Genomic DNA, 56,779 nt, shown 5'->3' with positions numbered 1-56,779 from the left:
CAATGCCCGCCGCCGCGACCATCAGCGGTTGCTCCCTGAGCAATTGATTGAATTGCTGTCCCAGCACCTGGGAATTGCGCGCTAGACGATCACTGGCCTCATGCACCGCTTGGCTCACGCTTTCCTTGGTCGCACCAACATTGTCGCCCACACTGGCGGCCTTGTTTTTCAGCGATTGATAACCCTCTTTGATCGAGTCGCTGGTCTGGTGCAAATGCTCGCGTGCGCTGTCGAAGCCTTCCGACATACCATCCGCCCAATCCTCAAAACGATCCTGATCCGGCTCGGTGCGATGAGCCGGATACCTGACCGGCGGCCGGTTCTGGCTCATGATCAGCCACAGCAAACCGACCGAAGTCAGCACCGCAGGCACCGGATTATTGCGTACGCTGGTACCCAGGTTACGCAGGAACGTCGTGCCGTTGTTCTGCATCATGCCCCACGCCTGGTCGATCATCTGGCCCGGGGTGAACTTGCTTTCCAGCCGATCGACGATGTTGCCGATGCTGGCCCGCTGGGCGTCGATCTCACGCTCGATCTGTTCGGGGCTTTTTTCCGATTCGATGTCCAATTCGCTTTTCATGAGACTTTTCTCCGCAGCGCTTCCTGATCTTTATTCAAGGCGTCCATCGTCCGGTCAGGCTTGAAGTTGGACGGTTCGAATTGTTTTTTGCCCGACTGCAACATGGCGAACCCGACGATCATCACCACCACGCCGACAAGCAGTGCGGCCAGCCACGGCGCCATGAACGTGCTAAGCCCGTACACGGCAGACATCAACACAATGATGAAGCCCGCGAGCAGCACGATGGCGCCGCCCGCCACTGCCGCAATACCGGCCTTCAGGGTGGTGAGGCTGTTCTGAAGCTCGGCTTTGGCCAGCGCCAGTTCCTTGGTGAACAATGCGGGCACTTCGCGGGACAACTGGCGCAGCAGACCTACGACGGAAACGTCGTCAGGCTGTGCCAGCGGTCTTGCTCCCGGCAGATCTGGGTCGTTTATGTTCATCACCATTCTCCTTTGACGTTTGGCGAAGCCGGTGTCGATGCCCCGGCGAAGTCCGAAGGGTGGTCGTGCTCATTCGGCGACGATGGCGTGATACCGGTGGCCAGTCCGGGGTTGGTGTCGGTCGGGGAAGCCACCGACGTCTCATAAGGCCGATGAGCACCAAAGCCGCCCGTCGGCGGCATCGAACTGCCCTGCGCCGGGTCGTGTTCTGCGTGCGTGGTCACCGCTGCGGAACTGCCCGCCTTGAGGAACCGCGACAAGCCGAAGCCCAACGCGATGCTGCCGGCGATGAACAGCGCCGGATTGTTGCGCGCCAGTGCGGCGCCGTCATGCAACAGCTGTTCGGCACTCTTGCCGCGAAGGTTGCCCGCCAGCCCTGTCATGGACTCCGCCATGTCGGTGAGGTAGTCAGACATGCCCAGCGTGTCTTTATCCTCAAGTTCGGATACGAAGGATTTCGCCCCTTGGGCCAGCGCTTCGATCTGATCGGCGGCGGTGTCGCGGTACTGCCCGAACTGCGCATCGGCTTGCTGGCGCGCACCGCCCAGCGCTTCGGTCACGTCGTCCTTGAGATGCTGAAAGTCCTGTCCGGGTTTGCCGGCACCCGAATTCTCGGTCTGCCCCCCGGCCCTGCTGTCTGAAGTATTCATGTCGTCCCTCGCCTTCTGAATGAAAAGCGTCGTGGGAGTTCGCAGCGGGTTGCCCTGACTCCCTCATAGCAGAGGACGGATCAGTTCTGGGGGAGTTCAAAGCGGATGATGAGCGAGAGGGGGTATCCGACGTGTGATACTCAAACCTCCACCCTGTTGCGTCCTCCTTCCTTGGCGCGATAGAGACGCTCATCAGCCAGCTTCAGCACGCTTTCTGCCGTCGCGACGTCGGCGCTCAGACAGGCAATGCCGATGGAGATGGTCAACCTTCCAACCCCCGGGATCTCTGTGTCGGCGATCTGTTGGCGAATCCGCTCGGCAATGGACCTGGCGATTTCCAGCGGGGTATCGGGCAGGATCAGAGTAAATTCCTCGCCCCCTGCGCGGCAGGCCACGTCCGCCGAGCGGGAATTGTGCTTGAGGATGTCGGCGACCTGCTTCAGCGCAACGTCACCGGCGTCATGCCCGAAGGTGTCATTGACCCGTTTGAAGTGATCGATATCCAGCGCCAGCACTGAATAGTGTTGCCCGGCCTTCGTTAACAAAGCGAGTACGCCGTCCATGGCGCGTCGATTGGCCAGGCCGGTCAACGGATCACTTTGCGCCTCGTGGCTAAGCTGGCCGAGCTTTTGCTGAAGCAATTGCACGCCAGTCAGCATCGCCTGGCGAATGGCCGATGCGTCGCGGTACCAGGCATTGACGCGTTGCAGTTGGTCAAGGGTCTCGCTCGCGGCCAATTGATTGGCGGCAGCGGAGAGCTGGCGCAACGGCCTGGCGATCAGCCTGGTGCAGAGCAGAATCAGGCCGAAGCCGACAATGCCGGCAGGAATCATCCCGACAACCATTTCGCGCATGAGTGAGTCCAGCGTGGCAAGGCTACGCTGCGTGGGTTGCTGCACCACCACCGCCCAATGGGCGTCCGGTACCGGCGCAAAGCCGGTCAGCATCGGCACGCCTTTATAGTTCGGGGCAGCCATTGAACCGCCTTCACCGCGCAAGGCCGCATCCACCGACGAGCTCGAGCCCAGGATATCGCCGATTCTTTTCTGATCGGGGTGGTACAACAGTCGTCTGTTGCCGTCAGCCACGAAAGCAAAGGTGCCCTCGTGATGAAAGTGACTACTGATGACCGTGTGAAAAACGCCTTGCTTGAGCAGGTAGACAGAGCCGCCCACCACACCGAGAAATTCCCCGGACGGGTTGAAAACCGGTTGGGAAATAAACACCACCAGATTCCCGGCCAGGGACACATAGGCCGTGCTGACGAGCGGACGGCGCTCCTTGAGTGCCTGAACGATGCCTTGCGAAGACAACGGATTGCCGGCGATCTGCAAGGTGTCCGGATACGCCTGAAGCACCGTGCCGCGCGCATCCACGATGGCGATGGAGTTGAAGTCGGTACCCTGCGCCTGCAAGCGGACCGCCTCCTCGCGCAGCACCAGGGGATCGTTCCAATGTTCGGCGAGCGTGTTGGCGCTGTAGGTCAAGCGACTGTGCGCCGCACCGAGGAATTCACCGATGCTGGAGGCTACTTTCGCCGCATAGGCCCCATTGGCCTCCAGCGTCGAATGGATCAAGGCATCTCGCTGCACCCGATACGCGACAATGAGGCTGTTGCACAGCGTCGCCAGTACCGACAGCAAAACAAACAAAAGAATCAGCCCACGCAGATCGACGGGAAAGGGGCCGGATAGCTTCATGCAACCCTCCGCGGTGCCGCAGGGGTGATAAACGCTAAAGAGCAAAGGCGCAATTTTCAATCCACGAAGGAGTGTCGGATGCCCATCTCGCCGTGTCGCGCGACTCGGGCAGTGCGCATTGCAGGATAGGCAGAGTCCGTTGGTTTGTCACATTCCTGAGCGCGCAAATACCGTCAGACGTGCAGTCCTCAGGTTCTGACGCCTACCGTGTGAACTTGCTCACAACAACTACACTGAAAATGCACCGGACGGCTAAAAGTCAGTTTATGTCCGCAAAACTTGTGCAATATCAGGGGTATTCGCTAGTGCAACGTTGCAAGGACGCAGTTCAACCCTCCCCTCATGTCCGAGGCAATCGATTCTGAATGCGCTACCTGGCCTTCATCATCTTAGTGGTCACCATTGCCGTCCTGTGCCTAGCGCTCTACGGTTGGTATTGCCACCTTCGCGATGACCACGATGACTTTGTCTGAGCGTGCCCTCCTTCGACATTGCCAGCGCTCGACTCCCTTTCCAGCTTGCCATCCTTGATGGCTGTACCTTCCAACGGCCAGCCAATTGACGGCCATTGGCCAACACTCCTCCCGTTGTTCATTCACTATCCGCAAAACCGTCTATGTTGTAAGTGACAGGTCCATGCCGGGCCAGTAGTGCGCTGATGGAGTTCTTATGAAAAGGACCAATCTTGCAGCTGTTGTCACCGCAGTACTTGCAGTCATCATTCCCGCCACCTCGAACGCCACGCTATCTGCTGACCCGGTTTTCACCTTCGGTGTGCTTGGCAGCTACAGCAAACTCAAATTCGAAGGGCATCGGTCTACGGACACCGAGCACATGCCCGAAGGCGGATTGTTTTTAAACTTCGGCAACAAGATGACCGCCCGGACCGGCCTTGTCTTCAGCGCAGAAATCAGTGGGCAATACTCCGAGAGACAAAACCAGAAAGTGAAAGACGGGCAAGCTGACCTGGACCTGGGCTGGCGGTTTGCCCTGGATGCGCAAAACTATCTCGATCTCTTGCTGGGGGGGGGTTACAAGTGGAATCGTTTCGACCCGGACTACAAGAAATACGAGACTGAGCTCACCAGTCGGACGCCTTTCGCCAAGGCCGCCATTGGCTACAACCATCTGTTCAGCGCCTCGACTTTGCGCCTGGAGGCTGGCGTCAGAAAGACCCTCGACGGCGACGCGGAGTTGAACATTCACGGGGTCAATAGCTCCACCGTTGACTTGAAGGACACCACCAATCCTTTTGTCGAACTGAGCTGGCTGATGAATCAGCAAGGGGCTTTTCCGCTGGTCGCGACCCTGTACTTCAACCGTTTCAAATATGACCTGGACGGTCAATTCAAGCTGACCGACTACGACAAACAGACCCGAGATGAATACGGCTTGAAAATAGGCATCGTGTTCTGACAAAAAAGCCCACTGACCGGTGCCGGTTCAGTGGGCTTTTTTCACATCAGTGTCCCGTCCTGAATAAGGTTTACACCTTCTGACCTATTTTCAGGAGGGAGCAATGGATTCGGGGAAAAGGCGCAGTCAGCGCGATTACACGCTGGCTTTTAAATTGTCGGTGGTCGATCAGGTCGAAAAGGGCGAGTTGAGTTATAAAGAGGCTCAACGGCGCTATGGCATCCAGGGTCGGTCAACGGTGTTGGTGTGGTTACGCAAGCATGGTCGGCAGGATTGGAGCCAAGGCGCGTCTATTCGAGTGCTGAGGAAGAGTTCCATGGCCGAGTCCACGGTACCGCTGTCACCCGAGCAGCGGATCAAAGAGCTTGAAGAACAGCTTGAACTGAGCAATCAAAAGGCTCAGTTTTTCGAGGCTGTCGTAAACGTCTTGAAGAACGACTACGGTGTATCCATCGTAAAAAAGCGACCCGGCAAGTCCTCGCGCAAGGGCAAGTCAAAGACCTGAGTATCAGCAGGGCTTGCCTGTTCATGGGCATTTCACGTCAGGCTTACTACAAGCGCAACCGAGCGTTTGATGCGAAGGCTAGCGACGATCAAAAGGTCGTGGATTTCGTCTTGGAAAAGCGGCGGCGCCAGCCAAGGCTGGGAACACGCAAGCTGCATTATATGCTGCAGGCCGAAGCAGAAACGAGTCTGCGGGTGGGGCGCGATCGCCTGTTCAGCATCCTGCGAGAAGCGCGAGAATTGGTCCCTCGCAAGCGGGCATACCACAAGACCACCCACAGCCATCATCGATTTCGCCGCCATCCAAACCTACTCAAGGCAGGCCCGCAGCAAATCATTGCCTGTGCTCCTGAGCAAGTTTGGGTTGCGGATATAACCTATCTGCCTACCCAGGAGAGCGTTGCTTATCTGAGCCTGATCACCGACGCCTACTCGCGCAAAATAGTGGGACATCATGTGCATGAGAGCTTGCATACAGAGTCGGTGCTCAAAGCGCTGAAGAAGGCTGTAGGAGGAAGGAAAACCAAGCAGCCGCTGGTTCATCACTCAGACCGTGGGGCGCAGTATTGCTCCGACCTTTATCAGCGTTTTCACACCAAGCACGGGGTCATTTGTTCGATGACCGATGGCTATGACTGCTATCAGAACGCGATGGCGGAGCGAATAAACGGGATTTTGAAGACGGAGTTTTTGCTGCATCGCCCCAAGAACCTGGCCGACGCGGTGAGAATGGTTGATGAATCGGTGCTGATCTACAACGCGGAGCGGCCACATCTGGCCTTGAAATACAAAACGCCCGATGCGGTGCATCGGGCGTTTTGAGACTGAAACAGGTGTAAACCTATTTCAGGACTAGACAGTGCTTGCGGTCGGATCGGCTGATCCACGACACTGTCCGACCTGCGTGAAACAATTATTTCGTTGTGGAGGCTGCCGTCATGGCCCACGAACTCTATACCCGTACCAACCAGAAGATTTACTTCGCCGGCCTGTCGCTTGAAGCGCTCGCAAAAGCGGAGGAGGGGCGGGCGATGAATTCCCTGGCCCTGATTCAGGCCGGTCGCGAATCAGCGCTGTTTCACCTGTACGGAGCGCTGCTGGGCCTGTGCCACGAGATTGCCGGATTCTATCGTTTGCCCCAGGCCAATGCTCCTCGTGCAGAGTTGCTGTTGACTCGCGAAGTGTTGGACGCCATCGCCATCCCGGAAATGGCCGAAATGGTCGAGTTGGCCAATAACCCGGAAACATGGCTGGCCAAACTGCTGTCTGCCCATGCCGCGCTTTTTCAACCGCCACGCGCGCCTCGCAAGCCTAAAGGGGATGTCACACAGCCGCTGATCCTCGCCGTCAACCTGGATGAAGAGGACGCGCCTGAAGAGTTGAGCCGGGATGAGCTGGAGAGCTGGCGTCAGAACCTTAAAGGGTTGGCGATCCGTTTTCGCGAAGGGTTGAACGAGTGCTGACAGGCGTCTCTGCACGATGGCTGTTGGTCAAGATCCCAAGCGCAGCCTGTGCGATGCCTATATAATCCCCGCCTTTCGTGGAGAACACACCTATATGCCAACGTCCTTTCTAGAAATTGTCGAGTTACCAGACGGCCGAATCGAGCTGCGCAGGGCCGAGGACGAGGGTTCTCTGGTTACTTTGGATTTCTCCGAGGACGCCAAAGCGTTTTTGCAAGGGCAGCACGTGGAAGTCGCCAAGGCGATGTTGAGCGTGGGTGTTCAGATGGCAGGTCGCCTGGTTGAAGGCGAATTCGACAAGGATGAGGGTACGCGGGTTCTTCATTGATGCCCGTCCGTCGCTTTTTTTGATGTCGCTATTCATCGGCTTCTCTGTCCTTGGAGAAGCCTCGCGCCTTTAATGTCGCACCCGATATTTGCCCATTAACCCAGTCGAATATTCAAGCTTTGAGCATCGCCAATACGAGCGGCGCTGATCAGCTGCTGCCGCGAATTGGCGTTTAACGGGTTGAGCCAGCTGACAACCGTGTGGCTACGACCCAGGCGCAATGCCTCGCAGGTCAGTTGCTGTGCACTCTGGCTGCCGCGTGGTTGCAGCAAGAGAATGCGTTCGCGGTTCAGGCCGGCATCGCGTAACCAGGTTTGAGTCAGGCTGGCTGGCGGGGCAATCAGTGTGAGCCAGCGAGCGTCCTGGTCCTGGCTCAGTTCCCTGAGAATCGGTGCGAGAAGGTTCAGGCAGTTCCCGGCTGCGCCACGCAGCGACAACTCACTGAAAACCTCGGGTTCGGCGCTCCAGGGCGCCTCGGCCACGTCTTTGAGGATCGGCGCCAATGGCTGCGCCATGAATGCCTCGAACAGTGACAGTTGGGCTTGCTGTGGTGAAGTCTGTGGGAAGTGCATGGAGCCTCCGTTAGCGGCGAATGACGCCGACACTCAATCCTTCGATCATCAGTTCCTGATCTTGAAGGTTCACTTCGATAGGGGCGAACTCGGGGTTTTCGGCAATCAGCCAGACTTTGCTTCCATCCCGCTTGAAGCGCTTGACGGTCACTTCGTCACCGATCCGTGCGACTACGATCTGACCATTTCTCGCTTCGCGGGTGGTATGGACTGCCAGCAGGTCACCGTCGAAAATACCGACATCCTTCATGCTCATGCCATGGACGCGCAGCAGGTAGTCAGCGCGCGGATGGAAAAAGGCGGGATTGATGTTGCATGACTCTTCGATATGCTGTTGCGCCAGAATCGGGGCGCCAGCTGCGACCCGCCCGATGATGGGCAGGGTGGAGTCGTCGGCCTTGGCTTCAAAGCCAGGGATACGAATGCCGCGGGACGCACCGGGCGTCATCTCGATCGCGCCTTTGCGAGCAAGGGCCTTGAGGTGTTCTTCCGCGGCGTTGGGCGACTTGAAGCCCAGTTCCTGAGCAATTTCCGCGCGGGTCGGCGGGTAACCGTTGTCTTCCAGGCATCGTTTGATGAAGGCCAGAATCTCTGCTTGGCGTGGCGTCAGCTTTAGCATATTGATCGCTCTGTCTTTTTATACAGTGACTGGGATTATATACAGTGAAACGGTCTTGGCAATGCCCCTTTTTTTCTTGCCCGCCGGACGGTCGAGGAACCAGTAGATTGAAGCTTTGCCGTTGTGTGGTTAAATGTCTGACCGGCCATTTCCAAAAGTGACCGCCAAGCTTGACAATGCACGGGCTGAAACGTATGTTTCAAACAAGTGTTTGTCAGGCGGAGTAGCCATGGCCCAGTCGGAAACCGTTGAACGCATCCTTGATGCAGCCGAGCAGTTGTTCGCGGAAAAGGGTTTCGCGGAAACCTCGTTGCGTTTGATCACCAGCAAGGCCGGTGTCAATCTGGCGGCAGTGAATTATCACTTCGGCTCGAAGAAGGCGTTGATCCAGGCGGTTTTCTCGCGCTTCCTCGGTCCGTTCTGCATCAGCCTCGATAAAGAGCTGGAGCGCCGTCAGGCCAAGCCTGAAATGAAGCCGACGCTCGAGGAACTGCTTGAAATCCTCGTCGAGCAGGCGCTGGTGGTGCAGCCACGCAGCGGCAATGATCTGTCGATCTTCATGCGTTTGCTGGGTTTGGCGTTCAGTCAAAGCCAAGGGCACTTGCGTCGCTATCTGGAAGACATGTACGGCAAGGTTTTTCGTCGTTATATGATGTTGGTCAATGAAGCGGCGCCGCGTATCCCTCCCATCGAATTGTTCTGGCGCGTGCACTTCATGCTGGGTGCGGCGGCGTTCAGCATGTCCGGCATCAAGGCCTTGCGCGCGATTGCCGAGACCGACTTCGGTGTCAATACGTCCATTGAGCAAGTCATGCGCCTGATGGTGCCGTTCCTGGCTGCCGGCATGCGGGCCGAAACGGGTGTCACCGACGCGGCCATGGCCACCGCGCAGTTGCGTCCGCGTAGCAAATCGACATCGGTTGCCGCCAAGGTTTAACCGCTCACGGGTGGGCGCGGCAGCTGACATCCGTTAAGCTAGCCGCCCATGCCGACTCTCGTTCTGAACCCGCTCCCCATTGATATCGCCGACCTGCCGGGCACTGCCCTCGGCGGCGATTTGGCGCGAGCCGGGTTTATCGTTATCAAGGAATCTCTATGACTGCTGGCCTGCAAGGCTCGTTGATGGTGGACGTCGCCGGTACCTGGCTGACGGCTGAAGATCGCCAATTGTTGCGCCAGCCCGAAGTGGGCGGCCTGATCATTTTCGCTCGCAACATTGAGCATCCACGCCAGGTGCGTGAATTGAGTGCGGCAATTCGTGCCATACGTCCTGACATGTTGTTGGCGGTGGATCAAGAGGGTGGGCGGGTTCAGCGCCTGCGACAGGGATTCATCCGTTTGCCGGCGATGCGCGCGATTGCCGATAACCCCAATGCCGAACACCTGGCCGAGCAATGTGGCTGGATCATGGCCACTGAAGTGCTGGCGGTGGGTCTGGACCTCAGCTTTGCTCCGGTACTGGACCTCGACTATCAGCGCAGCGCCGTCGTTGGCACTCGCTCTTTCGAGAGCAATCCCGAGCGCGCCGCTCAACTTGCCGGTGCGTTCATCCGCGGTATGAATACCGCCGGTATGGCTGCGACGGGCAAGCATTTTCCTGGTCACGGCTGGGCTGAGGCGGATTCTCACGTAGCGATCCCGAATGACGAGCGCAGCCTCGACGAAATCCGTGCCAACGACCTGGTGCCGTTCGCAAAATTGAGCAAGCAACTGGCTGCCGTCATGCCTGCGCATGTCATTTATCCACAAGTCGATTCCCGGCCTGCCGGTTTTTCTCGTCGTTGGCTGCAGGATATTCTGCGGGGCGAACTGCAATTTGATGGTGTGATTTTCAGCGATGACCTGTCCATGGCAGGTGCCCATGTGGTTGGCGATGCCGCCAGCCGCATTGAAGCTGCGTTGACTGCTGGCTGCGACATGGGTCTGGTGTGCAACGATCGTGCGGCCGCCGAGTTGGCCCTGAGCGCCGTGCAACGCCTGAAGGTCAAGCCATCTGCGCGCATTGCGCAGATGCGCCGTCAGTCGTTTGCCGCTATCGAATACCGTCAGGACCCGCGGTGGCTGGCGGCAGTCGGTGCACTCAAAGAAGCTCAATTGATTGATTAAGGACTGCTTATGACGGTTTACGCGATTATCGGTGGTACCGGTCTGACTCAACTCGAAGGCCTGAGCATTCGTCAGTCATTGGCAGTGGAGACGCCTTATGGCGCCCCTTCAGCCGAGATTCAGGTCGGCGAATTCGCGGGCAAGGAAGTGCTGTTCCTTGCGCGTCACGGCCACCCGCACCGCTTTCCACCGCATCAGGTCAACTACCGCGCCAACCTCTGGGCACTGAAGCAGGCGGGTGCAGAAGCCATTCTCGCGGTCAACGCCGTGGGCGGGATTCACGCCGCCATGGGCACCGGGCATTTCTGTGTGCCCCATCAGTTGATCGACTACACCAGCGGTCGCCAGCACACCTATTTTGCCGATGACCTGGAACAGGTCACGCATATCGATTTCAGTTATCCATACAGCGAGCCGCTACGTCAGCAACTGATCGCGGCACTGGCGGCTGAAGGCGTTGGCTACAGCAGTCATGGCGTATATGCCTGTACTCAGGGCCCGCGTCTGGAGACGGTGGCGGAAATCGCACGTCTGGAGCGTGACGGCTGCGACATCGTCGGTATGACGGGTATGCCGGAGGCGGCGCTGGCCCGGGAGCTGGAACTGGATTACGCCTGTCTGTCGCTGGTGGTGAATCCGGCGGCAGGCAAGTCGACGGCGGTGATCACCATGGCCGAGATCGAGCAGGCGTTGCATGACGGGATGGGCAAGGTGAAATCGACTTTGGCGCGGGTACTCAAGGGCTGAGTCTGGTTTGATTGCGCGTTGAGTTCTTCGCAGGCAAGCCAGCTCCTACAGGTTTGGTGTCGTTCGCAGGGGTTGTGTTCGACGCGGTTACTGTGGGGGCAACGTCTGGCTTGATGGTGCGTTGAGTTTCTCGCTGGCAAGCCAGCTCCTACAGGTTTGGGGTTGTTCGCAGGGGTGTGTTCGACGCGGACACTGTAGGAGCTGGCTTGCCAGAGAAGAGGCCGGATCAGGTGCCGAGAGTCTCAGCGCTTTTCAAGCTTATCCGGCAATGGTGCAAACAACGCCTCGATATCATCGCTCTGCAGTTTCCAGTCCCCAGCCTGGCGTCCATCCAATACGCCTGCCGCCAGGTCGGATTTTTCCTTCTGCAGATGCTGAATTTTCTCCTCCACCGTTCCTCGGGCAATCAGCTTGTAGACGAATACCGGCTTCTCCTGTCCGATGCGATACGCGCGGTCGGTTGCCTGGTTTTCCGTCGCCGGGTTCCACCACGGATCGTAGTGAATCACGGTGTCTGCTTCGGTCAGGTTCAGGCCAACGCCTCCGGCCTTCAGGCTGATCAGGAAAATCTGACGCTTGCCGCTCTGGAATTCCTTCACTGGCGTTCGCCGGTCGCGGGTCTGCCCGGTCAATAACGCATAAGCGACGCCGCGTTTTTTCAGCTCGTCCTCGATCAGCGACAGCATTGAAGTGAATTGCGAGAACAGTAGAATCCGCCGGCCTTCTTCAAATAATTCTTCGAGCATCTCCATCAGGCTGTCGAGCTTGCCTGACGTGCTGCCGCGCGCTGGCAGGGTGGCGTCGTTGACCAGGCGCAAATCGCAGCACACCTGCCGCAGTTTCAGCAGCGCTTCAAGAATGATGATCTGACTACGCGCCACACCCTTGCGTGTGATCTCGTCGCGGACTTTCTTGTCCATGGCCAGGCGCATGGTTTCGTAAACGTCACGCTGGGCTTCGTTGAGTTCGACCCAGTGGATGATTTCGGTTTTTGGCGGCAGTTCGGTGGCCACCTGTTCCTTGGTTCGGCGCAGGAGGAAGGGTTTTATCCGGCCGTTGAGGTGCTGAAGTCGTACTTCGCTGGTGCGCTTTTCAATCGGCACGCGGTAATCGCGGTTGAAGCTTTTTACATCGCCGAGCCAGCCGGGCAGCAGGAAATGAAACAGCGACCAGAGTTCACCGAGATGGTTCTCCAGTGGCGTGCCGCTCAGGCACAGGCGTTGGCGTGCATTCAGTTCGCGAGCCGCCTGGGCCGCCTTGCTGGTCGGATTCTTGATGTACTGCGCTTCATCCAGCACCAGTATGTGAAAAGGCTGCGCCGCGAGGCGTTCGACATCCTTGGGCAGTAACGCGTAGGTCGTCAGAATCAGGTCGTAATCGGCCATTTTTTCGAAGTGTTTCTTGCGGCCGGCACCGTACAGCGCCAGCACTTTGAGCTGCGGCGTGAAATGTGCCGCTTCGTCGAGCCAATTGGGAATCAGGCTGGTGGGCATGACCACCATGCAGGGTCGATCAAGGCGACCGGCAATTTTCTCGGTGAGAATGTGTGCCAGCGTCTGTAGGGTTTTGCCTAGGCCCATGTCATCCGCGAGTATCCCGCCCACTTCCAGTTGTCGCAACGACTGCATCCAGCTCAGGCCTTCGAGCTGGTAGGGGCGCAATGTTGCGTTCAAGCCTTCCGGCGCGGCAGCGGTGTAATCCTTGATGTCGCGCAGGCGTTGGGCAAAGGTGCGTATCTGTTCGCCACCCTCCCAAAGAAGCGGCAAGCCTTCCAGCGGGTTCAGTCGTGTGGCATCGGCCTTGCTCAGGCGCAGCGTGGTTTCGCCGGGTTCCTGCAGGTAGAACTCGCCGAGGGTCGCCAGCACCGGTTTCAATCGGCCGAAGGGCAGAGCGACCTGCAGTGGGCCGTGCTCGGAGTTCGGTCGATGGGGGATGTTCACCAGGATCAACTCGTCGTCACGACGCCGGGCCAGGCGTTCCGGGTTGAGGATTTCGGTGTGCGAACGCATCAGATTGAGCAGGATCGGCAACAGGCTCAGTCGTTCGCCGTTGACGATGATTCCGAGTTCCAGATCGAACCAGTCGCGCTCCGGTGCCTGCTCAACCGTGGCGTACCAGTCGTCCACGGCGGTCAGGTCAAAACCGAAGTCTTCGTCGATCTGCAATTCCCAGCCCTGAGTGCGCAGCTTAGGCAGTTCGTTGAGGGTGAAGGTCAGCCAGGCGCTGTCGTTGACCATCTCGAACAGTTCGCCAGCACTTTCCGGCAGGGCCTTGCTTTGCCGGGTGGCGATCTTGAACCCGAGGATTCGCAGCTGTTCGCGGTAGGACTGCTCCACTTCCGGATGACGTTTTATCCGCAGTGTCTGAGTCTCCTGGCGAATCAGGATGTCGGTATTTTTCTGGCCGCTAACGTATTCGTCCAGATAACTGAATGACAGCGCCGCACGATGCTGGATATAGCGCTGCATTCGCCCGTTGCGCGGCTCGAAGGCGCTGAACTCGATGCTTGCCAGCCACAGGCGCGGCACCGGTTGCACGTTGTCTACCAGTACTTGCGGCGGCGCTTTCGGGTTTCTGTTTTCCAGTACGGCCTGGAGTTTTTCCAGAAGTTCGGCATCTTTCGCCGCCGCCGGATAGTCGAGGGTTTCCTGCACTTGCAGCAGCACCGCTGCACAATGTTTGCAGTTGTTGTGGACCGGGCAGGAGCATGTCGCATCGACCATCAGCAAGGTGCCTTTGGCCGACTCGCGCAGGCGAATGGTCTGCCGGTAAACGTTACCACCAGAGCCCTCGCATGCCGCGATGATCGTAGCGTCGCCCGCCTCGACGATCCTGACTCGGTTTTCCAGTGCGTAGCGGCGGCCACGCTCCAGGCTCTGTTCCTTGAATCGGCTGACCCAGGAAGGTCCCAGGGGTTTGCTCAGGGTCGCGGACATTGGGTTTCAATCAGTCAGGGACGACTTCAGGGGCTTCCCGGGGTGCGGGCGCCGTCAAGGAAGTAATCTTGATCAGCAGGCCCAGGTGGCCGTTGTCGAGGAAGTTGAGCTGGCCATTCTTGGTGTGGCTTTCCTGTTTCAGGCGTTCGCTGGCGGTGACCAGACCTTCGCTGTCGAACTGGTTGACCCAAAAATCGGCGTCTACATCGGTGAAGCGTCCAAGCGTCAGGTTCAGGGTGCCTTCAATCGGATATTGGCCGAATTGCTCCTTGCCGTCGCTGATCGCCACCTTGACCGCGGTCTCACCGAGCGTCTGCTGCCATGCCTTGTGCAACAGGACGCTGTATTCGTTGCTGGCAGTGAGCTTTTCCACTTCAGGATTCAGGCTCGGCGTACGTAAGCTGTCCTGGCTGACGGGCTGGGCACCCGCCGCCCAGTCTTCCGGCGCGGCGCGGACGACAATCGCCGGTACGGCGTTCTGACGCACCAGAATCATTTCAACTTGATACAGATCATCGGCAAATACCGATGGCGCGACCAACGCGATCAACAAGGTCAGTGAGCGAAACAGGCGCATGCGGCGTCCTTCAAGCAGTTTTCGGGATGAGGCGCTCGAGCAGCGCCTCTACAGTATTAAAGCGCTCTTCCGGACGCTCCATCGGAACCATGAACTTGAACATCGTGGCTCCTTCGAATTTGTAACGTTTTGGCTGGCTCTGGATCAGCTTGATCAGGGTCAGCGGGTCGACCGGTGTCTGCGCCGCGAACTCGATGCGCCCACCTTGCGGCCCGCCATCGACTTTCTTGATACCCAGTATCTCGGCCTGCAATTTCAGGGCAGTGATGCGCATCAGGTTCTTGGTCGGCTCCGGCAGCAGGCCGAAACGGTCGATCATCTCCACCTGCAAGTCCTTGAGGCCTTCCTCGTCGGTAGCCGAGGCGATGCGCTTGTAAAGAATCAGGCGGGTGTGAACGTCCGGCAGATAGTCTTCGGGAATGAGCGCAGGTACACGCAGGTTGACTTCCGGACCACCGCCCAGCGGTTGATCGAGGTTCGGCTGCTCGCCCTTGCGGATCGACTTCACGGCGCGCTCGAGCATTTCCATGTACAGGGTGAAACCGACCGCCTGGATCTGCCCGCTCTGACCGTCCCCGAGCAATTCGCCAGCGCCACGGATTTCGAGGTCGTTGGTAGCAAGCACGAAGCCCGCACCGAGGTCCTGGGTGTTGGCAATCGCTTCCAGGCGCTTTTCCGCGTCAGTGGTGATTTGCTGGCGCGGCGGTGTCAGCAAGTAGGCATACGCCTGGTGGTGACTGCGTCCGACGCGGCCGCGCAACTGGTGCAGCTGCGCCAGGCCGAACTTGTCGGCACGCTCGATGATGATGGTGTTGGCGCTCGGCACGTCGATGCCGGTCTCGATGATGGTCGAGGCAATCAGCACGTTGAAGCGCTTGTGGTAGAAGTCGCTCATCACCTGTTCGAGTTCGCGTTCGCGCATCTGCCCGTGGCCGATGCCGATCCGCGCTTCGGGCACGAGTTCGGCGAGGTCGGCGGCACATTTCTCGATGGTTTTCACATCGTTGTGCAGGTAGTAGACCTGGCCGCCACGCAGCAGCTCACGCAGCAGGGCCTCTTTGACCGTGCTTTTGTTCTGCTCCATGACGAAGGTGCGCACCGACAGGCGACGGGCCGGCGGCGTGGCGATGATCGAGAGATCGCGCATGCCTGAGACCGCCATGTTCAGCGTGCGCGGAATCGGCGTGGCGGTCAGGGTCAGGATGTCGACTTCGCTGCGCAGCGCCTTCAACTGTTCTTTCTGGCGCACGCCGAAGCGGTGTTCTTCGTCGATGATCACCAGGCCGAGGTTTTTGATCTTTACGTCGTCCTGCAACAGCTTGTGCGTACCGATGACGATGTCGATCTTGCCTTCTGCAAGGTCAGCGACCGCTGCGTTGACTTCCTTGGTCGACTTGAAGCGGCTCATCACTTCCACGGTCACCGGCCAGTCGGCGAAGCGGTCGCGGAAGCTGTTGTAATGCTGCTGGGCGAGCAGGGTGGTTGGCACCAGGATCGCCACCTGACGACCGCCATGCACGGCGATAAATGCGGCGCGCATGGCCACTTCGGTCTTGCCGAAACCTACGTCGCCGCACACCAGACGATCCATCGGTTTTGGCGCAAGCATGTCTTCGCGCACGGCGTCGATGGTGGTTTGCTGATCGGGCGTTTCTTCGAACGGGAAGCCGGCGCTGAAGGTGGCGTAGTCGGCTTTCGGGTCGGCGAAGGCGTAGCCTTCACGGGCGGCACGACGGGCATAGATGTCGAGCAGTTCTGCCGCCACGTCGCGCACCTGTTCGGCAGCCTTGCGCTTGGCTTTCTGCCAGGTCTCGGAGCCGAGGCGGTGTAGCGGGGCCAGGGCGTCGTCACTGCCGGTGTATCGGGCGATCAAATGCAGGTTGGCCACCGGCACGTAGAGCTTGGCGCCTTCGGCGTATTCCAGGGCGAGGAATTCCGCGGTCTGGCTGTCGATTTCCAGGGTCGCCAGGCCCAGGTATCGGCCGACGCCATGATCGATGTGTACCACCGGCGCGCCTTCGCGCAATTCGGTGAGGTTCTTGATGACCGCGTCGTTGTTGGCGTCGGCGCGTTTTTCGCGGCGACGGCGTTGCATCACGCGTTGACCGAACAGCGGGCTTTCGGCAACCAGTGCCAGGGCCGGTTCGTCCAGCAGCAAGCCTTCATCCAGTGGCGCGATGGTGATCGCCAGTCGATCCTTGCCCGCGACGAAGTCCGGCCAGCTGTCGACGGTTTTCGGTCGCAGCTTCAGGCGCTCCAGCAGTTCGAGCAGCACTTCGCGACGGCCCGCGGACTCGGCGGTAAACAGCACGCGTCCGGGGAACTCATCGAGGAAGTTCGCCAGTGCCGCCAACGGCTGGGTAGCCTTGGCTTCGATCGCAAGGTTGGGCAACTCTTGAGCGGGGAAGCGTTCGCGACCGGCGCCGCTTTCGACATCCTGTTGACTGGCGACCACGCGCGGCCAGTTCTTCAGGCGCGCGAAGCAGTCTTCCACCGGCAGGAACAACTCGGCGGGTGGCAATAAAGGACGGGATGGATCGACGCGGCGCTCTTCGTAGCGATTGCGTACATCGTTCCAGAAGTTTTCCGCGGCCTGCTCGATGCCTGGCAGCGAGAACACTTGGGTGTCCTGGGGCAGGTAATCGAACAGGGTCGAGGTTTCGTCGAAGAATAGCGGCAGGTAGTACTCGATACCGGCCGGGGTAATCCCGCTGCTCAAGTCCTGGAAAATCGGGCAGCGGCGGAAGTCGACGTCGAAGCGCTCACGGAACCGCGCCTTGAAGCGGGTGACCGCATCCTTTTGCAGCGGAAATTCCCGGGCCGGCAGCAGCTTGACCGAATCGACCTTGTCGATGGAGCGCTGATTTTCCGGGTCGAAGGTGCGCAGGGTTTCGATTTCGTCGTCGAACAGGTCGATGCGATAGGGCAGTTTACTGCCCATCGGGAACAGATCGATCAGCGAACCGCGTACGGTAAATTCGCCATGCTCGTACACGGTGTCGACGTAGCGGTAGCCGGTCGCTTCCAGGCGGGTGCGCATTTGTTCGACGTCGAGCTTCTGCCCGACGTCGAGCACCAGGCTGCTGCCGAGCAGGAACTTGGTTGGCGCCAGACGATGCAGGGCCGTAGTGATCGGCACGACCAGCACGCCATGCTCCAGCTCCGGCAGCCGGTACAAGCTGGCAATGCGCTGGGAAATGATGTCCTGGTGCGGCGAAAACAGGTCGTAGGGCAGGGTTTCCCAGTCGGGGAAATGCAGCACAGGCAAATCCGGAGCGAAGAAACTCAGCTCCTGTTCCAGCCGTTCAGCACTTTGGCTATCGGCGGTCAGCAGCAAGGTAAAGCGCTTGGCAGCGCTCGCAGCCTCGGCAATGGCCAGGCTGAGGGCGGCACCGGGCAGGTTGCCCCAGTGCTGTTTACCTGCCGCGGCAGGGAGAAGCGGTAGACGCAGAACGGGCACGGAAGGTTGAGCTCCAAGCGTTGCGACAAAGTCGGTAATTGTAGCGGTCAAGGGTGCCGCCTGTCAGTTGCAGACTGTGTCTATTACGCAGGTTTGGCGAAATGTAGTGGTAAAGACAAAAAACGCCGGTTTTTTACTGATAAACAACGGATATGTAGTGGTAAAACGAGCAGGTGTTACGGAGGGTTACGGATAAGGTAGCGTTGTCTCCAAAAAAATGACGGCGCTGCGAGCCCCGGTTTTATTGGGCTCCAGCGGGGCGTGATTTTTTTGAAGGCGAATTTGTTACCGGTTGCACGACAGGCGCGCATTGCTACACGCGTCACAGGGCGGCATAATGTAGCCCCTTTTTTCTGCCCCTACATGTGGAAGGTTCCCGTGACTCAGAAGCCCGACCAGTGTCTTGGTGAATGGATCGACCGTGAAGCACTCGCAGAAGCGATGATTCCGCTTATCGGTCAGCTCTACCGCAATAACAACGTGGTGAGCTCGATCTATGGCCGCAGCCTGATCAATCGTTCAGTCATTGCGATTCTCAAAGCTCACCGCTTTGCTCGTCACCGTCAGTCCGACGAAAGCGAGCTGTCCGTCCACGAAACATTCCCGCTGATCAAGGCGATGAGCGAACTCAAGCTCGGCGCCGCTTCGGTGGATCTGGGCAAGCTGGCGGCCAAGTTCAAGGCCGAAGGCAATGGCCGTACTGCCGAGCAGTTCGTCCGTGAAGAACTGGCTGACGTGGTTGGTCAGCAGAACGCTTCCGCCCGCAAAGGCACCGACGTTGTCCTGTACGGCTTCGGTCGTATCGGCCGTCTGCTGGCGCGCATCCTGATCGAGAAAACCGGTGGTGGCGACGGCCTGCGTCTGCGCGCCATCGTGGTCCGCAAGGGCGCCGAGAACGATCTGGTCAAGCGTGCCAGCCTTCTGCGTCGCGACTCGGTCCATGGTCCGTTCGATGGCACCATCACCATTGATGAAGCCAACAACACCATCACCGCCAACGGCAACCTGATCCAGGTGATCTACGCCAAGAGCCCGGCCGAAGTCGACTATACCCAGTACGGCATCGAAAACGCTCTGATCGTCGACAACACCGGTGTATGGCGTGACGCCGATGGCCTGGGCCAGCACCTGGCCTGCCCGGGCGCTGCCCGCGTGATCCTCACCGCACCTGGCAAGGGCGCGCTGAAGAACATCGTGCATGGTATCAACCACGGCGAAATCACCCCTGACGACAAGATCATCTCGGCGGCTTCCTGCACCACCAACGCCATCGTGCCGGTGCTCAAGGCAGTCAACGACAAGTTTGGCATCGTCAACGGCCACGTTGAAACCGTTCACTCGTTCACCAACGACCAGAACCTGATCGACAACTTCCACAAGGGCAGCCGTCGTGGCCGCGCCGCGCCGTTGAACATGGTGATCACCGAGACCGGTGCCGCCACCGCAGCCGCCAAGGCGCTGCCAGTGCTCAAGGGCAAGCTGACCGGCAACGCGATCCGCGTTCCTACGCCAAACGTGTCGATGGCTATCCTGAACCTGAACCTGGAAAAGGCCACCACTCGCGAAGAGATCAACGAGTACCTGCGCCAGATGGCCATGCACTCGGATCTGCATAAGCAGATCGATTACGTGAGCTCCCAGGAAGTGGTTTCCACCGACTTCGTTGGCTCGCGCCACGCAGGCGTTGTGGACGCGGAAGCGACCATTACCCAGGATAACCGCGTTGTTCTGTACGTCTGGTACGACAACGAGTTCGGTTACAGCTGCCAGGTGGTTCGCGTGATGGAAGACATGGCCGGTGTAAACCCGCCAGCTTTCCCGCGCTAAGCCTTAGCTGCACATGAAAACGCCCCGACCTTGGTCGGGGCGTTTTTGTTTGTGCGGATTGTTGGTTATGGCGGTGATTCGTGATTACAGCCTGATCCTCTGTAGGAGCGAGCATGCTCGCGAAGGAAGCGAACGATTACGCGGGGCGCCTGGATAGACTCGGTGCCCTTGCGTCCATCGCGCGCATGCTCGCTCCTGCAGTTCTATCGCATAATAGTTGGCCTTGACGTTGTGTCAGGGTAGAACGCCATTGGAGACGGATTTGTCGAGTGGGTGCAAGTGTCCTTTTCTGGTGCTATTTGTTGCCCTGTCCGGGTGTGGCTCCGGCGACTCCATGGAAAGCTTCAGCGGCCCGACCATGGGCAGCAGTTATTCGATCAAGTATGTCCTCCGTGCCGATCTTCCCGCTCCAGACCAGGTTCGGGGGCAAGTCGAAAAAATCCTCGCTGACGTCGATCAGCAAATGTCGACCTACCGCAGTGATTCGGACGTTGAGCGCTTCAACGCGTTACCTGCCAATCGTTGTCAGACCATGCCTGCGCCGATCCTCGAATTGGTGCGCGTTGGCGAACAGTTGTCTGCGCAAAGCGAAGGCTCTTTCGATTTGACTGTCGAGCCGCTGCTCAATCTGTGGGGCTTCGGTCCGCAGGCGCGTGAGGAAAAAGTGCCGACGGCCGAAGCGCTTGCCGAGGTGCGCCAGCGTGTCGGCTACACCCACCTGCGCATTCAGGGTGATCAACTCTGCAAGGACGCCGCCGTCGAGGTTGATTTCAACAGTATCGCTGCCGGGTACGCCGTTGACACGATTGCTGCAAGGCTTGAGGGGCGAGGCATCCACGACTACCTCGTCGAAGTCACCGGCGAACTCAAGGCCGCTGGCAACAAGCCCGATGGCTCGCCATGGCGCATTGCCCTGGAAGAACCTCGGGATGACCGACAGGTGGCTGAGCGCATCATCGCTGTCGATGGATACGGTGTTTCCACCTCCGGCGACTACCGCAATTATTTCGAGCAGGACGGCCAGCGCTTTTCCCACACCTTCGATGCCCGCGCCGGTGCACCGGTCTCACACAGTTTGGCGTCAGTGACGGTGATTCATCCTTCAGCCTTGATGGCCGATGGCCTGTCGACGCTGTTGCTGATTCTCGGTCCTGAGCGCGGTTTGGACTACGCCGAAAAACACGATATCGGCGCATTTTTTGTGATTCGTGCCGATACAGGTTTCGTCACACGCAGCAGTCACGCTTTCGAACGCCTCAGTGGCGAAAAAACCGAGTGATTTCGGCAATTTGAGCATTGAAAACTGGCGTTGTAGTGCAGGCAAAAGTAGCCTACGACGCGACCAAGGGTTAATGTGCGCGGCGTTGACGCTTCTATAGACTGTGTCCGGGTTCTGCACTGGCCCCAAATTGTTCCTTCACGCCACAGATCGGCGTGATTTAGCCGCAGGTGCCGAGGGTGCCGCGGCCTGTTCTGAGGAGTACGCATGGCTGTCTACAACTACGACGTGGTGGTGTTGGGTTCCGGCCCGGCGGGGGAAGGTGCGGCAATGAATGCCGCCAAGGCAGGGCGCAAGGTGGCGATGGTCGATAGCCGTCGCCAGGTCGGCGGCAACTGCACTCACTTGGGCACCATCCCATCCAAGGCACTGCGTCACTCGGTGCGGCAGATCATGCAGTTCAACACCAACCCGATGTTCCGGGCCATTGGTGAGCCGCGTTGGTTTTCGTTCCCGGACGTATTGAAAAGCGCCGAGAAAGTCATCTCCAAACAAGTCGCCTCGCGCACCGGTTACTACGCCCGTAATCGCGTCGACGTGTTCTTCGGCACCGGCAGCTTTGCCGACGAGCAAACCATCGAAGTGGTCTGCGCCAACGGCGTGGTCGAAAAACTGGTGGCCAAGCACATCATCATTGCTACAGGTTCGCGTCCCTATCGCCCGGCGGACATCGATTTCCACCACCCGCGTATCTACGATAGCGATACCATCCTCAGCCTCGGCCACACCCCGCGCAAACTCATCGTTTACGGCGCCGGCGTGATCGGATGCGAATACGCTTCGATCTTCAGCGGTCTGGGCGTGCTGGTTGAGCTGGTGGATAACCGCGGTCAGTTGCTGAGCTTCCTCGACTCGGAAATTTCCCAGGCGTTGAGCTACCACTTCAGCAACAACAACATCACGGTTCGACACAACGAAGACTACGACCGCGTCGAAGGCGTGGACAACGGCGTGATCCTGCACCTCAAGTCCGGCAAGAAGATCAAGGCCGACGCCTTGCTCTGGTGCAACGGCCGTACCGGTAACACCGATCAACTGGGCCTGGAAAACATTGGCGTGAAGGTCAATGGCCGTGGCCAGATCGAAGTCGATGAAAACTACCGCACCGGCATCCAGAATATTTATGGCGCTGGCGACGTAATCGGTTGGCCAAGCCTGGCCAGTGCTGCTCACGACCAAGGTCGTTCGGCCGCTGGCAGTATCGTCGACAACGGCAGCTGGCGCTTCGTGAATGACGTGCCGACCGGCATCTACACCATTCCGGAGATCAGCTCGATCGGCAAGAACGAGCAGGAGCTGACTCAGGCCAAAGTGCCGTACGAAGTGGGCAAGGCGTTCTTCAAGAGCATGGCACGTGCGCAGATCGCCGGCGAGCCGCAAGGCATGCTGAAGATCCTGTTCCACCGTGAAACCCTGGAAGTGCTTGGCGTTCACTGCTTTGGTTATCAGGCGTCGGAGATCGTGCACATCGGTCAGGCGATCATGAACCAGCCGGGCGAACTGAACACGTTGAAGTATTTCGTCAACACCACGTTCAACTACCCGACCATGGCAGAAGCCTATCGGGTAGCGGCATACGACGGCCTCAACCGGCTTTTTTGACGGGCTCCGGCCGGTGGCCTGAGCCGGCCGGGGAGACCGATTTCAGCAATTCTCGAGCGTGGCGGTGGCCAAACCGGGAAAGTCTGTAATCAGGCTGTCAACGCCGAAGTCGGCGAGTCTGCGCATCAGCGCAGGCTCGTTGACTGTCCACACTGACACATGCAGCCCCTGACGCTGCGCCTTTTGCAGGCGTTCCGGCGTGCACAGGGTCCAGTTCAGCGCCAGAATCTCACAGCCATAGCTTTGCGCGACTTTCAGCGGGTCGAGCCAGGCATACTCGGCCACCAGCCCGCGGGATACGTCCGGCACCAGGTCCAGCGCGGCTTTCAGCACTTCGCGCGAGCTCGACGTGATCGTCACCTTGTCGAGTAACCCATGACGTTGCGCCATTTCACGAATCGCCAGGACCGTCGTCGCGGCGCGGGTGCGCGAAGCGCTTTTGACTTCCAGTTGCCAGTGCTCGAAATCGCATTGCTCGAACAACTGTTCCAGGGTTGGAATCGGGCATGGCTTGATCCAGCCCGGACCCCCCTTGCGCGCATCGTAAGTCACCAGGTCCGCCGCCGAGTGTTCGACGACCTTGCCGCGACGCTCGGTGGTGCGCTTGAGCGTCGGGTCATGGATGACCATCAGCTCGCCGTCCAGGGACAAATGCAGGTCCAGCTCGCAACGGCGTACGCCGTGCTTCAGACATTGCTGAAAGCTGGTCAGGGTGTTTTCCGGTGCTTCGCCCTTGGCGCCGCGATGGCCGTAGATGAGGGTCACGGTTCTTCCTTAAGTTAAATGCCTGAGTCGAGTTGTTCGCGGGCCAGACGTCGTTCCTGTGCCTGCTTCTGAAAGATGTGGCGGGCGAGGAGTTGTCGTTGGGCGTCGGTCAGGTGTTCGAACTCGGTGCCGACGTCATAACCATCGCCCCTGCGGTCGCAATGGGTGACCCGTGCGCGCAGCAGCAGGCCCAAGGCTTGCGGCATCAACACCAGCTTGACCGACAGACGTGATTCTGCAGCAATGGGTGTTGGATGCTGAAAATCGAGGCCACCTTCGGAGATGATCACCGGTTGCGGCTCGCCAATCTGTCCGAGTGCGGTGATGGCGATCACCTGGCTCAACAGATCGATGCGTTTGTTCTGGGATTTGAGGAGCGCCGCGAGGTTCCGGTCGCGTTCGCTGATCTGACGCAACAGGTGCTGGGACTCGAATTCGCTCAGGTGCAATTCGCTGAGCAGATTGAAGAGCGGAGAAGCATCCTGCAACACTTCCTGGCCTGTGGCTTCGGTAGCGGACAGGGGCCGAATTTCCAGTGCGATCATGTCCTCGATACGGTAGTATTCGCGGCGATCTTCTTCATCTAATGTCGACATGGCGAACCCATGGTAGCGGCGGTGGTCTGAGTGTAAAGCTGGTTGTCGACCCCCGCCACAAGGACGTTCCTTTTCCCTCCGAACAAGCCCCGACATGTTCAGACCTCTCTTCGTATTTATCGGCACGCGTTACACCCGTGCAAAGCGTCGCAATCATTTTGTGTCATTCATTTCCCTGACTTCGATGATCGGGCTCGCCCTTGGCGTGGTCGTGATGATTGTCGTGCTGTCGGTCATGAACGGCTTCGATCATGAGATGCGCACCCGCGTGCTGGGCATGGTGCCCCATGCGACCATCGAATCCGGCGAAGCCATCAGCGATTGGCAAGGGCTGGCGACGAAGGTCAAGCAGAACCCGCAGGTGACGGCCGTGGCGCCGTTTACGCAAATGCAGGGTTTGCTGACCAACAACGGCAAAGTCTCCAAAGTCCTGCTCAATGCCATCGACCCTGCGCTCGAGCGCCAGGTGTCGATCATTGATAACTTCATGCAGCAGGGCAAACTCGACGATCTGGTGCCCGGCGAATTCGGCATCGTCATCGGCGACAAGGCGGCGGCGAAACTCGGTGCGGCGGTCGGTGACAAGCTGACCTTCGTGGCACCGGAAGTCACTGTGACCCCGGCCGGGATGTTCCCGCGCATGAAGCGCTTCACCGTGGTCGGCATCTTCCACGTCGGCGCGGGTGAACTGGATGGCTACCTGGGTATCACCAATCTGCAGGATCTGGCGCGTCTGCATCGCTGGAAGCCTGATCAGGTCCAGGGTCTGCGCCTGAAGTTCGATGACTTGTTTCAGGCACCGCGTACTGCGTGGAGCATCGCCCGCGACCTCGGCGAAGACCGTTACTACGCCCGCGACTGGACCCGTACCCACGGCAACCTGTATCAGGCGATCCGCATGGAAAAAGCGATGATCGGCCTGTTGCTGCTGCTGATTGTCGCGGTCGCTGCGTTCAACATCATCTCCACCCTGGTGATGGTGGTGAACGACAAGAAGGGCGACATCGCGATCCTGCGCACACTGGGCGCCACGCCGGGCACGATCATGCGCACGTTCATGGTGCAAGGCACGGTCATCGGTGTGGTCGGCACGGCGATCGGCGCCGTGGTCGGAATCTTCGCCGCGTTGAACGTCAGTGCCGCGATCTCGGCCCTCGAAGGCTTGATCGGGCACAAGTTCCTCAACGCCGACGTGTACTTCATTGATTACCTGCCGTCGCAAGTGCAAAGCCAGGACGTTGTCATGGTCTGTTCTGCGGCGTTGGTCCTGAGTTTCCTCGCCACCCTGTATCCAGCCTGGCGTGCTGCGCGCACCCAGCCTGCGGAGGCGCTACGTTATGAGTGAGTCGGGCATGACTGATAAAGCAATCTTGAGCTGCCGCAACCTGGGCAAATCCTACGAGGAAGGTCCTGAGTCGGTAGAGGTTCTGGCCGGTTTGCAGCTGGAGTTGCACCCTGGCGAGCGTGTAGCGATTGTCGGCAAATCCGGTTCGGGCAAAAGTACCCTGCTCAATTTGCTCGGCGGACTCGACACGCCAACCAAGGGCAGCGTCTGGCTCGACGGTGAAGAACTGTCGGCCCTGAGCGAAAAGAAGCGCGGTCTGCTGCGTAATCGGGCACTCGGCTTCGTTTATCAGTTCCACCACTTGCTGCCCGAGTTCACCGCGCTGGAAAATGTCTGCATGCCGCTGCTGATCGGCAAGACTGCGATTCCCGAGGCGCGCAAGCGTGCCACGGCGTTGCTGGAGCGGGTAGGGTTGGGCCATCGTCTGGAACACAAACCGGCCGAATTGTCGGGCGGCGAACGTCAGCGCGTAGCGATCGCTCGCGCACTGGTGAACAATCCAGGCCTGGTGATGCTCGACGAGCCCACCGGCAACCTCGACTCCCACACCGCCCAAGGCATTCAGGACTTGATGCTGGAACTCAGCACCTCGATGCGCACGGCGTTCCTGGTGGTGACCCACGACATGAACCTGGCTCGCCAGATGGACCGCGTCCTGCAATTGCAGGAAGGTTGCCTCACGACCATCTGATTGGCTGAAACCCGACGGGGCTGAAAAGCGCCTCGGGTCTTTTATTTTTATACGGTGCCCCAGCGAATGTTCAGACCGTTATCGATCTTTATCGGCACGCGCTATACCCGCGCCAAGCGCCGCAATCGCTTTGTTTCCTTCATCTCGATGACCTCGATGATCGGCCTCGCCCTGGGCGTGCTGGCGATGATCGTGGTGTTGTCGGTGATGAACGGCTTCCAGCGCGAAATGAGCTCGCGCATTCTCGGTATGGTGCCGCACGCTACCATAGTCGGCGTCAACCCGATTGATGACTGGAAGCCCGTGGCGGCGGCCGCGATGAAAAACCCGGAAGTGACGGCGGCGGTGCCGTTCACCGAGATGGAAGGCATGCTGTCCTACAAGGGCACGATGCAGCCGATTCAGGTCAGCGGTGTCGATCCGGCGCTGGAGGGGCAGGTATCGATTGTGGCCAAGCACATCGTTCAGGGGCGTCTTGACGCCCTCAAGCCTGGCGAGTTCGGCGTGGTTATCGGCGAAATCACGGCGCGCCGCTTTCGTTTGAATGTCGGCGACAAAATTACCCTGATCGTTCCGGAAATCAGCACCGCACCGGGCGGGATTACTCCGCGCATGCAGCGGCTTAATGTGGTCGGTGTGTTCAAGGTTGGCGCCGAGCTTGACGGTTCGATGGCGTTGATCCACGTTGCCGACGCCGCACAGATGCAGCACTGGGAACCGAATCAGGTGCAGAGCGTGCGTTTGGCGGTGAAGGATCTGTACGCCGCGCCGCAAGTATCCAGCGATATCGCCACAGGTTTGGGTGCAGCCTACAAGGCGGATGACTGGACCCACACCCAGGGCAGCCTGTTTAGCGCAATGAAGATGGAGAAGACCATGATCGGCCTGCTGTTGCTGATGATCGTCGCTGTAGCGGCGTTCAACATCATTGCGACCTTGATCATGGTGGTAAACGACAAGGGCGCGGACATTGCGATCCTGCGCACCATCGGCGCCACACCGCGGCAGATCATGGCGATCTTCATGGTGCAGGGCACGGTGATTGGCATCGTCGGCACTTTGATTGGCGGTGTGTTGGGCGTGATTGCCGCGCTTAACGTCAGTCAGATTGTGGGCTGGATCGAACGGGTCAGCGGGCAGCACATCTTCAGTTCCGATGTGTATTTCGTCAGCAACCTGCCGTCTGAGTTGCAGGGGGCGGATGTGGCGTTGATCTGCTCGGCGGGCTTCATTCTGAGCTTTTTGGCGACTGTTTACCCGGCTTGGCGTGCGGCGAAGATCGAGCCGGCTCACGCGCTCAGATACTCGTAAGCCTGTCGACCGCAATCGCTAGCCTGCTAGCGATGAGGCCGGAACGGTTGGCGTCAATCGCTCTTGGGTAACTCAATCACAAACCGCGTCCAGCCCCGATTCGATTCACAACGAATCTGCCCATCATGGGCGCGGATGATGGACTGCGTAATCGCCAGCCCCAATCCCGCATGTTCACTGCTGCCTTCACGGCGCGCCGGGTCAGCCCGGTAAAAACGGTCAAACAGGCGCGGCAATAGATCATCGGAAATCGGTTGGCCGGTATTTTCAACGCTCAGGCGCAATCTTTTTGGATGATCGACGATTCGCACCCAAACCTCGCCATTGACCGGCGTAAACCGCAGCGCATTGTCCAGCAAGTTCGAAAGCGCCCGCCGCAACATGCTGCGATCACCCTCGATCTGTGCATCACCCTCACGGCTCAGTCTCACCTGTGCGTCTTCAGCCAGCGGCGCAAAAAACTCCAGGAGCAGGTCCGTTTCCTGTGCCAGATCCAGCGTTTCACGCTTGGGCATCAACAATCCGTGATCAGACTTCGCCAGGTACAGCATGTCGTTGACCAGTTGCGCCATCCATTGCAGTTCTTCGAGGTTGCTGTGTAACGCTTCGCGGTAATCCTCAAGGGCGCGTGGGCGGGTGAGGGTGACCTGGGTGTGGGTCAGCAGGTTCGACAGGGGCGTGCGCAGTTCATGGGCGATGTCGGCGGAAAACGCCGACATCCGCTGAAATGAGTCGTCGAGACGTCCAAGCATGGCGTTGAAGTGCTGGGCCATTTCCGCGAGTTCCGGCGGCATGTTTTCCTCCGGCAGGCGTGCATCGAGCGATTGCGCAGACACGCCCTTGGCGACTGCACTCATGCGCCGTAACGGACGCAAGCCGCTGCGGGCTGCCCAGGCACCCAATAGGGCGGTAGCGAGTGCGGATAAACCCACCGTCAACCAGATCAGATGCTGCATGCGTTGCAGGAAATGCTGGTGATGGGTGATGTCCAGCAACAGGGTCAGTTGCGGCGAATCCGGCTTGTCGGGAAACAAGGGCGCATTGAGCACACGGTAATCGGTGCCGTCGTATTTGATAGTCGAAAGACCGGACGGTTGAGAGAGCTTGTCTGGCAGGTTCGGTGAGCTGTCAAACCAGCGTTGGCCATCGCTGCCGGTAAGGCGCAGCGACAGGTCGGCCTGCCGGATCAACTCATCGGCCAGCTTGATTTCACGGTCATTCGATTGAAAGTCCCGCAGTGTACGGCGCAAATCAATCACCTTGCCATTGAGCAATTGCTGATCCAGCTCGACAAAGTGCGCCTCGCTGGCGCGGCTGAACAGCACGCCGGCAAACAACGACACCACGGCGGTGCACGCCGCAAACAGCAGCGCCAGACGGCTGCTCAAGGACAGTCGGCGCATCAGGTGGTGCGCTCTTCGAGGACGTAGCCCATGCCGCGCACGGTATGGATCAGTTTGTTGGGGAACTCATCATCGATCTTCAGGCGCAGGCGGCGTATCGCGACTTCGATGACATTGGTGTCGCTGTCGAAATTCATGTCCCAGACCTGGGAGGCGATCAGCGATTTCGGCAGGACTTCACCTTGGCGGCGCAGGAACATTTCCAGCAGGGCGAACTCCTTGGCGGTCAGGTCGATACGTTGTCCGCTGCGTTCAACCCGGCGGCGAATCAGGTCCAGGCGCAGATCGGCCAGTTGCAAGCTGGTTTCCGGTGGCGTCGTGCAGCCCCGACGCAACAGGCTGCGAACCCGGGCCAATAGCTCGGAAAACGCGAACGGTTTGACCAGATAGTCATCGGCGCCCAGTTCGAGACCATGAACCCTGTCTTCTACGGCGTCGCGGGCGGTCAGAAAAAGTACCGGGGTATCCAGGCCGGCGCTGCGCACCGCCTGTAAAATCTGCCAGCCATCGCGGCCAGGCAGCATGACGTCGAGAATCAACAGGGCATATTCACCGCTGAGTGCCAATTGCTGGCCGGTGTTGCCGTCGGCCACCAGTTCCGTATTGAACCCGGCCTCGGCCAGGCCTTGGCGCAGGTAATGGCCGGTTTTCGGTTGGTCTTCGACGATCAGCAGTTTCATGGGCGACTCAGGGCAAGTGGAACGAACGCTTTATACCGTGGGCAGCGCTCATACAGGCCAACCTGACAAAGTTGTAATCTGGCTGTCAGGTTACGGGCAGTGTCAGCAGTTTAGAGTTTTTCGCACGCTGAGCCTTATCTTGTTGGAGCATGACCATGTTTTTACGCCAATCACTGGTATCTATCGCCTGTTTACTGGCACTGAGTTCGACGGCATGGGCAGGCCCGGCGCACACTTTCGACTTTGGCCGGCCGGCACCCACAGCCAAAGCAACCCGCAGCGTCGAAGTGATCATGGGCGACATGTCCTTCACCCCCAAGACCATCGATATCAAGGCCGGCGAAACCGTACGCTTCGTGCTGGTGAATAAAGGTCAATTGCTGCACGAGTTCAATCTGGGTGACGCAGCGATGCATGCCCGGCATCAGCAGGACATGTTGCAGATGCAGCAAAGTGGCATGCTCACGCCTGCAGGCGTGAAGGAAATGGACCACGGCAACATGGCCGGCATGGATCATGGTTCGATGGGGCACGGCATGAAGCACGACGACCCGAACAGCGCGTTGGTGGAACCGGGCAAAACTGCCGAACTGACCTGGACCTTCAGCCAGGCTACCAATCTGGAATTTGCCTGCAATATTCCCGGTCATTACCAGGCCGGCATGGTTGGCAAATTGACTGTCAGTCAGTAAGCACTCAAAGGCGGGCGCAAAGGCTGATAGAATCCGCTGATTCTTCAGTCAGGTTTCCGCCATGCATCCCGCAGCCGAACACTCGCCGCTGGGCAAATCCAGCGAATACATCGCCACCTACACGCCGTCCCTGCTGTTCCCGATTCCGCGCACCGCGAAGTGGGCGGAGCTGGGCCTGACGGCTGAAACCCTGCCGTACAAGGGCGTGGATTTCTGGAACTGCTTCGAGCTGTCGTGGCTGTTGCCGTCGGGTAAGCCCGTGGTCGCGATCGGCGAGTTCAGCATTGCGGCGGATTCGCCGAACATCATCGAATCGAAGTCGTTCAAGTTGTACCTCAACTCCCTGAACCAGACGCCGTTCGACGATACGGCGAGCCTTGAGGCGACGCTGGCCAAAGACCTGTCGGCCGCTGCTGGCAAGCCGGTTGGCGTGCGCATTCGCAGTTTGAAGGATGTCGAGGCCGAAGGCGTCGTGGCATTGCCTGGCGTGTGCATCGATGACCTGGATATCAGCGTCAGCAATTACGAGCACCCGCGTCCGGAGCTGTTGCGTTGCGACGATTCGCGCATTGTCGAAGAGAGCGTGCACAGCCATTTGCTCAAGTCCAACTGCCCGGTCACCAGCCAGCCGGACTGGGGCAGCGTGGCCGTGGAGTACCGTGGTTCGGCGCTGGATCATGCGAGTTTGCTGGAGTACATCGTCAGCTTCCGCCAGCACTCGGACTTCCATGAGCAGTGTGTGGAGCGGATTTTCCTGGACCTTCAGCGGTTGTTGAAACCGGAGACGTTGACGGTGTATGCGCGCTATGTGCGTCGTGGCGGGCTGGATATCAATCCGTATCGCAGCACTGAAGAGGTGCAACTGCCGAACCATCGTCTGGTCCGTCAGTAAAAACAAAAGATCGCAGCCTTCGGCAGCTCCTACGATTCAAGGTGTAGGTGCTGCCGAAGGCTGCGATCTTTTTTGCGTCTGGCGGGCTCAGATCCCCATGCTGACTAAGGCTTGCCCGATGTTGCGCAGTGTCCCGGCAAGGGTCGGGTGTTCGAGTTCGAAGCGTTCGACGGCAAGGTTGACGTTGTCGGCGAGGTTTGTGTCCTTGGTTTTGGTTTCGAGCTCAAGTTCAAGTTCGATCTGTTGCATCAGTTCGTGCAGGTTGTCGCGCTCGGATTCGGACAGAGGCGGATTCTGTTCCAATTGCTCGCGCAGGGCATTGAGCTGTTCTTGCAGTTCGCGGGCAGGCATGGCGTTCTTCCTTCTCTCGATTGGCACTGGCATAGACCGCAGCGGTTCGCCAAAGGTCTGTGGCTGACCTTTAGATTAATCCACTCCTGCCTAACCTGCATGATCTCGATCAGGGCTTTTCGCCTTTGAGTCGGCGCAGGCTGATGTCTGCCAGGCAGGTGTCGAGCTCTCCCAAGTGGTCGATTACCGAATGCACGCCCAAGCCAAACAGCTGCATCGTCGCCTTGCCGCGCTTGATGTCGCGCTCCGGTGGGCTCAACGCTTGCCACGCCTCAGGCGCCAGCCCGCACAGCGAGCCGCACGACGCCAGGCCGATGGTCCACAGTCCGGCATTCAGAGCCGATTGCAGTAATCGCGGTTCGCCGCTGACCAGTACACAGCCGTCCAGTCGCTCGACGCCTAGATTCATTAACGCCTCCCAGCACGCGTCAGGCGCAGGCCAGGGTTTGTTTGTTGCCAGATGTTGCGATGGTTTGATCCATTCTGGCAGATCCATGGCCAGGGAATGGCTGAGGGCGAGAGGAAGTTCATCGAGCCAGGCGCAGCGAATTTGCTGGCGCTGCAAACTCTTCAGGCTGTCCAGTGCGCCGGGCGTTGTCTCGGCATGTTCGGCCAAAGCAGGGCTGCCATGCCCACGTGTGCGTGCGCCGAAGTCCACCAGGCAGCCACTGAGGCCGAACAACACTGCGGTCAGGTTCAGAGCGGTTTGGGGCAGTGTTTCGGCGCGCGGCATGTGGACGTCCCTGAAATATCCTGAAGGCTAAAGGGCGACAGTGACAGTTGAGTGACATTGATGTGAATTGCTCACATTCAGGTTGAATCCATTCAACGGGGATTCGTGCAATGTGTCTAAAGCGCTGTTTACGCCTTATACTTGCCAGCTTGTTGCTCGGGCCACGCGCTCGAGTCGGTACAGTCCAAGGAGTTTTTCTATGCGCTGGAGCAATCATCTAGCCCAGATTTGTGTGTGTGCCAGCCTGTTGCTGGTTCCGTTCGTTGCCCAGGCAGCCTCGGAAGACGACCCTTGGGAAAGCGTGAACCGCCCGATCTTCCAGTTCAACGATTTCGTTGACAGCTATGCCCTGAAACCTTTGGCTCAGGGCTATCAGTTTGTGACGCCGCAATTTCTCGAAGACGGCATTCACAACATGTTTCGCAACGTCGGTGATGTCACCAATCTGGCCAACAACATCTTGCAGGTCAAGCCGGCCGCCGCGGGTGTCGATACCGCGCGCCTGATCTTCAACACGACCTTCGGCCTGCTGGGCTTCTTCGACGTCGGCACGCAAATGGGCCTTCATCGCAATGACGAAGACTTCGGCCAGACGCTCGGTTACTGGGGTGTAGGCAGTGGCCCGTACGTGATGCTGCCGCTGCTGGGTCCAAGCACCTTGCGTGACGCGCCCTCGAAGTATGTCGATGGTTACACCGGACCGTATCGCTACATCAACGATGTGCCGGTGCGTAATTCGGTGTTCGGTCTGAACATCGTCGACACCCGCGCCAGCCTGTTGTCGAGCGAGAAGCTGATCAGCGGTGACAAGTACACGTTTATTCGCAACGCTTATCTGCAAAACCGCGAATTCAAGGTGAAAGATGGCCAGGTAGAAGACGATTTTTAAATCCTGACCGATAAAACAAAAAAAAGCGGCTTTCGAGCCGCTTTTTTTTTTGGAGCGAAGTTAATGCATCGCAAGGATTGTCAGGCCGAGTTTCTGCCTGCCGTCGTCCTGTTCTCTGACCCAAACCACCTCGGTCTCGGCCTCAAGACCTTTCAACGCCGCATGATCGGAGTCGATCCGTACATCAAGCCGATCGCCGACCTTGAACGAGCGCGGCGCCTGGACCTGCATGCCGCGGCTGGAAAGGTCGATGCAGACGGCTGGCACCTCATCGCCTTGATGAATCAGCGACACCTCGGCATCGACCCGCATGCGGATGAAATCGCGCTTTTCGCTGTAGTCTCGACGAGTTTGACTCATGGGCTTGATCCTTCCATTGGGTTACGGTTTTGACGGTTCTTATAACTCCCGGTGATTTGGAGAGTGTAGTCGTCAAGCGACCATCGGCGTGAGCTTGAAACGCCTCGCGGATGGGAGTACCGTCTGCGCCTTAGAAGGGCACCTTTGGTGTACGTGTGTGTAGGGCGAATGCTCGAAAGCAGTGCGACAGAGAGGCTAGAAAGCGAATCCAGTAGTGTGAGCCGGGATGCAGTCCCCGCCAGCTACGCCAACCTAATTCTGGCGCCGTTTGCCCACATGCCAAAAACCAGTGCCACGCTGCTGATAATCGATGATGACGAAGTAGTGCGCGCGAGCCTCGCCGCCTATTTGGAAGACAGTGGTTTCAGCGTCTTGCAGGCCAGCAATGGCCAGCAGGGTCTTCAGGTATTCGAGCAAGACAAGCCCGACTTGGTCATCTGCGATCTGCGCATGCCGCAGATGGGCGGACTCGAACTCATCCGCCAGGTTACCGAGCGGTCCTCGCAAACGCCGGTGATCGTGGTTTCGGGTGCCGGTGTGATGAACGACGCGGTCGAGGCGCTGCGCCTGGGTGCGGCGGATTACCTGATCAAGCCTCTCGAAGATCTGGCGGTGCTTGAGCACTCTGTGCGTCGCGCCCTGGATCGTGCGCGCCTGCTGGTGGAGAACCAGCGCTACCGCGAGAAGCTGGAAAAGGCCAACCGCGAGCTCGCCGCCAGCCTGAACCTGCTTCAGGAAGACCAGAACGCCGGTCGCCAGGTGCAGATGAACATGCTGCCGGTCAGCCCCTGGGCCATCGACGAGTTCAAGTTTGCCCACCAGATCATCCCGTCGCTGTACCTGTCGGGTGATTTTGTCGACTATTTCCGGGTCGACGAGCGTCGGGTAGCGTTCTACCTGGCAGACGTTTCCGGTCATGGTGCCTCTTCAGCCTTCGTCACCGTGCTGCTGAAATTCATGACGACGCGCTTGCTGTTCGAATCCAAGCGCAGCGGCACATTGCCGGAATTCAAGCCTTCAGAAGTCCTTGGTCATATCAACCGGGGGCTGATCAGTTGTAAGCTGGGTAAACACGTCACAATGGTCGGTGGAGTCATCGACGAGGAGACAGGTTTGTTGACCTATAGCATCGGCGGACATCTGCCGTTGCCTGTGTTGTACACACCCGACAGTGTTCGTTATCTGGAAGGGCGTGGTCTGCCGGTGGGCCTCTTCAATGAGGCTACCTACGAAGATCACGTACTGGAACTGCCGCCGACGTTCAGCCTGACGCTGATGTCTGATGGCATTCTGGACCTTTTGCCAGAACCCACACTCAAAGAGAAAGAAGCGGCGTTACCCCAACGGGTCAAGGCTGCGGGCGGCACCCTGGATGGGCTGCGGCAGGTTTTTGGATTGGCCACGCTAGGGGAGATGCCGGATGATATCGCCCTGTTGGTGTTGAGCAGGAATCTTTGATGAGTACCGGTAGAATCCAGTTCGCCGAGCAGGACGGCACCTTCGTCCTGAAATTCGTCGGTGAAGTTCGCCTGACCCTGTGTTCGGCGTTGGATGCGACTATTGATCGGATCTTCACCGCGTTGAATTTCAACGCCATCGTGATCGACCTGACCGAAACCCGCAGCATCGACAGCACCACCCTTGGCCTGCTGGCCAAATTGTCGATCCTGTCGCGGCAGAAGGTTGGCCTGTTGCCGACCGTCGTCACCACCCACGAAGACATCACCCGTCTTCTGCAGTCCATGGGTTTCGAGCAGGTGTTCAACATCGTTGACCAGCCTGTGCCATGCCCGGAATGCCTGGACGACCTGCCAGACCAGGATCAGTCCGAAGAAGTGGTGCGGATCAAGGTGCTCGAAGCGCACAAGATCCTCATGGGCCTGAATGACTCCAATCGTGAAGCGTTTCATGACCTGGTGAACGCGCTGGAACGCCACTGATTTCCTGAGCCGATGGTGCTTGTCCAGGCGCCATCGCCAGCAAGCCGGCTCCTACAATTGAACACATCGATTACCCTGTAGGAGCTGGCTTGCCAGCGATGGAGCCCGTTGAGCCACTGCAAAAACCGCGCGCAGCCAACCTGGTCAAACAGCCACAAAAAAGGGCGAACCCACCAAGGTTCGCCCTTTTTGCATTTCGCTGAATCAGATCACAGCTTGGCTTGCAGCAACGCCTCGAGCTTTTCCTGATCGCGAGCGAACTGGCGAATGCCTTCAGCCAGTTTCTCGGTGGCCATCGCGTCCTCGTTGGACAACCAGCGGAACTGCGATTCGCTGAGGATCAAGCGCGCCTCACCGGCATTGCCCGGTGCCAGTTTGCGCTCCAGCTTGCCAGTGTCAGCTGCCAGCTTGTCGATCAGGTCCGGGCTGATGGTCAGTCGGTCACAACCGGCCAGCTGCTCGATCTGGCCCAGATTGCGGAAGCTGGCACCCATGACCACGGTTTTGTAGTCATTGGCCTTGTAGTAGTTGTAGATGCGCGTCACCGACTGCACACCCGGATCATCGGCACCGGTGTAGTCGTTGCCGTTGGCCTTTTTGTACCAGTCGTAGATGCGGCCCACGAACGGCGAAATCAGGAACACCCCGGCGTCGGCACAGGCGGCTGCCTGAGCGAAGGAGAACAGCAGGGTCAGGTTGGTCTGGATGCCTTCCTTTTCAAGAATTTCGGCAGCACGGATGCCTTCCCAGGTGGAGGCGATCTTGATCAACACGCGGTCACGGCCGATACCGGCCTTGTCGTACAGCTCGATCAGGCGATGCGCACGCTTGAGCATGGCGTCGGTGTCGAACGACAGGCGCGCATCCACTTCGGTGGAGATACGGCCGGGGATCACCTTCAGGATCTCCTGGCCCACGGCCACGCCAAATCGGTCGCTGGCCAGGCCAATATCGCCCTTGCAGTCATTGACGCTGGCGTTCAGCAACTCGGCATACGCAGGAATGGCCGCGGCCTTGAGCAGCAGGGAAGGGTTGGTGGTGGCATCCACCGGTTTGACGCGAGCGATCGCTTCGAAGTCGCCGGTGTCGGCAACCACGGTGGTCATTTGCTTGAGTTGTTCCAGCTTGGAAGTCATGGGCGTGCTCTGTCCTATGGTCTGATGACATTACCCGAGCGCTGACAGCCACTCAAGGGTATGTACGTGTATCGAAGGCTCCTGCGGCAACAACCTGTATACGATTGTTTGAAAGGCGGGGGGCGGTAGTGATCAATACGATGCCAAAAAGCGCCACAGGTTCAAAGCAACTGACCGTCAGCCCGCCGTTTACGGATGTCCTACTGGTCATTCAACTGGGTTGAGGCAGCCACGCTCGCTGGTTTCGGTTGACCGCCAGCAGTCAGCAAACCGAAATTTCTCTCCCGTTCATTGCTGCCAGTTTGACTGTTTTTCCACTCATAGATCGAAGTAAGCGGGATGTTGAGCCTTTTGACCTCGGCGATGAAACCGCTGATTTTGCCGGCCTGCGCCTCGATCCCGCCGTTGGAGTTGAGCGAGGGAACGCCCCATTCACTGATGACGCCCGGTAGGTTGAAGTTCTGTTGAATGAACGTCTGCGCAGTGCTTATCTGCGCGCCCGACATCCCATAAGGGTGATAGGAGATTGCGCTGAGACACTTGGGGTATTCACTGACGATGCTGTTCAACGCAACGGTTGACGCCGTTCCGGCACTCGGCGGGCGGGCGAAGCCGAAGCCAATCAGCGGCGTCGATTGCAGCGTGTCCTGCTGCGACCTGCATACGGCACTCATGATTGGAACAAACGTGGTGTCGAAATGGCCCGTTGGCCAGTACGTTTCCAGGTCCGGCTCGTTCCATATTTCAATCGCGACGAGCTGCGTGCCATAGGATTTCTCCAGACTCATCACCGAGTTGGCAAACGACTCACCCGCGGCGGCCAGTTCATTGATGTTGCCGGGCCCGGAGAGCAGCGACTTGGTCGAGCGAACGGTCATCAGTACCGGCAGCCCGGCGGATTTTGCCGCGGCAAAGGCGTCGCTGATCTGCTTTTGATACGCCGGGCCGCCCAGGCTATTGGTCCATACGCCAAAGCGCACGAAGCCGAACCCGGCGGCTTTGATCTGCTCGGCATCGGAAGGGGAGAAGGTCTGGATCTTCACTTGGACGCCAATGGTTTTGTTCGCGGCAAGTACGGGGAACACGTCGTTGGCGTGAACCTGATTTACCGTACTGAGCATCAACAGGGTCGAGGCGGTGAGCCATTTGAAATGTACTGATCTCATGTCTGCTCTCCTGGATGGTAATGGCACTCGCCAATCATTTATTCATTCCTTTCATTTCGAGAGCGACGAAATCACAAAGTGCGTGAATGTTATTTTTTGTCAGGTAATGATTGCCGGAAAATCACAGTTATTTTTGGTCCGCTAATTCTGGTTGGGAGCTATTAAGTGCTGTGGTACTTAATACACTTGTATTAACAGGGCGAATCTATTTGTGCGTGCCGCAAGGTCTGTGGATTCACTCAAGTCCACATCTAGATGTTGGCCTATTGATATTATCCAGGAAAGTAACCTTGTTCAAAAAGATCCTTGTCGTCTGCGTTGGCAATATCTGCCGAAGTCCGACAGCAGAAACTTTGCTGCGTAACGCACTGGCCCCTTCAGCCATCAGTGTGACCTCTGCGGGCCTTGCAGCAAGGGTCGGTGAGGCCATGGAGCCGGTGGCGCTCCAGGTGCTGGAAGAGTATGGGCACAGTGCCCAAGGGTTTAAGGCACGGCAAATTACAGCGGATATCGTGAATGAATCAGACCTGATTCTGGTCATGGAACAAGCCCATGTAAAACAAGTACTGAACATTGCCGCCCATGCGCGGGGCAAAGTGTTTCTGCTCGGTAAATGGCAAAGCGAGCGAGAAATACAGGATCCGTATCGTCAGGGAAAGGCCGCTTTTATTCATGCCCATGCATTGATTGAAGATGCTGTTTGCTCATGGGCGCAGCGCCTCGGACATTGATGAATATCCTTCAGATCAGTGAATGGTAAGAACAAACTTATGCAGTTACCGTCAGTAATCGGCACCCGGGACAACGATCAAGACAGTATTGATCTTCTCGGCATTTTTGGTTCTTTGGTTGACCAGAAATGGTTAATAGGTGCGCTCACCGGAGCGTTCATGATGACCGGCGTTGCCTACGCGGTTTTGTCGACGCCGGTGTACATGGCGAACGCGCTGGTGCAGGTCGAGCCGAAAAAGAACGACATGCTCGGTTTTTCCGACCTCAACAGCATGTTAGGCGGACAATCGCCGTCGGTGACCGAGATTGGCATCATCAAGTCCCGCGCGGTGATCGGCAAAACTGTCGATGATCTTCGCCTTGATATCGACGTCACCCCCAACACCTTCCCGGTGATTGGCGGTTTTTTCGCCCGGCGTTATCGCGGCGAGACCGAGTTCAGCGTAGCGGCACCGCGTTTCGGTCTGAACAGCTACGCCTGGGGCGGTGAGCGCCTGGAGATCACCCGGCTCAATTTGCGAAAAGAAATGCTTGGCAAGAAGCTCACGCTGGTCGCCGGCGAGCAGGGTCGATTCCAGTTGTTCGATGAAAACGACAACTTGCTGGTCGCAGGTGTCGCTGGCGAGGCGTTCGCGCAGGGCGGGATAGAGGGGCAGGTCGCTCAGCTGTCGGCCAACCCTGGCACCCGCTTCGAAGTGGTGCGCAACCCACGGATCGTGACCATCCAGAGTTACCAGGATGCGCTGGATATTTCCGAGCAAGGCAAGGAGTCGGGGATTATTCGCTTGGCCCTGGCCAGCACCGACGCGGCCGAGGCGGTGAGGATTCTCAATAAAGTCGCTGCGTTATATGTGCAGCAGAACGTACAACGTACGTCGGCGGAAGCGGCGCAGAGCCTGGCGTTCCTGCAAGGTCAGCTGCCGCAAGTCAAACGCGACCTGGCCAAGGCCAGCGATGCGCTCAACGGTTATCAAACCCGCGGCAAGACGGTCAACATTTCCCTGGAAACCCAATCGGTGCTGGAACAGGTCGTCAGTCTGGACACCCGTATCTCTGAACTGAAAATGCAACAGGCGGAGATGGATCGCAAATTCACCAAACAGCATCCGGCGTACCGCGCCTTGATGACCCAGATCGGCGAATTGACCCAACAGCAGAAGACGCTGGAGAGCAAGGCACAGGACCTGCCTGCCACACAACAGGAGCTGCTGAACCTGACCCGCGATGTAGAAGTGGCGTCGCAGATCTACACGCAACTGCTGAACAAATCCCAGGAACTGGACATCGTCCGGGCAGGGGCGGTGGGCAACGTGCGATTGGTCGACACGGCGGATGTCGACATGACCAACCCGGTCAAGCCGCGCAAGGCACTGATCGTGCTGATTGCAACCTTTCTCGGCGCCTTTTTCGCGGTGGCGCTGGTGTTGCTGCGCAAGTCCCTGAGTCGCGGCCTGGAAGGTCCGGAAGCCATCGAGCAACTCGGCTTGCCGGTGTACGCGTCAATTCCATACAGCGCGTTGCAACAGGAAGAGGACAGTAAAAAACTGCGCTCGAAGGGCGCGTCGGACAAACCGGCCTACCTGTTGGCGCTGCGCAACCCGACGGACTTGTCCATCGAGTCGATCCGCAGTTTGCGCACCTGCCTGCACTTTGCCGGTCTGGACTCGACCAATAACCGGATCATGATTTCCGGGCCCAGCCCCCAGGTGGGCAAAACCTTTGTCTCTTCCAACCTTGCGGCAGTCATGGCGCAGAGCGGTCAGCGGGTGGTGCTGATCGATGCCGATATGCGCAAAGGTCACCTGCACAAGACGCTGAACACACCGATCACCAATGGTTTGTCGGACCTGTTGGTCAAGCGCTGCACTATCGAGCAGGCGATCAACCAGGTCGAAGTCGACAACCTGTATTTCATCAGTCGCGGTCAGGTTCCGCCCAATCCTTCAGAACTGCTGATGCACGCCAATTTTCGCGAATTGTTGGCACAGCTCAGTGAGCTTTACGACGTGGTGATCATCGACACGCCACCGCTGCTGGCGGTGACAGACGCGGCGATTGTCGGCCGTGAAGCGGGCATCAGCCTGATAGTCACCCGTTTCGGGGTGAACCCGGCCAAAGAAGTCGAGTTGACGATTCGACGATTCGCACAGAACGGCATCGAGTTGAAGGGCGCCGTTTTCAACGGCGTCGAGAAGCGTGCTGCGAGCTATTACGGCAACGGCGGCTACGGCTATTACAACTACGAATACGCGTCCGACAAATCCTGAGTTTCAGCGATTTTTCTTACATGCATGCAAGTGGGTGGACTGTGAAAAAAATACTGCACGTGGCTGAAACGATAAAAGGTGGTGTGGCGACCGTTATCCGCACGATTTCGACTTCGCCCGAAGATGACGCGGCTAACTATGAGCTGGTGTATCTAGTGCCACAGGATCAGGAAAAGGAACTGCACGGCATCCCTGCGCAGCAGATTCGTACCTTTGCCAGGACTGGCCGCAATGTGCCGTCATTGCTGCGTTTCGCCTGGCGACTGACCCAGGTGATGCTCAAGGAAAAGCCCGATGTGGTGCATTTGCACAGCACCTTTTCCGGGGTGATCGGCCGTTGCGTCTGCGTCCTGTTGCGACCTTGGCGCAAGCCGAAAATCGTCTACTGCCCGCATGCTTTTTCATTTCTGATGGAAAGCTCCCCGACCAAGCAGAAAGCCTACGCATGGATCGAGCGGGTGTTGCAGAAGGTCACCGACGTGATCATCTGCGTCAGCCAGTACGAACTCGACAAAGCGGCGCGGTTTGGCATTGAGCGCCAGCGCATGAAGCTGATCTACAACGGCATTCACCGCAAGGATGACACGCCGAAAACCACCAGCCCCGAGCCGATTCATCTGCTCTTCGTCGGCCGCCTCGATTATCAGAAAGGCTTCGACGTGCTGCTCAAGGCCTTCGCTAATGTGCAGCGCACCGATCTGAAATTGACGGTGGTGGGCAGTGCCGTCAACGAGGATTCGGTCGAATGTCCACCGATGGACGCGGTTGAATATTTGCCTTGGGTCACGCCGAGCGAAGTGCAGGCGCTGTACCAGCAAGCCGATGCGTTGATTGTGCCCAGTCGCTGGGAAGGTTTTGCCATGGTGCCGCTGGAAGGCATGGCCATGGGCCTGCCGGTAATTGCCAGCAATTGCACGTCGTTGCCCGAGCTGGTCTCCCATGAGGTGTCCGGCTACGTTTTCCCCACCGGTGACCACCAGGCGCTGGCCGATGTGCTGACGAAAATCCAGAAGCCACGGTTGCTTGACCTTGGCAGCGAAGGTCGCAGCATCGTGCGCGAGCGCTTCAGCGCCGCGTTGATGATCCGCCAGACCTACGACCTGTATCGCGCCCCCTCTTTTTAAGTAGAACTCAAGCTTATGAACGTAACGATTTTGCATGGCTATAGCGCGTCCAACTCCGGTGACGGTCTGCTCGTCGATCTGGCCATTGCCCTGGTGCAGCGCAATTTTGGAGAAGAGACTTCGATCAGTGTCGTGGCCTCAGATCCCGACTCCTTCAATTACTTGCCGCACAAGCGTTTCGACGCGCCGGTGATGGCGGCCAAGGGCTTGGGCCGGGTCAAGCAAGCGGTGTTTCTCAATCAGTCTTACGCTGGTCTGGCTGACCTGTTGAAAAAGACCGATTTGATCGTTGGAGTCGGCGGCGGCTACATGCGCTCGAAAAGTGCCTTCGAACACATCAAGTTGAAACTGGGCCACGCCAAGCAACTGGAAACGGCGATCCTCAGTAAAGTACCGTCGGTGTACCTGCCGCAAAGCATCGGGCCGTTTCATGGCGAAAGCAGCAAGATCGTCGAGCATTACGCGCGCGCCGATGCGGTGTTTGTGCGCGATAACCGCTCCTCGGCAATTTTCGATGCCTGTGAAAATGTCTACCGCGCGCCTGATCTGGCAGTCCAGTCATTGGCCGGCAAAATCCTCATGCAACCCAAGTTCACCCATTGCGCGTCTTCGCCGGCAACGGTGTGCGTGGTGCTGCGCAAGCCGCCGGCGTGGAGCAAGGAAAAGAAAGTTGCCTACGTGGCCAACCTGAAGTTGCTGCTGCAGCGCTTGAAGAACAAAAGCAAGGTGGTTTGCGCGGTCCAGAGCGCCGTTCGCGGCAACGATGACGGTGCGTTCTATCGCGAATTGGGCATTACCGAAGACCTGCTGCCATTGAAGGCGACGCTGGCCAGGTTTCAGCCGGATCTGGTGATTTCCGTGCGCTTGCACGGCGCCATCGAATCGCTGCTGTCCGGTGTGCCGGCGTACCACATCAGCTACGAGAGAAAAGGCTTCGGCGCCTATCAGGACATGGGTGTGGAAGACTGGGTGATCAACGGCGGCGATATCGATGTCGACACCATCATCAACACGGTTTACGCGCCGAACGCATTGTCCGATTTTGGCAAGCGCCTGACCGACACCTGTCGCGAGATCGAAGCGAAAGCCGTGGCCATGGACGAGATTATCAAAGGCATCGTTCGATGATATTCCGGTTGTTGCTCCGGGGCGGGGCATTGGGCGCGAAGTTTCTGCTGGTGCTCGCCATCACCCACTACCTGGGTTATGAAGCGCTTGGCCTTTACGGCGTGGTGGTCGCTGCCTCGTTGATTGCGTCGAAGTTCTACAGCGTTGGTTTCAGTTCCGAGATCAATCGGCTGATCAGCGTTGGCGGCAGTTCGCGGGGAGTGATTGACAAAGTGCTGCTGCTGTATCTGGCGGTGGGGCTGGTGTTGTCGGTGGTGACGGTGTTGATGTATTCACTGTTCCAACAGGTTGTCGCGCCGACCGCACTGATCCTCTGTGTGACGCTGGTTTTACTCACTGAGCACCTGTCGTTCGAAATCAACTCGTTCGTGTTTTCCGCGCAAAAAGCCACGGCGGGCGCGCTGCTGTTTTTTATCAAGACTGGCCTGTGGGCGCTGTTGGCGGTGGGCGCGATGATGCTCGGCTGGGTGTCGGGAGTCGCCGACGTGTTGTGGCTGTGGGTCGTCGCCAACGTGTTGGTGATCGTCGCCGGTTACCTGATTGTGGCGAACGTGCACAAGGGTCGAGCCAGCGGGACGCCGGCCACGGCCACGGTGTGGAAAGCCGGGTTGCCGTTCTATCTCGGCACCGGGTTGATCGCGTTGAGTCAGTACGCCGAACGCTTTCTGATCATCGACATCGAACCCTACGCCAGCCTCGGTCAATACGTGTACGCCTGGTCGGCGGCCAACACCTTGCAGGCATTGTCTTACGCGGTGGTGGCGGTGGTCGGCATTCCGGTGCTCGCCAAGCGGTTTCAGGCGAATCAACAGCCGTTTACGGTCCGGCAACTGTTCGTGAACAAATGGGTCATGCGCTCGCTGGCGGTGTCCGCCGCGGTGGCTGTGCTGATTTATCTGTTCTTCAATGTCGTGCTCGATTACGTCGCCACGACAGTGCCGCGTCCGGATAACGCGATCCTTGGCGTGCTGATTTTTTCCTTCGCCCTGCGTGCCATTGGGGACATCGTCTGGGGCGGGTTGATTGCTTCGAAGAACAGTCGGGTTTCACTGGCCAGTGCGGCGATCTGCTTGTTGGTTTCGGTACCGGTCAGCTACGTGCTGATCAAGCACTATTCGATCTACGGCGCCGCCTGGGGCAACGTCTTTGCGATCATCGTGCAGCTCGGCGTGATTGCCGTGCTGACCCGTGTGACCCGTCCGAAAGGGGCTCTGGCATGGGGTTGAAGCTGCCGTGCATCGAGTTTCGCGGCAGAAAACTCGATTCCTCGATTTCGTTCCTGATCCTGTTCACCGGGTTGTTTCTGTCAGTGGCCATGCCGCTGTTGATTCCCCGCGATCCCGGCCCCGATGCCATGACCTTGTGGTCGTCATACGCCCGTGCCGACAACTGCAATTTCTGGAACCCGTTTTCGCCGGATCGCTCTTCCTATGAGTGTTCGGCGTTTCTGTTGCGGCCCACCGGGATCAATCTGACCAATGCATGGGCCTATGGCATGTTCTGCAATTTTTTCCTCACGGCGATTCCGGTGGTGGTCTTCCGGCGAATGCCGCTGACGATTTTCGGCACCCTGTGTCTGTGGGGCATCGTTCGCTCGTTTTTCCTTGAAAATCTGACCAAGGAAATCATTGTGTCGGTGGCGGTGTTGAGCATTTTGCTCAGTTCGTTGACGCGCAAATATCGCGGCGGATTTTTCCTCTCGGCGGTGATCTACGGCGTACTGATCCGCCCCTACTGGATTTTGTTTTCACTGTCGTGGGTCGGCGTCTGCGTGATGAAGAAGTACGTCTCGCGTTTCACCTTCTTCCTGATGCTGTTCCTGTTCTACCTCGCAGTTGCAATGGCGATTCAGGTGGCGCTCGGGTTTCCGGTGTCGTCGATTCGCGCCAGCAACAACGAACTGCGCACGGCGGGCGAGGAGGGGTCCAAGTCGTTGATTGTCTCGTGGCTCAGTGGCAGCGACTTTGTCTCGCAAGCGCTGGATTCGATGATCATCTTCTTCCGGCTGTCGTTCCCGGTGGAGCTGATTTTGCTGTCAGGACCGGGGCAGGTGATCTTCGTGGCGTTGATGATCATGACCGCGTTGCTGCTGTTCAAAGTCATCACCTCGACCGATTACAAGGGCGCGCCGATCCAGACCAAGCCCAAGGAGCTGATCGCGATTCCGTTGGCATTTCTGCTGGTTCAAGGTCTGTTCGAGCCGGACTTCGGTTCCTTCGCCCGGCACTTCTCGATGGTGGTGCCCGTGTTGTTCGTGGGCCTGGGATTGATGCTGCGAGCGAACAAACCGATGCAGGTTGAATCAAGAGTTCTGAATTGAGGCGGGTGCTTTATGTCGAGCAATAAAAAGTCCCTGGAGATCGAAACGCTGCGCGGACTGGCATGTCTGTTGCTGGTGCTCTATCACGTGATCGGTCCGTTGGGCGGTGGTTTGAAAATAGACCTCGGCTCGCCGTTCCGGGTGATCGCCGATTCCATGGTGTACGTGCGCATGCCGCTGTTCACCTTCATCTCGGGCTACATCTATTCGATCTACAAAATCCGCGGCAATGACTTTTCGGCGTTCTTTGCCGGTAAGGTGCGACGGCTGATCGTGCCGCTGTTTTGCGTGGGCGTGCCGTTCTCGGTGTTGCAGGCGGTAGGGCCGGGGGTGAACAAGGACGTCGGTGTGATCGATGCGTTGTTATCGTTCTGGGTGCCGATCAACCACTTCTGGTTTTTGCAGGCGGTGTTCATCATTTTCATGTTTGTCGGCCTGCTGGAGTGGCGTGGTTTGCTGCGTTCGGCGACGCGCTTGTATCTTCTGTTTGCCTTTGCGGCGGTACTGTTTTTATTACCGCCGTTCAAGCTCGATGCGTTCGGCATTAATGGCGCGATCTACCTGCTACCGTTTTTCGTAGCAGGGATGATTGGCCAGGAAAATGTCGATGCGTTCAAGCAACGGTTCAAGGTGATCGGGCCGTTGGTGTTTGTGTTGATCTCGCTGACGCTGCTGTACGTGGCGGCGATTGATCGCGAGTTGATTGTCGACCGCCGCAGCCTGATCGGTTTGACCGTGGGTTGCGTGTCCTGCATTGCGTTGCTGTCCAGTGACATGCGCTCGAAGTGGCTGACCTGGCTCGGTGGGTACTCCTACGCGATCTTCCTGTTTCATGTGCTGTTTGCCGCCACATCGCGGTTTGTCCTGGGGCGCTTGGGCGTGAAGGACGAAAGCGTTCTGGTGCTCGGTGGTGTGGCGTGTGGTTTGCTGGGGCCGGTGGTTCTGTCGATCGTTTTCAGTCGGTTCAACTTCACCTCCGTGCTGTTTCTGGGAGAGAGGGCAGCAGCCAAAAAACCAGCGGCGAATATCGTCCCGGTGTCTCAGACTTGATGTTTCTCCAAGTGAAGGAAGCGAAGCATGTTGGCAGTGGATGACGTCCGGCCTGTTGCGACGTCAGTGGTCGAAGTCGGCGACGCTCGCGAGCGCTTTGGTCAGTGGCGCGAAGGTAAAGCCGGGAAGGTTCTGTCCATCTCGGTGATCGGCGACAGCTACAGCGCGGGACAGGATTTCTATTTGAACAAACTGGTGCAGCGGCTGGCCGGGGAGGCGGGTTTCGCAGGGCCCGGCTATGTCGGCTTCAACCACGGTGCGGCGCTCGGCGGTACGCATTACAAATACACTCGCAGCAGCGATCAGTACTTCGGCGGTGACTGGCAGGTGTCCGGCCTTGGACAGGCCAGCCCCGACAGTCGCACCGTGTCGGGTCGACCCGGTGCCTGGCTGGAGATTGATGCCAGTTCGATAGCGGCCATCGATACGGCGGTCACCCAGGCGAAATTACTCTACCTCGGCAATGACGAACCTCATGAGATTCGTTACCGCTGGAGCCCTTCGCAAACCTGGCAGCCATTGACGCTGGCGGGCGAGGGGGTTCAGGAAGTGTCACTGCCTGGCACATCGGCAGCGAAAGACTGGTCGTTCCGGCTGGAAGTGGTGAAAGGCGCGCCAACGCTCTTCGGCCTGTGGATAACAAACGATCAGGGCGGTGTGCGGGTATCCAAACTCGCAGCGTCCGGCGCGGCGTCCGCTGACTTTTACCACAGCGATGAGCATTGGCAAGCGCAGTGGAAGACGGTGGTGTCGAAGATTCCCGCAGACATCTACCTGATCATGCTGGGCGGTAACGACCAGGGTTTTGGCGTGAAACCCGAGGAGTACCTGAAGAACATTCAGGGTTTGGTGGGGATGGTGCGCGAGATTCAACCGGCGGCGAGCATCAACCTGATCCTGCGTCAGGACACGACGCGTTCCAGTGCTTACCCGATGTCAGCCTATGCGCAAGTCCTGGAACCCTGGGCACGCAAGGAACACCTCGGTTACGCCAATCTGCAGTGCGCGTTCGGCACCGATTTCAAGCGCTATGCTGCCACCATGATCGGCCCGGACAAGATTCATCCGGTTCCGGCCACGGGTGGGCGGGTGATCGCTGACTATTTCTATAGCTGGATTGTTGGTGAGCAGGACCGCTGTGGTGCTGGCTTGATGTAGGAGCTGCCGAAGGCTGCGATCTTTTGATTTTTTTCAGGATCATGTCAAAGGATCGCAGCCTTCGGCAGCTCCTACAGGATGCTGCGGCAAATTTCGAATGTCTCCAGATGAGCGAGCAGCTCTGCTGTCTTGAGCGGCATCAGTTGCGTAGCACAACGGGTCTCCACGTTGATGATGATGGCCGGATCGTTGCAGCAAATGCGCACTCGGAATCGCCAGTCACTGAAAATCAATTTCAGCCCGTCACGGTCATCCATCTCCAGCGCCTGCCCGCGATAAAGTCTTTTCAGGTGAGCGAGGAGGGGATAGGGATCGAGCATCGGCCGGCGGATGTCTCCGGAGGCGGGAAACAAGCCGATTCGCTCCACCAGCAGCGTGGGGCCGAGCCAGGACTCGTTGGCGCTCGGCAACCGCTGATGTCGCGATAACGAGGACATCACCCCGAGGTTGCCCACCTCCATTGCAATGTATGCCGAGAGTTTTTCAATGTTCATGGTTGGCCTGCCTGAATGAAGAGTGGGCGTCGGGTATTGGAGCGTTCTCAGCGGCCCTTGAGGTACACGTTGTCGTAGCAGAAGTTGGTCGCCTGCAAGTAACCCTCGGCGTCACCGCAATCGAAGCGCAAGCCCTTGAACTTGTAGGCCAGCACGCAACCATTCTGCGCCTGTTTCATCAGTGCGTCGGTGATCTGGATTTCCCCGCCTTTACCCGGTTGCGTATCGGCGATCAGGTCAAAGATATCCGGCGTCAGAATGTAGCGGCCGATGATTGCCAGGTTGGATGGCGCGTCTTGCGGAGCGGGTTTTTCCACCATGTTGTTGACCCGGTAAATCCCATCGGAGATCAGCTCGCCGGCGATCACGCCGTACTTGTGGGTCTGGTCGCGCGGCACTTCCTGGATGGCCACGATCGAGCAGCGGAATTTTTTGTAGAGCTCGATCATTTGCGCGAGAACTCCATCACCCTCCAGGTTCAGGCACAGGTCATCGGCCAAAACCACGGCGAAGGGTTCGTCACCGATCAACGGGCGGCCACTGAGAATCGCGTGGCCCAGGCCCTTCATTTCCACCTGACGGGTGTAGGAGAAGGTGCAGGTGTCGATGAGCTCGCGGGTGCCGGCCAGGAACTTCTCTTTCTCGGTGCCGCGAATCTGGTGCTCGAGCTCATAGCTGATATCGAAGTGGTCTTCCAATGCGCGCTTGCCCCGGCCGGTGACGATTGCCATGTGCTGCAGGCCGGCGTCGCGTGCCTCTTCGACGGCGTACTCGATCAATGGCTTGTTGACGATGGGCAGCATTTCCTTGGGCATGGCTTTGGTCGCCGGCAAGAAACGCGTGCCATAGCCGGCAGCGGGGAACAAACATTTACGAATCATAAAAGTATCCTGGACAGTCATGGAACACAGCCAACGGGTGCGCACAATAATGAGTGATTGCAAGTTTCAATGATTATTGAAGGCTTGCTTTAATACCTGAGTCGGGCCGTTAATGGCAAATAGCAATGTGCGAATAACACGACAATGTTATGAGATGTCGGTTTAATAGTTATTGGTTATTTTTAGTCGGTATCTGTTGATAGTGGTGAAGTCGTCGGAGTGCTAATAAGTATCCCGCACTACAGTTTGACCTGCAAAAATATTTATTGCCAGTCGTTGAACTAATTTTGTTTTGGGGTGTTGTCGCTCTTGTTTGTGTGGTTCAGCACACATCTTTGACAAGAGAGGCTTGACACGCACTTCTGCCACTATGGACCGCACTATGAAAATTCTGGTAACGGGTGGAGCCGGTTATATCGGCTCGCACACCACACTCGCGCTGCTTGAAGCAGGCTATGAAGTTGTAGTGCTGGATAATCTTTGCAACAGCAGCGACGCGGCATTGCATGCAGTAGAAGGTATTTGCGGCAAAAGTGCACTGATGGTTCGCGGCGATGTGCGCGACCGGGCTTTGCTCGAGCGGATTTTCCAAGAGCATGCCATTGATGCCGTCCTGCACTTTGCCGGGCTCAAGGCCGTGGGCGAGAGCGTGCGCAAGCCGCTTGAGTATTACGAGACCAACGTCAGCGGCAGTATCACGCTGTGTCAGGCGATGGCCGCTGCTGGCGTGTTTCGCCTGGTGTTCAGTTCATCGGCAACGGTATACGGCGCGCCGGAGCAGATGCCGATCCGCGAGGATTTCCCCACGGGCATCCCGACCAATCCCTACGGTCAATCCAAGCTGATTGTCGAAAACGTGCTGCGTGACCTGAGCCTGGCCGATCCGCGCTGGAGCATCGCCCTGTTGCGGTATTTCAACCCGATCGGCGCGCATCAAAGCGGTCAGTTGGGCGAAGACCCCAATGGCATTCCCAACAACCTGGTGCCCTATATCAGCCAGGTGGCGGTTGGCAGCCTGAAAGAGCTGTCGATCTTCGGCAACGATTACCCCACGGTCGACGGCACTGGCGTGCGTGACTACATCCATGTCGTGGACCTCGCGGACGGGCATCTCAAGGCTTTGCAATCCATTACCGGGCGTATTGGCGTTCATACCTGGAATCTCGGTACGGGCGATGGCTACAGCGTGATGCAAGTGCTGCGCGCGTTTGAACAGGCGTGCGGGCAGCCGGTGCCGTATCGGATGATGCCGCGACGTTCGGGTGACATTGCCCAGAGTTGGGCAGATGCTTCCAAAGCGGCGAAAGAGCTGGGCTGGAAAGCCACACGCAACTTGCAGGACATGGTCACCGACACTTGGCGCTGGCAATCGAATCATCCCAAGGGCTACGAGAAATGATGGCGATTTAGCTCAATGTTATTTTCAGTCAGGTTGTTAGATATCGTCTGCAAAATACACTGGCAATGCCATTTGCAAGTCCGTAGATATAAACCTGCCGTTCGACTTTTATCAGTTGGGTAAGACTGTGAAAGAACAACGGCTCTTGTTCGCTCTTTTGCGGACTTGAACGCTACCACCTCTAACACACACACGGTTTCGATCGGGTTGAATGTTAGAAAGGAGTTGATATGAAGAAAGTGATGGCAATTGCCCTGTTGTCGATGGTGAGCAACTGGGCCGGCGCGGTTGAAGCGCCGCTTACAGCAGCGACCAATGTATTGGGTAACGTGGCGGCGACTCAAGCCACAGCAGCCAGTACTGCAATGGTCGCCAGCGCTGTAGCGGCGTCCAACAGCGGTGGAAGTGCCAACGGCGGTACCACGGGTACGACAGGTACCACTGGTACCACCGGCACGCATAACTAACCGGAACATCGGTTAGTGCAGTACAGGGTCGCCCGACGCAAGTCGGGTGACTTTGTTTTAGATTCGCCCTTGAATAGCGTAGTGCCATTATGACTCGTAGTTTTTCTCTTTTAATGTTGGCAAGCATCGCTTTACAAGGTTGCATGTTTTCCCCCGGCCAATACCTGAGCACCAGTGATATCACACGCCAGGGCGCCAGTGAGAGCAGCCGAGTCGAGCTCATTCCGATCACGCCCAAGCTCATCGCCATGAACAGGGCCACGCAAAAGCGTGAGTCCGTGCCGACGGAACTGTTGGCGGCCCCGGCCGAGTACCGCATCGGCAGTAACGATGTGCTGTACATCACGGTCTGGGACCACCCGGAGCTGACCGCACCCTCCGGCGCGCAACAGCAGATCGATGCCAACGGTCGCCTGGTCCGTGCCGATGGCACGCTCTACTACCCGTTTATCAAAGAGGTGCAGGCGGCCGGCAAGACCGTCCAGCAACTGCGATCGGACATCGAAGAAAGGCTGTCGGCCTTCATCGCCGACCCGCAGGTGGATGTCGCCGTGTGGCGCTTTTCCAGTCAGAAAGTCGTGGTGACGGGCGCCGTTGCCAAGGCCGGTCCGCAGGCGATTTCCACCAATCCGTTGAGTGTGGTCGAGGCCCTCGGTACAGCCGGTATCGATACGACGAGTGCCGACTTGTCCGGTCTTTTGCTGACGCGAAACGGGCGGGTGTACACGCTCAGTCTCGACACGCTCAATCAGCCGGATTCGCAGTTGCAGAATGTCTATCTCAAGGGTGGCGATCAGCTCTATCTGCCGTACAACGACAAGAAACGCATCTACGTCATGGGCGAAGTCAACCAGCCACGCGCATTGAGTTTCAAGACCGCCACCATGAACCTGTCCGATGTGCTGGGATCGGTCGGCGGATTGAGTCAGACCACCTCCAACGGCAACGCCGTGTACGTGATCAGGGGTGTTGAAAACCTCGATGTGGAGCCGGCGAAGGTCTACCAGTTGCAAGCCCAGTCACCGACCGCCATGGCGCTGGCCACGCACTTTGAAGTACGTCCCCAGGACGTTGTCTACGTAGGTCCTGCCAACGTGACTCGCTGGAATCGCTTCGTCAGCCAATTGGTGCCGTCGGCAGCGATTGTCGGTACGGGCGCGTCTGCGGCGAAGAACATGAGCGAAGTCAGCAGCAACAGCAATTAAGGCCGGGTCCGATCGTGAGAACGTTGAATGTTGGCGTCTGCTTGATAGCGGCCTTGATGTTGTGTGGCTGTAACCCGCTGATGGTCGCTTCCTTGACCAACTTTAAGTCGGCGGTGACGGGGCCGGATGAACTGGACGTGACGGCAGCCCAGGTGGCGGATGTTCGCTATCCCCAGCTCAAGCTGACCACGCCGTCCGGTTCCGGCGTGCTGGCGTTGGTGCGTGAGCGCGGCGACCTGCAGTTCTGGGTCGCGTCCGGCAAGCAGGTGCTGCTGATTCGCGATGGCCTGGCGGTGCGCAGCATCGGCCTGGGCCTGGGCGGCGATCTGGACGGGACGCGCCTTGCAGCGGTCTCGCCCTTCAAGAAAGGCCTTCATCAAGTGCCGGATGGCTACACCAGCCAGCGCTGGATTGACCTCTACCAGGGCCAGGAAGTCGGGGTGACCTTGAACAGCCGCTTCTCCCGCCAATCCATGGAAACCCTCGAAATCCTCAACAAGGAATACGCCGTGCTGCGTGTCGATGAGCAGATTGACGCGCCGGCCATCGGCCTGCATGCGACCAATCGTTATTGGGTCGATCCCGTTGACGGTTTCATTGTGCAGAGTGAACAGCAACTGACTTCGCAGTTGCGGGTCAGGATTGTTCAACTGACCCCTGATCGCAGGCATGCGCCTTGAAGCGGGTCAGAGCGTTATCGGCGTGCCTGCTGTTGATCACCGGCGTGAGCCAGGCGGCGGTCACCGTCACCGGTGACGTTGCCAACCCGGGAGCGGTCGAACTGCCTGCGGGCGGACGATTGCTCGACGTGATCAACGTGGCACAACCCAATGCCGAAAGTTACTGGTTGGCGGGCGTCTTGCTGCGGCAGTCGCTGATTGAACAACAGACCCGACTCAAGGCCGGCGTGCTGTTTGATCTGGACGTGTTGCAGCGTATGGCCATGCTCTTCGACAGGCCGAGCCGGGCCGCCCTGGCGGTGCGTCTGGCCGAGGACGTCAGGCGCATGCCGGTCACCGGGCGCCAGGTGGCCGTTCTGGACCCGGTCGCCGTGGAAGTCGGGTTCGCCCGCAACATTCGCCTGGACGACGGTGACCGTCTGATCTATCCGCTGCGGGTCGATGAGGTCGAGGTGTTTGGCGCTGTCGCCGAACCTTGCCGGTTGCCCTATCAAGCGCTGCAAGAAGCCCGCGATTACCTGCAAGGCTGTGCGCCGCTCGAGGACGCTGACGCCGATTACCTGTGGTTGATCCAGCCCAACGGCGTCTCCCGGCGAGTCGGCATTGCGCACTGGAATCGCGAGAGCGGGCAGATACCGGCCGCCGGAAGCAAGATTCTGGTCCCGGTCAAAAACGATGACCTTGATCCGCCTATCCCTGAACTGAATCAGCAGTTGGCCGAATTTATTGCCACGCAGCTGGCTGAGGTGGTTCGTTGAATTTACGTTTTGCAGCCGTGTTGTTGTTTCCGTGTGGTTTGGCCTATGCAGAACCGCGTATTACCCAGAATGATTTCGGTGGTGCGGGCCTGTTGCAAACGCCGACGGCCCGAATGGCGCCGGCCGGTGAATTGAGCCTCAATGCCAACCGCACCGATCCCTACAGCCGTTACAGCGTTTCACTACAGCCGCTTGAATGGCTCGAAGGGTCGTTCCGCTACACCGCGATCACCAACCGCCCTTACGGCCCCGAATCGCTGAGCGGCAGCCAGAGCTATAAGGACAAGGCGGTCGACCTCAAAGCCCGCGTATGGGAAGAAACCCATTGGGCGCCCGAAGTGGCCGTGGGCTTCCGGGACATCGGTGGTACGGGCTTGTTTTCCAGTGAGTTCGTGGTGGCCAACAAGCGCTACGACAACCTTGACTTCAGCGCCGGGATTGCCTGGGGTTACCTGGGCAATCGCGGCGATTTCGAAAACCCGTTGGGCTATATCGATGATCGCTTCAAGACCCGACCGGACAGTGAAGGGACCGGTGACGTTAACGCCGGTGCGTACTTTCGCGGCAGCCCTTCCTTTTTCGGCGGCGTAAGCTATCAGACGCCTTGGGATCGGCTCAGTCTGAAACTCGAATACGAGGGCAACGATTACAAGAACGAGCCGAAGGACAACGAGATCAAGCAGGACTCGCCGATCAACCTCGGCGCGGTGTTCAAGCTGACTGACTCGGTCGATTTCAGCGCGGCGTGGGAACGTGGCAACACGGCGATGTTCGGCGTCACCTTTCACACCAACTTCGTCAGCCGCAAGGCACCGGCGAAGACGTTCGATCCACCGGCTGAGCCATTGCCGGCGAAAGCGCCGAGCACCGAGTTGGATCAGGTCAATTGGGCCGATGTGTCACGGCGCCTGCAGCAAAATGCCGGGTACAAGGTCGAGCGCATCAGTCAGCGCGATTCCGAATTGATCGTGTATGGCGAGCAGCAGCGTTACTTCCATTCGGCCAAAGGCGTAGGCCGTGCGAGCCGGATTCTGGACAACAGCGTCAACGACGAGATCGACTGGTTCACCGTGGTCAACAAGCGCTACGACCTGCCGCTTGAAGAGACCAGTGTGCCTCGGCAAACCTTTCGCGAAGTGATCAACAACGAGGAGCCGCTGCAAACGCTGCACCGCACCACCGAGATCAACCCGGCGATGCCGCACAACGAGAAAACCCTCTACACCGAAGCGCCGCAGGCATTCGCTTATGGCGTCGGGTTGGGATTCAAGCAGAACGTGGGCGGCCCCGATGGCCTGCTCTATCAATTCAGCGCCGATGCGGACGCCGAGTACCGGTTCAACCGCAACACCTGGTGGAGTGGCTTGCTCAGTGCCAACCTGATCAACAACTTCGACAAGTTCACCTATGACGCGCCCAGCGGCTTGCCGCGTGTGCGCACGGACTTGCGCCAGTATATGACCACCTCCGATGTGACCATGCCGCTGTTCCAGGTCAGCCATGCCGAGCAGTTGGACAAAGACCTGTACGGCATGGTGTACGGCGGCTATATGGAGTCGATGTTTGCTGGTGTGGGGGGCGAGGTGCTGTTTCGTCCGACCGGTGAGCGCTGGTCATTGGGGGCGGACCTGAATTACGTCCGTCAGCGTGATTTTGACCAGGGGTTTGGTTTGCGTGATTACTCGGTGGTGACCGGTCACATCACCGGCTACACCGACTTGCCCTACGATACGCTGGCAGCCATCAGCGTCGGGCGTTACCTGGCCGGCGACTGGGGTGGCACGCTGGACATCTCACGGGAGTTTTCCAACGGCGTACGGTTTGGTGCCTGGGCAACCATCACCACCGCAACCGGTGCAGAATACGGAGAGGGTAGTTTCGACAAAGGCATCTACCTGTCTATTCCGTTCGACGAACTGATGAGCATGTCGACCATGCGCCGCGCCAACCTTGTCTGGTCGCCACTGACCCGAGACGGCGGTGCACGGCTCAATCGCAGCTACCAGTTGCATTCCATGACCGACAGCCGAGACGACGACCTGTTCTACCGCAACTTCGAGAAGATTACCGAGTAATTCCGGCTCCGGTGTTGTTGATGGTCAGGTCAGGCGCACATCGCGCATCAGCAGGCCAAAACTTAAATCCACCGCATCCGGTATCGGTAAATACACCGTATGCCCATCCCCCGGAGCCACGTCAATCGCGTCGCCTTTGACATTGTTCAGTTGATGCAGATCGAAGTGAAAATTACCCCTGGGCGTCATCAGTTCCATGTGATCGCCCAGGGCAAAGCGGTTCTTCACCTTGACCTCCGCCAACCGGTCCCGTCGCTCGCCGGTCAGTTCGCCGACGAATTGCTGCCGTTCCGACACCGAGCTGCCGTTCTGGTAATTCTGGTACTCGTCATGCACGTGCCGACGCAGGAAACCTTCGGTGTAGCCGCGTTGGGCGAGGGACTCCAGGTCGGTCATCAGACTGCGGTCGAACTCGCGACCGACCACTGCATCGTCGATGGCCCGACGGTACACTTGCGTGGTTCTTGCACAGTAGAAGTGCGATTTGGTCCGGCCTTCGATTTTCAGTGAATGCACGCCCATTTGCGTCAAGCGCTCGACATGCTGCACGGCGCGCAGGTCCTTGGCGTTCATGATGTAGGTGCCGTGTTCGTCTTCGAAGGCGGGCATCAGTTCATCGGGGCGATTGGCTTCCTGCAGCAGAAACAACTGCTCGGTGGGGGCACCGAGACCCAGTGTCGGTTCCGGTTGAAAGAGTTGAACGATGTCCCCGGCGAGATTTTCCGTGGCCGGTTGCGCCGCATATTTCCAGCGGCAGGCATTGGTGCAACTGCCCTGGTTGGCGTCGCGCTTGTTCATGTAACCCGACAACAGGCAACGACCCGAATAGGCCATGCACAACGCGCCTTTTCCAGCTCCATGGCTGGGACTTGCTGGCGAATTTCGGCGATTTCCTCCAGGGACAGCTCCCGCGACAGGATGATCCGGCTCAACCCCTGTTGCTGCCAGAACTCGACACTGGCCCAGTTGACCGTGTTGGCCTGTACCGAGAGGTGTATCGGCATCTGCGGGTAGTGACGGCGCACCAGCATGATCAAACCGGGGTCGGACATGATCAGGGCGTCCGGCGCCATGGCAATGATCGGTGCCAGGTCCTTGAGGAAGGTTTTGAGCTTGGCGTTGTGCGGCGCGATGTTCACCACTACGTAAAAGCGCTTGCCCTGAGCCTGGGCCTCGCGAATGCCGAGGGCCAGGTTGGCGTGATCGAATTCGTTGTTACGCACGCGCAGGCTGTAGCGCGGCTGGCCGGCGTACACCGCATCGGCGCCGTAGGCGAAGGCGTAACGCATGTTTTTCA

General features: G+C 58.4%; 52 protein-coding genes and 1 pseudogene (2 of these 53 running past the window's edge). 32 read left to right on the top strand and 21 right to left on the bottom strand.

All coding sequences use genetic code 11. From position 1 onward, the window contains the following. From AD668_RS20460 to AD668_RS20445, 4 genes are all read right to left on the bottom strand, one after another. A protein-coding gene (locus AD668_RS20460) for a DUF3618 domain-containing protein (RefSeq protein ID WP_053161607.1) crosses the window boundary here: on the bottom strand, positions 1 to 583 show its 5' portion. 239 nt of this gene lie to the left of the window's left edge; the window shows 583 of its 822 coding nt (coding positions 1–583); the start codon lies at positions 581 to 583; its stop codon lies beyond the left edge, outside the window. Continuing rightward, on the bottom strand, positions 580 to 1,008 hold the full coding sequence (locus AD668_RS20455; RefSeq protein WP_053161606.1) for a phage holin family protein: 429 nt from the start codon (positions 1,006 to 1,008) through the stop codon (positions 580 to 582). Before AD668_RS20455 ends, AD668_RS20460 begins: the two co-directional genes overlap by 4 nt. Then, positions 1,008 to 1,658 (bottom strand): hypothetical protein, encoded by a 651-nt coding sequence (locus AD668_RS20450; protein ID WP_053161604.1) that lies wholly within the window; start codon positions 1,656 to 1,658, stop codon positions 1,008 to 1,010. The genes AD668_RS20455 and AD668_RS20450 overlap by 1 nt, the downstream gene beginning before the upstream one ends. Before the next feature lie 140 nt (positions 1,659 to 1,798). Beyond that, positions 1,799 to 3,358 (bottom strand): sensor domain-containing diguanylate cyclase, encoded by a 1,560-nt coding sequence (locus AD668_RS20445; protein WP_053161601.1) that lies wholly within the window; start codon positions 3,356 to 3,358, stop codon positions 1,799 to 1,801. Positions 3,359 to 4,027: 669 nt separating this feature from the next. Here AD668_RS20445 and AD668_RS20440 point away from each other — a divergent pair. The 4 genes from AD668_RS20440 (at position 4,028) to AD668_RS20420 (ending at position 7,069) form a co-directional block, all read left to right on the top strand. After that, complete coding sequence (locus AD668_RS20440) at positions 4,028 to 4,774, top strand: outer membrane beta-barrel protein (protein ID WP_053161599.1); 747 nt, start codon at positions 4,028 to 4,030, stop codon at positions 4,772 to 4,774. A gap of 103 nt (positions 4,775 to 4,877) precedes the next feature. Then, a protein-coding gene (locus AD668_RS20430) for an IS3 family transposase (protein WP_172681848.1) occupies positions 4,878 to 6,100 on the top strand; the annotation gives its coding sequence in 2 pieces (ribosomal slippage) (positions 4,878 to 5,229 and positions 5,229 to 6,100; 1,224 coding nt in all). A 116-nt stretch (positions 6,101 to 6,216) separates the two neighbouring features. Further along, on the top strand, positions 6,217 to 6,741 hold the full coding sequence (locus tag AD668_RS20425; RefSeq protein ID WP_053161594.1) for a DUF6586 family protein: 525 nt from the start codon (positions 6,217 to 6,219) through the stop codon (positions 6,739 to 6,741). Between the two features lie 94 nt (positions 6,742 to 6,835). After that, the gene (locus AD668_RS20420; RefSeq protein ID WP_053161660.1) at positions 6,836 to 7,069 is read left to right on the top strand and encodes a hypothetical protein; all 234 of its coding nucleotides are present in this window, start codon (positions 6,836 to 6,838) and stop codon (positions 7,067 to 7,069) included. A 95-nt stretch (positions 7,070 to 7,164) separates the two neighbouring features. On the opposite strand, the gene sulA is transcribed toward AD668_RS20420, so the two are convergent. Both sulA and lexA read right to left on the bottom strand, forming a co-directional pair. After that, positions 7,165 to 7,641 (bottom strand): SOS-induced cell division inhibitor SulA, encoded by a 477-nt coding sequence (gene sulA, locus AD668_RS20415; RefSeq protein WP_053161592.1) that lies wholly within the window; start codon positions 7,639 to 7,641, stop codon positions 7,165 to 7,167. 10 nt (positions 7,642 to 7,651) lie between these two features. Continuing rightward, positions 7,652 to 8,260 (bottom strand): transcriptional repressor LexA, encoded by a 609-nt coding sequence (gene lexA, locus AD668_RS20410; protein ID WP_053161591.1) that lies wholly within the window; start codon positions 8,258 to 8,260, stop codon positions 7,652 to 7,654. A gap of 229 nt (positions 8,261 to 8,489) precedes the next feature. Here lexA and psrA point away from each other — a divergent pair, with 229 nt between their 5' ends. The 3 genes from psrA (at position 8,490) to AD668_RS20395 (ending at position 11,113) form a co-directional block, all read left to right on the top strand. Next, positions 8,490 to 9,197 carry a transcriptional regulator PsrA gene (gene psrA / locus AD668_RS20405; protein ID WP_053161590.1) on the top strand — a complete coding sequence of 236 codons (708 nt, stop codon included), beginning with the start codon at positions 8,490 to 8,492 and terminating at the stop codon, positions 9,195 to 9,197. Positions 9,198 to 9,355: 158 nt separating this feature from the next. Next, entirely contained in the window at positions 9,356 to 10,366 is a 1,011-nt protein-coding gene (nagZ, locus tag AD668_RS20400) for a beta-N-acetylhexosaminidase (protein WP_053161589.1), read from the top strand. A gap of 9 nt (positions 10,367 to 10,375) precedes the next feature. Next, positions 10,376 to 11,113: an S-methyl-5'-thioinosine phosphorylase gene (locus AD668_RS20395; protein ID WP_053161588.1), complete on the top strand. Its 738-nt coding sequence runs from the start codon at positions 10,376 to 10,378 to the stop codon at positions 11,111 to 11,113. Between the two features lie 242 nt (positions 11,114 to 11,355). Here AD668_RS20395 and AD668_RS20390 read toward each other — a convergent pair whose 3' ends face one another. From AD668_RS20390 to mfd, 3 genes are read right to left on the bottom strand one after another with little or no spacing between them, the layout of a single operon-like run. Next, the gene (locus AD668_RS20390) at positions 11,356 to 14,049 is read right to left on the bottom strand and encodes a DEAD/DEAH box helicase (protein ID WP_053161587.1); all 2,694 of its coding nucleotides are present in this window, start codon (positions 14,047 to 14,049) and stop codon (positions 11,356 to 11,358) included. 10 nt (positions 14,050 to 14,059) lie between these two features. Then, positions 14,060 to 14,626 (bottom strand): CsiV family protein, encoded by a 567-nt coding sequence (locus AD668_RS20385; protein WP_053161586.1) that lies wholly within the window; start codon positions 14,624 to 14,626, stop codon positions 14,060 to 14,062. Positions 14,627 to 14,636: 10 nt separating this feature from the next. After that, the gene (gene mfd / locus AD668_RS20380) at positions 14,637 to 18,086 is read right to left on the bottom strand and encodes a transcription-repair coupling factor (protein WP_053161585.1); all 3,450 of its coding nucleotides are present in this window, start codon (positions 18,084 to 18,086) and stop codon (positions 14,637 to 14,639) included. A 363-nt stretch (positions 18,087 to 18,449) separates the two neighbouring features. On the opposite strand from mfd, the gene AD668_RS20375 reads away from it, so the two are divergent. The 3 genes from AD668_RS20375 to sthA all read left to right on the top strand — a co-directional run bounded on the left by AD668_RS20375 (position 18,450) and on the right by sthA (position 22,794). Then, entirely contained in the window at positions 18,450 to 19,913 is a 1,464-nt protein-coding gene (locus AD668_RS20375) for a glyceraldehyde-3-phosphate dehydrogenase (protein WP_053161584.1), read from the top strand. Between the two features lie 334 nt (positions 19,914 to 20,247). Then, a complete protein-coding gene (locus tag AD668_RS20370; protein WP_082344536.1) occupies positions 20,248 to 21,192 on the top strand; it encodes an FAD:protein FMN transferase in 945 nt (314 codons plus the stop codon). Between the two features lie 207 nt (positions 21,193 to 21,399). Next, positions 21,400 to 22,794 (top strand): Si-specific NAD(P)(+) transhydrogenase, encoded by a 1,395-nt coding sequence (gene sthA / locus AD668_RS20365; protein ID WP_053161582.1) that lies wholly within the window; start codon positions 21,400 to 21,402, stop codon positions 22,792 to 22,794. A gap of 42 nt (positions 22,795 to 22,836) precedes the next feature. On the opposite strand, the gene AD668_RS20360 is transcribed toward sthA, so the two are convergent. Together AD668_RS20360 and AD668_RS20355 are read right to left on the bottom strand one after the other, a co-directional pair. Continuing rightward, positions 22,837 to 23,559 carry a glycerophosphodiester phosphodiesterase gene (locus AD668_RS20360; protein ID WP_053161581.1) on the bottom strand — a complete coding sequence of 241 codons (723 nt, stop codon included), beginning with the start codon at positions 23,557 to 23,559 and terminating at the stop codon, positions 22,837 to 22,839. A 14-nt stretch (positions 23,560 to 23,573) separates the two neighbouring features. Beyond that, positions 23,574 to 24,155: a PilZ domain-containing protein gene (locus AD668_RS20355; RefSeq protein WP_053161580.1), complete on the bottom strand. Its 582-nt coding sequence runs from the start codon at positions 24,153 to 24,155 to the stop codon at positions 23,574 to 23,576. A gap of 94 nt (positions 24,156 to 24,249) precedes the next feature. Here AD668_RS20355 and AD668_RS20350 point away from each other — a divergent pair, with 94 nt between their 5' ends. From AD668_RS20350 to AD668_RS20340, 3 genes are all read left to right on the top strand, one after another. Then, entirely contained in the window at positions 24,250 to 25,500 is a 1,251-nt protein-coding gene (locus AD668_RS20350) for a lipoprotein-releasing ABC transporter permease subunit (RefSeq protein ID WP_053161579.1), read from the top strand. Between the two features lie 7 nt (positions 25,501 to 25,507). Continuing rightward, positions 25,508 to 26,191, top strand: a complete 684-nt coding sequence (gene lolD, locus AD668_RS20345) for a lipoprotein-releasing ABC transporter ATP-binding protein LolD (RefSeq protein WP_172681847.1) — start codon at positions 25,508 to 25,510, stop codon at positions 26,189 to 26,191. A gap of 66 nt (positions 26,192 to 26,257) precedes the next feature. Further along, positions 26,258 to 27,502 (top strand): lipoprotein-releasing ABC transporter permease subunit, encoded by a 1,245-nt coding sequence (locus tag AD668_RS20340; protein ID WP_053161577.1) that lies wholly within the window; start codon positions 26,258 to 26,260, stop codon positions 27,500 to 27,502. A gap of 53 nt (positions 27,503 to 27,555) precedes the next feature. Here AD668_RS20340 and AD668_RS20335 read toward each other — a convergent pair whose 3' ends face one another. Both AD668_RS20335 and AD668_RS20330 read right to left on the bottom strand, forming a co-directional pair. Further along, entirely contained in the window at positions 27,556 to 28,905 is a 1,350-nt protein-coding gene (locus AD668_RS20335) for a heavy metal sensor histidine kinase (protein WP_053161576.1), read from the bottom strand. Beyond that, positions 28,905 to 29,585 carry a heavy metal response regulator transcription factor gene (locus AD668_RS20330; RefSeq protein ID WP_053161575.1) on the bottom strand — a complete coding sequence of 227 codons (681 nt, stop codon included), beginning with the start codon at positions 29,583 to 29,585 and terminating at the stop codon, positions 28,905 to 28,907. Before AD668_RS20330 ends, AD668_RS20335 begins: the two co-directional genes overlap by 1 nt. Before the next feature lie 155 nt (positions 29,586 to 29,740). On the opposite strand from AD668_RS20330, the gene AD668_RS20325 reads away from it, so the two are divergent. Continuing rightward, positions 29,741 to 30,277, top strand: coding sequence for a plastocyanin/azurin family copper-binding protein (locus tag AD668_RS20325; protein ID WP_053161574.1), 537 nt, complete (start codon positions 29,741 to 29,743; stop codon positions 30,275 to 30,277). 61 nt (positions 30,278 to 30,338) lie between these two features. Further along, positions 30,339 to 31,169, top strand: a complete 831-nt coding sequence (queF, locus tag AD668_RS20320; protein WP_053161573.1) for an NADPH-dependent 7-cyano-7-deazaguanine reductase QueF — start codon at positions 30,339 to 30,341, stop codon at positions 31,167 to 31,169. Positions 31,170 to 31,256: 87 nt separating this feature from the next. Here queF and AD668_RS20315 read toward each other — a convergent pair whose 3' ends face one another. After that, the gene (locus AD668_RS20315) at positions 31,257 to 31,520 is read right to left on the bottom strand and encodes a DUF4404 family protein (protein WP_053161572.1); all 264 of its coding nucleotides are present in this window, start codon (positions 31,518 to 31,520) and stop codon (positions 31,257 to 31,259) included. 109 nt (positions 31,521 to 31,629) lie between these two features. Next, positions 31,630 to 32,253, bottom strand: a complete 624-nt coding sequence (locus tag AD668_RS20310; RefSeq protein WP_053161571.1) for a hypothetical protein — start codon at positions 32,251 to 32,253, stop codon at positions 31,630 to 31,632. A 199-nt stretch (positions 32,254 to 32,452) separates the two neighbouring features. Here AD668_RS20310 and AD668_RS20305 point away from each other — a divergent pair, with 199 nt between their 5' ends. Next, positions 32,453 to 33,142 carry a VacJ family lipoprotein gene (locus AD668_RS20305; protein WP_053161570.1) on the top strand — a complete coding sequence of 230 codons (690 nt, stop codon included), beginning with the start codon at positions 32,453 to 32,455 and terminating at the stop codon, positions 33,140 to 33,142. A 60-nt stretch (positions 33,143 to 33,202) separates the two neighbouring features. On the opposite strand, the gene AD668_RS20300 is transcribed toward AD668_RS20305, so the two are convergent. Next, complete coding sequence (locus AD668_RS20300) at positions 33,203 to 33,502, bottom strand: PilZ domain-containing protein (RefSeq protein WP_053161569.1); 300 nt, start codon at positions 33,500 to 33,502, stop codon at positions 33,203 to 33,205. Positions 33,503 to 33,778: 276 nt separating this feature from the next. Between AD668_RS20300 and rssB the strand changes: the two genes are divergently transcribed. Next, positions 33,779 to 34,960 (top strand): two-component system response regulator RssB, encoded by a 1,182-nt coding sequence (gene rssB, locus AD668_RS20295; protein WP_053161568.1) that lies wholly within the window; start codon positions 33,779 to 33,781, stop codon positions 34,958 to 34,960. Beyond that, positions 34,960 to 35,442 carry an anti-sigma factor antagonist RssC gene (rssC, locus tag AD668_RS20290; RefSeq protein WP_020798473.1) on the top strand — a complete coding sequence of 161 codons (483 nt, stop codon included), beginning with the start codon at positions 34,960 to 34,962 and terminating at the stop codon, positions 35,440 to 35,442. The genes rssB and rssC overlap by 1 nt, the downstream gene beginning before the upstream one ends. 209 nt (positions 35,443 to 35,651) lie before the next feature. Here rssC and tal read toward each other — a convergent pair whose 3' ends face one another. Beyond that, positions 35,652 to 36,578, bottom strand: a complete 927-nt coding sequence (tal, locus tag AD668_RS20285) for a transaldolase (protein ID WP_053161567.1) — start codon at positions 36,576 to 36,578, stop codon at positions 35,652 to 35,654. Between the two features lie 200 nt (positions 36,579 to 36,778). Then, positions 36,779 to 37,744, bottom strand: a complete 966-nt coding sequence (locus AD668_RS20280) for a hypothetical protein (protein ID WP_053161566.1) — start codon at positions 37,742 to 37,744, stop codon at positions 36,779 to 36,781. 290 nt (positions 37,745 to 38,034) lie between these two features. On the opposite strand from AD668_RS20280, the gene AD668_RS20275 reads away from it, so the two are divergent. Genes AD668_RS20275 through AD668_RS20240 form a run of 8 tightly spaced genes read left to right on the top strand, consistent with a single transcriptional unit; the run spans position 38,035 to position 47,523 of the window. Next, positions 38,035 to 38,475, top strand: coding sequence for a low molecular weight protein-tyrosine-phosphatase (locus AD668_RS20275; RefSeq protein WP_053161565.1), 441 nt, complete (start codon positions 38,035 to 38,037; stop codon positions 38,473 to 38,475). A 39-nt stretch (positions 38,476 to 38,514) separates the two neighbouring features. Next, the gene (locus tag AD668_RS20270) at positions 38,515 to 40,743 is read left to right on the top strand and encodes a polysaccharide biosynthesis tyrosine autokinase (RefSeq protein WP_053161564.1); all 2,229 of its coding nucleotides are present in this window, start codon (positions 38,515 to 38,517) and stop codon (positions 40,741 to 40,743) included. Between the two features lie 41 nt (positions 40,744 to 40,784). Next, complete coding sequence (locus AD668_RS20265; protein WP_053161563.1) at positions 40,785 to 41,867, top strand: glycosyltransferase; 1,083 nt, start codon at positions 40,785 to 40,787, stop codon at positions 41,865 to 41,867. Positions 41,868 to 41,882: 15 nt separating this feature from the next. After that, positions 41,883 to 42,995: a polysaccharide pyruvyl transferase family protein gene (locus AD668_RS20260; RefSeq protein WP_053161562.1), complete on the top strand. Its 1,113-nt coding sequence runs from the start codon at positions 41,883 to 41,885 to the stop codon at positions 42,993 to 42,995. After that, positions 42,992 to 44,221, top strand: coding sequence for a polysaccharide biosynthesis C-terminal domain-containing protein (locus AD668_RS20255; protein ID WP_053161561.1), 1,230 nt, complete (start codon positions 42,992 to 42,994; stop codon positions 44,219 to 44,221). The genes AD668_RS20260 and AD668_RS20255 overlap by 4 nt, the downstream gene beginning before the upstream one ends. Beyond that, positions 44,212 to 45,315 (top strand): hypothetical protein, encoded by a 1,104-nt coding sequence (locus tag AD668_RS20250; RefSeq protein ID WP_053161560.1) that lies wholly within the window; start codon positions 44,212 to 44,214, stop codon positions 45,313 to 45,315. Before AD668_RS20255 ends, AD668_RS20250 begins: the two co-directional genes overlap by 10 nt. Before the next feature lie 12 nt (positions 45,316 to 45,327). Beyond that, positions 45,328 to 46,365, top strand: a complete 1,038-nt coding sequence (locus AD668_RS20245) for an acyltransferase family protein (protein WP_053161559.1) — start codon at positions 45,328 to 45,330, stop codon at positions 46,363 to 46,365. 27 nt (positions 46,366 to 46,392) lie between these two features. Then, entirely contained in the window at positions 46,393 to 47,523 is a 1,131-nt protein-coding gene (locus tag AD668_RS20240) for an SGNH/GDSL hydrolase family protein (RefSeq protein WP_053161558.1), read from the top strand. A 71-nt stretch (positions 47,524 to 47,594) separates the two neighbouring features. Here the strand turns inward: AD668_RS20240 and AD668_RS20235 are convergent, their stop codons facing one another. Both AD668_RS20235 and galU read right to left on the bottom strand, forming a co-directional pair. Then, positions 47,595 to 48,017: a mannose-1-phosphate guanylyltransferase gene (locus tag AD668_RS20235; protein ID WP_053161557.1), complete on the bottom strand. Its 423-nt coding sequence runs from the start codon at positions 48,015 to 48,017 to the stop codon at positions 47,595 to 47,597. A gap of 47 nt (positions 48,018 to 48,064) precedes the next feature. Beyond that, positions 48,065 to 48,898 (bottom strand): UTP--glucose-1-phosphate uridylyltransferase GalU, encoded by an 834-nt coding sequence (gene galU / locus AD668_RS20230; protein WP_053161556.1) that lies wholly within the window; start codon positions 48,896 to 48,898, stop codon positions 48,065 to 48,067. A gap of 382 nt (positions 48,899 to 49,280) precedes the next feature. On the opposite strand from galU, the gene galE reads away from it, so the two are divergent. From galE to AD668_RS20200, 6 genes are all read left to right on the top strand, one after another. Further along, entirely contained in the window at positions 49,281 to 50,297 is a 1,017-nt protein-coding gene (gene galE / locus AD668_RS20225) for a UDP-glucose 4-epimerase GalE (RefSeq protein WP_053161555.1), read from the top strand. A 230-nt stretch (positions 50,298 to 50,527) separates the two neighbouring features. Then, positions 50,528 to 50,764 carry a hypothetical protein gene (locus tag AD668_RS20220; RefSeq protein WP_053161554.1) on the top strand — a complete coding sequence of 79 codons (237 nt, stop codon included), beginning with the start codon at positions 50,528 to 50,530 and terminating at the stop codon, positions 50,762 to 50,764. A 143-nt stretch (positions 50,765 to 50,907) separates the two neighbouring features. Next, positions 50,908 to 51,969, top strand: coding sequence for a polysaccharide biosynthesis/export family protein (locus AD668_RS20215; RefSeq protein WP_053161553.1), 1,062 nt, complete (start codon positions 50,908 to 50,910; stop codon positions 51,967 to 51,969). Positions 51,970 to 51,983: 14 nt separating this feature from the next. Continuing rightward, positions 51,984 to 52,649 (top strand): YjbF family lipoprotein, encoded by a 666-nt coding sequence (locus tag AD668_RS20210; protein WP_082344535.1) that lies wholly within the window; start codon positions 51,984 to 51,986, stop codon positions 52,647 to 52,649. Further along, a complete protein-coding gene (locus AD668_RS20205) occupies positions 52,646 to 53,407 on the top strand; it encodes a capsule biosynthesis GfcC family protein (protein WP_053161551.1) in 762 nt (253 codons plus the stop codon). The genes AD668_RS20210 and AD668_RS20205 overlap by 4 nt, the downstream gene beginning before the upstream one ends. Then, the gene (locus tag AD668_RS20200) at positions 53,404 to 55,482 is read left to right on the top strand and encodes a YjbH domain-containing protein (protein WP_053161550.1); all 2,079 of its coding nucleotides are present in this window, start codon (positions 53,404 to 53,406) and stop codon (positions 55,480 to 55,482) included. Before AD668_RS20205 ends, AD668_RS20200 begins: the two co-directional genes overlap by 4 nt. A gap of 24 nt (positions 55,483 to 55,506) precedes the next feature. Here AD668_RS20200 and yegQ read toward each other — a convergent pair. Further along, positions 55,507 to 56,779 (bottom strand): annotated as a pseudogene (yegQ, locus tag AD668_RS20195) (tRNA 5-hydroxyuridine modification protein YegQ) (it continues 43 nt past the right edge of the window).

This window comes from Pseudomonas sp. P1.8, from assembly GCF_001269805.1.
GTDB lineage: Bacteria > Pseudomonadota > Gammaproteobacteria > Pseudomonadales > Pseudomonadaceae > Aquipseudomonas.
The sequence above is the reverse complement of the archived record's forward strand: the minus strand, read 5'-3'. Positions and strand labels throughout refer to the sequence as shown.

What these genes read in the sequence shown, in the direction of transcription:
- AD668_RS20325 (WP_053161574.1), top strand. Translation starts at nt 29,741, where the DNA reads ATGTTTTTACGCCAATCACTGGTATCTATCGCCTGTTTACTGGCACTG.
- AD668_RS20370 (WP_082344536.1), top strand. Translation starts at nt 20,248, where the DNA reads ATGGAAAGCTTCAGCGGCCCGACCATGGGCAGCAGTTATTCGATCAAG.
- lexA (WP_053161591.1), bottom strand. Translation starts at nt 8,260, where the DNA reads ATGCTAAAGCTGACGCCACGCCAAGCAGAGATTCTGGCCTTCATCAAA.
- AD668_RS20255 (WP_053161561.1), top strand. Translation starts at nt 42,992, where the DNA reads ATGATATTCCGGTTGTTGCTCCGGGGCGGGGCATTGGGCGCGAAGTTT.
- queF (WP_053161573.1), top strand. Translation starts at nt 30,339, where the DNA reads ATGCATCCCGCAGCCGAACACTCGCCGCTGGGCAAATCCAGCGAATAC.
- AD668_RS20220 (WP_053161554.1), top strand. Translation starts at nt 50,528, where the DNA reads ATGAAGAAAGTGATGGCAATTGCCCTGTTGTCGATGGTGAGCAACTGG.
- nagZ (WP_053161589.1), top strand. Translation starts at nt 9,356, where the DNA reads ATGACTGCTGGCCTGCAAGGCTCGTTGATGGTGGACGTCGCCGGTACC.
- AD668_RS20340 (WP_053161577.1), top strand. Translation starts at nt 26,258, where the DNA reads ATGTTCAGACCGTTATCGATCTTTATCGGCACGCGCTATACCCGCGCC.
- AD668_RS20240 (WP_053161558.1), top strand. Translation starts at nt 46,393, where the DNA reads ATGTTGGCAGTGGATGACGTCCGGCCTGTTGCGACGTCAGTGGTCGAA.
- AD668_RS20395 (WP_053161588.1), top strand. Translation starts at nt 10,376, where the DNA reads ATGACGGTTTACGCGATTATCGGTGGTACCGGTCTGACTCAACTCGAA.
- AD668_RS20350 (WP_053161579.1), top strand. Translation starts at nt 24,250, where the DNA reads ATGTTCAGACCTCTCTTCGTATTTATCGGCACGCGTTACACCCGTGCA.
- AD668_RS20355 (WP_053161580.1), bottom strand. Translation starts at nt 24,155, where the DNA reads ATGTCGACATTAGATGAAGAAGATCGCCGCGAATACTACCGTATCGAG.
- AD668_RS20440 (WP_053161599.1), top strand. Translation starts at nt 4,028, where the DNA reads ATGAAAAGGACCAATCTTGCAGCTGTTGTCACCGCAGTACTTGCAGTC.
- sulA (WP_053161592.1), bottom strand. Translation starts at nt 7,641, where the DNA reads ATGCACTTCCCACAGACTTCACCACAGCAAGCCCAACTGTCACTGTTC.
- AD668_RS20425 (WP_053161594.1), top strand. Translation starts at nt 6,217, where the DNA reads ATGGCCCACGAACTCTATACCCGTACCAACCAGAAGATTTACTTCGCC.
- AD668_RS20375 (WP_053161584.1), top strand. Translation starts at nt 18,450, where the DNA reads ATGTGGAAGGTTCCCGTGACTCAGAAGCCCGACCAGTGTCTTGGTGAA.
- sthA (WP_053161582.1), top strand. Translation starts at nt 21,400, where the DNA reads ATGGCTGTCTACAACTACGACGTGGTGGTGTTGGGTTCCGGCCCGGCG.
- rssC (WP_020798473.1), top strand. Translation starts at nt 34,960, where the DNA reads ATGAGTACCGGTAGAATCCAGTTCGCCGAGCAGGACGGCACCTTCGTC.
- AD668_RS20335 (WP_053161576.1), bottom strand. Translation starts at nt 28,905, where the DNA reads ATGCGCCGACTGTCCTTGAGCAGCCGTCTGGCGCTGCTGTTTGCGGCG.
- tal (WP_053161567.1), bottom strand. Translation starts at nt 36,578, where the DNA reads ATGACTTCCAAGCTGGAACAACTCAAGCAAATGACCACCGTGGTTGCC.
- AD668_RS20235 (WP_053161557.1), bottom strand. Translation starts at nt 48,017, where the DNA reads ATGAACATTGAAAAACTCTCGGCATACATTGCAATGGAGGTGGGCAAC.
- AD668_RS20300 (WP_053161569.1), bottom strand. Translation starts at nt 33,502, where the DNA reads ATGAGTCAAACTCGTCGAGACTACAGCGAAAAGCGCGATTTCATCCGC.
- AD668_RS20455 (WP_053161606.1), bottom strand. Translation starts at nt 1,008, where the DNA reads ATGAACATAAACGACCCAGATCTGCCGGGAGCAAGACCGCTGGCACAG.
- AD668_RS20305 (WP_053161570.1), top strand. Translation starts at nt 32,453, where the DNA reads ATGCGCTGGAGCAATCATCTAGCCCAGATTTGTGTGTGTGCCAGCCTG.
- lolD (WP_172681847.1), top strand. Translation starts at nt 25,508, where the DNA reads ATGACTGATAAAGCAATCTTGAGCTGCCGCAACCTGGGCAAATCCTAC.
- AD668_RS20420 (WP_053161660.1), top strand. Translation starts at nt 6,836, where the DNA reads ATGCCAACGTCCTTTCTAGAAATTGTCGAGTTACCAGACGGCCGAATC.
- AD668_RS20330 (WP_053161575.1), bottom strand. Translation starts at nt 29,585, where the DNA reads ATGAAACTGCTGATCGTCGAAGACCAACCGAAAACCGGCCATTACCTG.
- AD668_RS20450 (WP_053161604.1), bottom strand. Translation starts at nt 1,658, where the DNA reads ATGAATACTTCAGACAGCAGGGCCGGGGGGCAGACCGAGAATTCGGGT.
- AD668_RS20310 (WP_053161571.1), bottom strand. Translation starts at nt 32,253, where the DNA reads ATGCCGCGCGCCGAAACACTGCCCCAAACCGCTCTGAACCTGACCGCA.
- AD668_RS20260 (WP_053161562.1), top strand. Translation starts at nt 41,883, where the DNA reads ATGAACGTAACGATTTTGCATGGCTATAGCGCGTCCAACTCCGGTGAC.
- AD668_RS20270 (WP_053161564.1), top strand. Translation starts at nt 38,515, where the DNA reads ATGCAGTTACCGTCAGTAATCGGCACCCGGGACAACGATCAAGACAGT.
- AD668_RS20250 (WP_053161560.1), top strand. Translation starts at nt 44,212, where the DNA reads ATGGGGTTGAAGCTGCCGTGCATCGAGTTTCGCGGCAGAAAACTCGAT.
- rssB (WP_053161568.1), top strand. Translation starts at nt 33,779, where the DNA reads ATGCCAAAAACCAGTGCCACGCTGCTGATAATCGATGATGACGAAGTA.
- galE (WP_053161555.1), top strand. Translation starts at nt 49,281, where the DNA reads ATGAAAATTCTGGTAACGGGTGGAGCCGGTTATATCGGCTCGCACACC.
- AD668_RS20315 (WP_053161572.1), bottom strand. Translation starts at nt 31,520, where the DNA reads ATGCCTGCCCGCGAACTGCAAGAACAGCTCAATGCCCTGCGCGAGCAA.
- AD668_RS20445 (WP_053161601.1), bottom strand. Translation starts at nt 3,358, where the DNA reads ATGAAGCTATCCGGCCCCTTTCCCGTCGATCTGCGTGGGCTGATTCTT.
- AD668_RS20215 (WP_053161553.1), top strand. Translation starts at nt 50,908, where the DNA reads ATGTTTTCCCCCGGCCAATACCTGAGCACCAGTGATATCACACGCCAG.
- AD668_RS20390 (WP_053161587.1), bottom strand. Translation starts at nt 14,049, where the DNA reads ATGTCCGCGACCCTGAGCAAACCCCTGGGACCTTCCTGGGTCAGCCGA.
- AD668_RS20385 (WP_053161586.1), bottom strand. Translation starts at nt 14,626, where the DNA reads ATGCGCCTGTTTCGCTCACTGACCTTGTTGATCGCGTTGGTCGCGCCA.
- psrA (WP_053161590.1), top strand. Translation starts at nt 8,490, where the DNA reads ATGGCCCAGTCGGAAACCGTTGAACGCATCCTTGATGCAGCCGAGCAG.
- AD668_RS20280 (WP_053161566.1), bottom strand. Translation starts at nt 37,744, where the DNA reads ATGAGATCAGTACATTTCAAATGGCTCACCGCCTCGACCCTGTTGATG.
- galU (WP_053161556.1), bottom strand. Translation starts at nt 48,898, where the DNA reads ATGATTCGTAAATGTTTGTTCCCCGCTGCCGGCTATGGCACGCGTTTC.
- AD668_RS20245 (WP_053161559.1), top strand. Translation starts at nt 45,328, where the DNA reads ATGTCGAGCAATAAAAAGTCCCTGGAGATCGAAACGCTGCGCGGACTG.